The sequence below is a fragment of the Dyadobacter tibetensis Y620-1 genome (assembly GCF_000566685.1).
Lineage (GTDB): Bacteria > Bacteroidota > Bacteroidia > Cytophagales > Spirosomataceae > Dyadobacter > Dyadobacter tibetensis.
In genome coordinates this window covers 1-57,671 of sequence record NZ_AZQN01000012.1, presented here as the reverse complement: position 1 = coordinate 57,671, position 57,671 = coordinate 1, and the positions used below count along the sequence as shown (strand labels likewise).

General features: G+C 41.6%; 40 protein-coding genes (1 of these 40 running past the window's edge). 33 read left to right on the top strand and 7 right to left on the bottom strand.

All coding sequences use genetic code 11. The features are described 5' to 3' along the window. The 8 genes from X939_RS0121255 to X939_RS0121220 all read left to right on the top strand — a co-directional run. Positions 1-12, top strand: the end of a protein-coding gene (locus tag X939_RS0121255; RefSeq protein ID WP_025765293.1) for a LacI family DNA-binding transcriptional regulator. Its footprint begins 1,050 nt before the window's first position; only the last 12 of its 1,062 coding nucleotides appear in the window; its start codon lies off the left edge, out of view; its stop codon occupies positions 10-12. Between the two features lie 189 nt (positions 13-201). After that, a complete protein-coding gene (locus X939_RS0121250) occupies positions 202-1,209 on the top strand; it encodes a Gfo/Idh/MocA family protein (RefSeq protein WP_025765292.1) in 1,008 nt (335 codons plus the stop codon). Between the two features lie 201 nt (positions 1,210-1,410). Further along, complete coding sequence (locus tag X939_RS0121245) at positions 1,411-3,528, top strand: PVC-type heme-binding CxxCH protein (protein ID WP_025765291.1); 2,118 nt, start codon at positions 1,411-1,413, stop codon at positions 3,526-3,528. A 39-nt stretch (positions 3,529-3,567) separates the two neighbouring features. Next, on the top strand, positions 3,568-4,947 hold the full coding sequence (locus X939_RS0121240) for a Gfo/Idh/MocA family protein (RefSeq protein ID WP_025765290.1): 1,380 nt from the start codon (positions 3,568-3,570) through the stop codon (positions 4,945-4,947). Between the two features lie 104 nt (positions 4,948-5,051). Next, positions 5,052-6,371, top strand: coding sequence for a sugar MFS transporter (locus X939_RS0121235; RefSeq protein WP_025765289.1), 1,320 nt, complete (start codon positions 5,052-5,054; stop codon positions 6,369-6,371). Between the two features lie 99 nt (positions 6,372-6,470). After that, positions 6,471-7,652 carry an N-acetylglucosamine-6-phosphate deacetylase gene (gene nagA, locus X939_RS0121230; RefSeq protein ID WP_025765288.1) on the top strand — a complete coding sequence of 394 codons (1,182 nt, stop codon included), beginning with the start codon at positions 6,471-6,473 and terminating at the stop codon, positions 7,650-7,652. A 32-nt stretch (positions 7,653-7,684) separates the two neighbouring features. Next, on the top strand, positions 7,685-8,476 hold the full coding sequence (locus X939_RS0121225) for a glucosamine-6-phosphate deaminase (protein ID WP_025765287.1): 792 nt from the start codon (positions 7,685-7,687) through the stop codon (positions 8,474-8,476). 112 nt (positions 8,477-8,588) lie between these two features. Further along, positions 8,589-9,965 carry a putative oxidoreductase C-terminal domain-containing protein gene (locus X939_RS0121220; protein ID WP_025765286.1) on the top strand — a complete coding sequence of 459 codons (1,377 nt, stop codon included), beginning with the start codon at positions 8,589-8,591 and terminating at the stop codon, positions 9,963-9,965. A gap of 75 nt (positions 9,966-10,040) precedes the next feature. Here X939_RS0121220 and lolA1 read toward each other — a convergent pair whose 3' ends face one another. The 3 genes from lolA1 to X939_RS0121205 all read right to left on the bottom strand — a co-directional run bounded on the left by lolA1 (position 10,041) and on the right by X939_RS0121205 (position 14,485). After that, on the bottom strand, positions 10,041-10,691 hold the full coding sequence (gene lolA1 / locus X939_RS0121215; RefSeq protein WP_084299603.1) for an outer membrane lipoprotein periplasmic chaperone LolA1: 651 nt from the start codon (positions 10,689-10,691) through the stop codon (positions 10,041-10,043). 108 nt (positions 10,692-10,799) lie between these two features. After that, on the bottom strand, positions 10,800-13,394 hold the full coding sequence (locus tag X939_RS0121210; RefSeq protein WP_044200268.1) for a DNA translocase FtsK: 2,595 nt from the start codon (positions 13,392-13,394) through the stop codon (positions 10,800-10,802). Positions 13,395-13,453: 59 nt separating this feature from the next. Beyond that, positions 13,454-14,485: a quinone-dependent dihydroorotate dehydrogenase gene (locus tag X939_RS0121205; protein WP_025765283.1), complete on the bottom strand. Its 1,032-nt coding sequence runs from the start codon at positions 14,483-14,485 to the stop codon at positions 13,454-13,456. Between the two features lie 1,060 nt (positions 14,486-15,545). Here X939_RS0121205 and X939_RS0121200 point away from each other — a divergent pair. From X939_RS0121200 to X939_RS0121125, 14 genes are all read left to right on the top strand, one after another. Further along, complete coding sequence (locus X939_RS0121200) at positions 15,546-15,806, top strand: HTH domain-containing protein (protein ID WP_025765282.1); 261 nt, start codon at positions 15,546-15,548, stop codon at positions 15,804-15,806. Between the two features lie 137 nt (positions 15,807-15,943). Beyond that, a complete protein-coding gene (locus tag X939_RS0121195) occupies positions 15,944-17,314 on the top strand; it encodes a glycosyltransferase (RefSeq protein WP_025765281.1) in 1,371 nt (456 codons plus the stop codon). Continuing rightward, positions 17,301-19,784, top strand: a complete 2,484-nt coding sequence (locus tag X939_RS0121190; RefSeq protein ID WP_025765280.1) for a vitamin K epoxide reductase family protein — start codon at positions 17,301-17,303, stop codon at positions 19,782-19,784. The genes X939_RS0121195 and X939_RS0121190 overlap by 14 nt, the downstream gene beginning before the upstream one ends. Before the next feature lie 991 nt (positions 19,785-20,775). Beyond that, a complete protein-coding gene (locus X939_RS0121180) occupies positions 20,776-21,000 on the top strand; it encodes a hypothetical protein (RefSeq protein ID WP_025765278.1) in 225 nt (74 codons plus the stop codon). Positions 21,001-21,026: 26 nt separating this feature from the next. Then, positions 21,027-21,236: a hypothetical protein gene (locus tag X939_RS0121175; RefSeq protein ID WP_025765277.1), complete on the top strand. Its 210-nt coding sequence runs from the start codon at positions 21,027-21,029 to the stop codon at positions 21,234-21,236. A gap of 71 nt (positions 21,237-21,307) precedes the next feature. Continuing rightward, positions 21,308-22,048, top strand: coding sequence for a CPBP family glutamic-type intramembrane protease (locus X939_RS0121170; RefSeq protein ID WP_025765276.1), 741 nt, complete (start codon positions 21,308-21,310; stop codon positions 22,046-22,048). 26 nt (positions 22,049-22,074) lie between these two features. After that, complete coding sequence (locus X939_RS0121165; RefSeq protein WP_025765275.1) at positions 22,075-24,288, top strand: peptidase domain-containing ABC transporter; 2,214 nt, start codon at positions 22,075-22,077, stop codon at positions 24,286-24,288. A gap of 13 nt (positions 24,289-24,301) precedes the next feature. Next, positions 24,302-25,465, top strand: a complete 1,164-nt coding sequence (locus X939_RS0121160; RefSeq protein ID WP_025765274.1) for an HlyD family secretion protein — start codon at positions 24,302-24,304, stop codon at positions 25,463-25,465. Between the two features lie 801 nt (positions 25,466-26,266). Next, complete coding sequence (locus X939_RS0121150) at positions 26,267-27,814, top strand: sulfatase family protein (protein ID WP_025765273.1); 1,548 nt, start codon at positions 26,267-26,269, stop codon at positions 27,812-27,814. A gap of 370 nt (positions 27,815-28,184) precedes the next feature. Beyond that, entirely contained in the window at positions 28,185-29,270 is a 1,086-nt protein-coding gene (locus X939_RS0121145) for a formylglycine-generating enzyme family protein (RefSeq protein ID WP_229236128.1), read from the top strand. A 165-nt stretch (positions 29,271-29,435) separates the two neighbouring features. Then, on the top strand, positions 29,436-29,996 hold the full coding sequence (locus X939_RS0121140; RefSeq protein ID WP_025765271.1) for an RBBP9/YdeN family alpha/beta hydrolase: 561 nt from the start codon (positions 29,436-29,438) through the stop codon (positions 29,994-29,996). A gap of 161 nt (positions 29,997-30,157) precedes the next feature. Next, positions 30,158-30,760, top strand: coding sequence for a YceI family protein (locus X939_RS0121135; protein WP_025765270.1), 603 nt, complete (start codon positions 30,158-30,160; stop codon positions 30,758-30,760). A 104-nt stretch (positions 30,761-30,864) separates the two neighbouring features. After that, positions 30,865-32,007 (top strand): beta-1,2-mannosidase, encoded by a 1,143-nt coding sequence (locus tag X939_RS0121130; RefSeq protein ID WP_052353518.1) that lies wholly within the window; start codon positions 30,865-30,867, stop codon positions 32,005-32,007. A gap of 286 nt (positions 32,008-32,293) precedes the next feature. Beyond that, positions 32,294-32,851: a fasciclin domain-containing protein gene (locus X939_RS0121125; RefSeq protein ID WP_025765268.1), complete on the top strand. Its 558-nt coding sequence runs from the start codon at positions 32,294-32,296 to the stop codon at positions 32,849-32,851. 92 nt (positions 32,852-32,943) lie between these two features. On the opposite strand, the gene X939_RS0121120 is transcribed toward X939_RS0121125, so the two are convergent. Together X939_RS0121120 and X939_RS0121115 are read right to left on the bottom strand one after the other, a co-directional pair. Further along, positions 32,944-34,251 carry a sensor histidine kinase gene (locus X939_RS0121120; RefSeq protein ID WP_025765267.1) on the bottom strand — a complete coding sequence of 436 codons (1,308 nt, stop codon included), beginning with the start codon at positions 34,249-34,251 and terminating at the stop codon, positions 32,944-32,946. Between the two features lie 9 nt (positions 34,252-34,260). Next, positions 34,261-35,574 carry a sigma-54-dependent transcriptional regulator gene (locus X939_RS0121115; protein ID WP_025765266.1) on the bottom strand — a complete coding sequence of 438 codons (1,314 nt, stop codon included), beginning with the start codon at positions 35,572-35,574 and terminating at the stop codon, positions 34,261-34,263. A gap of 229 nt (positions 35,575-35,803) precedes the next feature. Here X939_RS0121115 and X939_RS0121105 point away from each other — a divergent pair, with 229 nt between their 5' ends. Next, positions 35,804-37,057 carry an efflux RND transporter periplasmic adaptor subunit gene (locus tag X939_RS0121105; RefSeq protein ID WP_025765264.1) on the top strand — a complete coding sequence of 418 codons (1,254 nt, stop codon included), beginning with the start codon at positions 35,804-35,806 and terminating at the stop codon, positions 37,055-37,057. A gap of 65 nt (positions 37,058-37,122) precedes the next feature. On the opposite strand, the gene X939_RS0121100 is transcribed toward X939_RS0121105, so the two are convergent. Next, the gene (locus tag X939_RS0121100) at positions 37,123-37,494 is read right to left on the bottom strand and encodes a four helix bundle protein (RefSeq protein WP_025765263.1); all 372 of its coding nucleotides are present in this window, start codon (positions 37,492-37,494) and stop codon (positions 37,123-37,125) included. A gap of 159 nt (positions 37,495-37,653) precedes the next feature. Here X939_RS0121100 and X939_RS0121095 point away from each other — a divergent pair, with 159 nt between their 5' ends. The 10 genes from X939_RS0121095 to X939_RS0121045 all read left to right on the top strand — a co-directional run bounded on the left by X939_RS0121095 (position 37,654) and on the right by X939_RS0121045 (position 56,916). Continuing rightward, positions 37,654-38,331, top strand: coding sequence for an ABC transporter ATP-binding protein (locus X939_RS0121095; RefSeq protein ID WP_025765262.1), 678 nt, complete (start codon positions 37,654-37,656; stop codon positions 38,329-38,331). Positions 38,332-38,575: 244 nt separating this feature from the next. Continuing rightward, complete coding sequence (locus tag X939_RS0121090; protein WP_025765261.1) at positions 38,576-40,981, top strand: ABC transporter permease; 2,406 nt, start codon at positions 38,576-38,578, stop codon at positions 40,979-40,981. 183 nt (positions 40,982-41,164) lie between these two features. Then, a complete protein-coding gene (locus X939_RS0121085) occupies positions 41,165-43,618 on the top strand; it encodes an ABC transporter permease (protein ID WP_025765260.1) in 2,454 nt (817 codons plus the stop codon). Between the two features lie 147 nt (positions 43,619-43,765). Further along, positions 43,766-46,168: an ABC transporter permease gene (locus X939_RS0121080; protein WP_025765259.1), complete on the top strand. Its 2,403-nt coding sequence runs from the start codon at positions 43,766-43,768 to the stop codon at positions 46,166-46,168. A gap of 398 nt (positions 46,169-46,566) precedes the next feature. Then, positions 46,567-47,232 (top strand): ABC transporter ATP-binding protein, encoded by a 666-nt coding sequence (locus tag X939_RS0121075; RefSeq protein ID WP_025765258.1) that lies wholly within the window; start codon positions 46,567-46,569, stop codon positions 47,230-47,232. Positions 47,233-47,255: 23 nt separating this feature from the next. Further along, on the top strand, positions 47,256-47,453 hold the full coding sequence (locus X939_RS0121070) for a hypothetical protein (protein ID WP_025765257.1): 198 nt from the start codon (positions 47,256-47,258) through the stop codon (positions 47,451-47,453). A gap of 580 nt (positions 47,454-48,033) precedes the next feature. Then, positions 48,034-49,611, top strand: a complete 1,578-nt coding sequence (locus tag X939_RS0121065; protein ID WP_229236127.1) for a sulfatase family protein — start codon at positions 48,034-48,036, stop codon at positions 49,609-49,611. Positions 49,612-50,048: 437 nt separating this feature from the next. Further along, positions 50,049-53,114, top strand: coding sequence for a SusC/RagA family TonB-linked outer membrane protein (locus tag X939_RS0121060; RefSeq protein ID WP_025765255.1), 3,066 nt, complete (start codon positions 50,049-50,051; stop codon positions 53,112-53,114). Between the two features lie 13 nt (positions 53,115-53,127). After that, positions 53,128-54,774 carry a RagB/SusD family nutrient uptake outer membrane protein gene (locus tag X939_RS0121055; RefSeq protein WP_025765254.1) on the top strand — a complete coding sequence of 549 codons (1,647 nt, stop codon included), beginning with the start codon at positions 53,128-53,130 and terminating at the stop codon, positions 54,772-54,774. A 1,452-nt stretch (positions 54,775-56,226) separates the two neighbouring features. Beyond that, entirely contained in the window at positions 56,227-56,916 is a 690-nt protein-coding gene (locus tag X939_RS0121045) for an ATP-binding cassette domain-containing protein (RefSeq protein ID WP_052353517.1), read from the top strand. Positions 56,917-57,469: 553 nt separating this feature from the next. Here the strand turns inward: X939_RS0121045 and X939_RS23980 are convergent. Beyond that, positions 57,470-57,671, bottom strand: a 202-nt coding sequence (locus X939_RS23980) for a hypothetical protein (RefSeq protein ID WP_044200263.1), incomplete at its 5' end; no start/stop codon positions are given.

The following is a 57,671-nucleotide window of genomic DNA, read 5'->3' as shown; positions in this document are numbered from 1 at the left end:
TATGGCAACTGACAAGGTTTTTAACTAATATATTTTTTTCCTGAACAGCAATTTAAATATGGTTGTTGGATAATTTTTCAAAATAATTCTGCATTTTTTTTTATTAATCCTTATAATATTGTTATTTAAACCTATATTTACGGGTACGTACCCGTAAATACCTGGCTTTATAGACTGTTCCTAAACCTTAAACTGTTTTACATGCAGGACTTTTCACGAAGAAAATTCATTCAGTCGTCGGTATTAGCCGGCATCAGCTTTAGCCTTCTAGAAGACTTTTCCTGGAGCTTACCCGGGACTGTCGGCAAACGGGTGGGTATTATAGGCCTGGATACCTCACATAGCATTGCCTTTACCAAGGCCTTAAATGCGGCTGAGCCCGATCCAGTTTTCGATGGCTACCGGGTAGTAGCGGCATACCCTTATGGTAGCCGAGAAATAGAGTCGAGTAGCAAGCGAATACCTGGATATATTGAAGACATTAAGAAAATGGGGGTACGTATCACGGCCTCTATTCAAGAGTTACTTGGACAGGTAGATGTAGTATTGCTGGAGACCAACGATGGGCGTCTGCATCTGGAGCAGGCCCGGCAGGTGCTGAAATCGGGAAAACGAATGTTTATTGACAAGCCTGTAGCGGGGAGTCTTTCCGACGCTATAAAAATATACCAGGAAGCTGATGGGTTTGGCATTCCCGTATTTTCGGCCTCATCCTTACGATATATCAAGGGAATTGAGGAATTGGATAAGGGGAAAGTTTTGGGAGCCGACACCTTTAGCCCGGCTTCCCTGGAGAAGACGCATCCGGATCTTTTTTGGTATGGCATACATGGGGTGGAAACCCTTTTTACTGTGATGGGCACAGGGTGTCAGCAAGTGACCCGGGTGCAGACTACCGATACTGAACTGGTGGTAGGGGTATGGGAAAATGGACGTATCGGTACTTTTAGAGGAACACGGAATGGCAAGCATGGGTATGGAGGTACTGTGTTTACACAAGATGGTAATCTAGTTTTAGGTCCATATAACGGTTATGAACCACTTTTGAAAGATATTGTGCACTATTTCAAAACCGGTGTAGTGCCTGTCACTCCGGCTGAGACGATTGAGATATTTGCATTTATGGAAGCGGCAGATGAAAGCAAAAGACAAGGTGGGCGGGCTATCACATTGGAGTCCGTTATAAAAAAGGCAAAAAGGGAATCCTAGGAAAGGGGCACAAGGGGGAGGCTCATGGCACCATCGTGACTGCGGGGGCAGCGCTAAATGCCTGAAACTAGCCGATCTGTGGGATAAAATATCGGATATAAATGCGATTTGAGCGATAAAAAGGGGAAAAGCGGCTTATAAAATGCTTATTTTTAGAGCTGAAGATATCCTGCCAAATACTGCTTAATCAAACACGACGCTATGAAATATAGAAGGTATTATTTATTCTGCGCTATCCTATTCCTTTCTTATGGCTGTACTCCCAGCAAATATGCGGATGCATTAAGTCCTGAGGCCTCTTTAAAGAGCATGGATCTTAATCCAGATTTCAAAATAGAAATTTTTGCAGCTGAACCCACCATTATGGATCCTATAGAATTGGTTTTCGACGAATTCGGAAGAGCCTTTGTAATGGAAATGCCCAGTTTTAACAGCCAATCGGAGCCTACTTCTCAAAAAGGGCGTATTCATGTCCTGACCGATTCGGATGGAGATGGAAGAATGGATAAGTCTGTAATTTTCGCTCAGAACCTTATCAGGGCTACTAGTATACTCCCCTGGAGAGGAGGACTCCTATTGGCCGAGGCGGGAGATATCTGGTACTTAAAAGATGAGAATGGAGATTTGAAATCAGACACTAAGGAGAAAATGTTTGAAGGAGGCGGAGAGATCCATCAGAGTGCCCAGATTACCAGTCTGCGGTATGGGATGGATAACTGGGTTTATGCTGCCAATAACGGGGAACTTTCCGAGATTACAGCGGTTTATGGCCGTAATAAGAAAACGGTAAAGCTCCAGGGTTCTGACTTTCGTTTCCGTATGGATCGAGACCTTCTGGAAGCAGAAAATGGCACTTCGGAATGTGGTCAAACTTTTGATGAATGGGGCAATCGCTTTATCACCGATCATAATATCCGGATCCAACAGCTAGTTTTACCCTATCGCTATGCCTACCGAAACGATTTTTTACCTTCCAAAAGGGGAAGTGAGGATATTACCAATGGCGACCATTCCATGTTCCAGGTCACGCCAGCTCCTTACTGGTTGGCCGAACGAACCAGAAGGCGCAATGCGCAATATCAGGAACAGGGGCTCGATCGGGTGGAGTATGCAGAAGACTACTTCAGTAAGGCATCTGGAGGTACAGTTTACACGGGACATACCTTCCCCAAGGCCTATCGTGGCAATTATTTTGTAGGGGATATTTCTGGTAATCTGATACACCGCGATCTTCTGGTCACGGACAGTTTGAGTCCGGCTTTTAAGGCTATAAGGCAAGTAAGAAAGGAGACTAGTAAGGAATTCTTAAGCTCTTCTGACCCGTGGTTTCGCCCTGGAAATTTTACAGTAGGACCCGATGGAGCCTTGTATGTTATCGACTATTATAGACAACATATAGAAGACCCCGACATGGTACCCGAGGATCTGAGAAAGGGGATGGATTTTTCGGAAGGAGACAATAGGGGAAGAATTTATAGAATTAGCCCTAAACAGGCCATACATCCTGATACGGTGGGTGAAATTCCCGGAAAAATGACCTCTCCTGAATTGGTAGCACTGTTGTCGCATCCCAATCAGTGGCAACGTTTACAGGCGCAGCGACTCTTGCTGGAGCGAAAAGATCAAGGCGTAGGAAAGGCACTGTTCGAGCTAATTCATATGGGAAGAAATGCCTTTGGTAGAATGCATGCCTTGTATGTTTTGGAGGGACTCGGCCTATTAAAACAGAGTGAATTGGTAGTGGCTTTAGAGGATTTACATCCTGGGGTACGTCTGAATGCGATCAAATTGGCAGAAACCTTTCCTGCCCTGGCTCAGCATATCGCTCCCATGGTGCACGATTCGTCCTTACAGGTTGCACTCCAGGCCACTTTGAGTTTGGGAAGAACGGATGACCCGTGGGTAATGCCCTTTATGAGGGCAGTTATAGGACATTATGGCCATAATAGATGGTTCCGGGCTGCTGTACTCAGTGGGAAAGCCGGAGAATCCACCCGGTTGCTGGATAGTTTAAAACAGCACTCAAATTATTTCGATAGCACCACTGCCGATCGCATCAAGTTTGTCGAAGACTTTGCCTTTATTCAGGGGGCTAAAAATAGCGACAGGGATATCGTCGCCATGATCAATTGTCTGGCCGATAGTAGCTTGAATTACCATCAGAGCTGGACGGGCTCGGTGATCAGTGGACTTCTTCACGGAAGGAAATATCAGTCAGACAAGCAAAGGTTGGGACCTTTGACCAAGGAGAAGCTTGGCCAGCTGGCCCTGAAATCGGACGATCCGTCAGGGAAGATGCTGGATGCTCTGTTAAAGTAAGCGGAACGTATTTGGAATTTCTAAACACTTAAATAAGATATGAACGACAAAAAATCTAAAGAACAGAATTCCGCTCCTGTTGCTGGTCGCAGGGAGTTTTTGAAAAAAACGGCTGCCGGAACGGCCCTATTCTCACTGGGGGGCATTCTATCTGGGTTCACACCCCGGAGTTATGCGCGAATCATAGGAGCCAATGAGAAAATTTCAGTGGGTGTGATGGGGGTTAATAGTAGGGGTCTTGCCTTGGCAAGCAATTTTGCTCTTCAGCCCAACTGTCAGGTGATATCTATTTCTGATGTAGATTCCCGAGCAGCATCCAAATGTATTGAAACTGTGGACGGAATCCAGAAATCCCGACCCGCCGATATTTCCGATTTCAGAAAGGCCTTGGAAAGCAAGGATATGGATGCGCTTATAATTGCGGCTCCCGATCATTGGCATGCCCCAGCGGCGATCTTAGCCTCTAAAGCGGGAAAACATGTTTATTTAGAAAAACCCTGTAGTCATAACCCTCACGAAGGTGAAATGTTAATGGCTGTTCAGAAGAAATATGGTAATAAGATTCAGATGGGTAACCAGCGACGCTCCTGGCCTAATGTGGCAGCGGCCATCAAAGAGGTGCATGAAGGAGCGATAGGTAAGGTATATTTCTCAAAAGGCTGGTATACCAATAACCGGGAGTCGATTGGAGTGGGTAAAAAGACGGCTGTTCCAGGATGGCTCAACTATGATTTATGGCAGGGGCCGGCTCCACGAAAGGATTTCCAAGACAATGTAATTCATTACAATTGGCATTGGTTTTGGCATTGGGGAACGGGAGAAGCCCTCAATAATGGTACGCATATGCTCGATCTGATGCGCTGGGGAATGCAGGTAGATTACCCCACGAAAGTGACTTCTGCCGGAGGGCGGTATCGTTACCAGGACGACTGGGAAACTCCGGATACACAAGTGATCAATCTTGAATTTGGCGACAAGGGGGCCATGAGTTGGGAGGGTCGAAGCTGTAATGGAAGGACCGTTGAGGGGAGTAGTGTAGGGGTGATTTTTTACGGAGAGAAGGGCTCACTGGAGTTGGATGGGGGGAATTCCTACAAAATTTATGACTTGAAAAATAAATTAGTAAAGGATGTAAAAAATAATCTGGAAATCGACCCTCGTAATAAAATGAATCCTTCCCAGGCTTTGGATGCTTTTCATTTTCAAAATTTTTTCGATGCCATAAAAAATAAGGCAGAATTAAGCTCTGACATTACAGGAGGCCACCAAAGTACACTTCTTGCTCAGCTGGGAAATATTGCTCAACGCACGGGTGGTATGCTCGATATTGATTCCAGCAACGGACATATCCTCCATAATAAAGAAGCGAACAAATTATGGAAAAGATCCTATGAAAAGGGATGGGAACCTACTGTTTAAACGTAGCTGATCCATTTTGTATTCATGGAGGGGGCCCTTATATCTGGCCTCTTTCTTTCTCTTTCGGAAAATAATCCAAGTCCGATTTATAACCCTTGCAATTCATGAACGGTTTAACACAAAAAATAACCGTTGACCAGCTTACCAAACGCCAAACTACCATTTCGATTCTGCTGATCGGGGTGATGTTTTTTATATTTGGATTCGTTTCCTGGGTCAACGCCATTCTGATACCTTATTTCAAAATTGCCTGCGAGCTTAGCAGTGTGCAGGCCTATTTGGTGGCTTTTGCATTCTACATCGCCTATTTTATTATGTCAGTTCCCTCTTCTTACTTACTTAAATCGGTGGGATTTAAGAAGGGGATGATGTATGGTTTTTGGTCCATGGCATTAGGCGCCTTTATCTTCGTTCCGGCTGCCATGCTCCGGCAGTACGAAATTTTTCTGCTCGGCTTGTTTATGATAGGCATAGGACTGGCCATTTTGCAAACAGCAGCAAATCCTTATATTACCATATTGGGAGCCAAAGAAAGAGCGGCTCAACGTATTAGTATCATGGGTATATGCAATAAGGCGGCCGGAATTTTATCGCCTATTATTTTTGCCGCAGTTGTCTTGAGGCCTACCGATACCGACTTGTTTGCTTCTCTGAGTTCCATGACGGAAGTGGATAGAAATACGGCGTTAGACGAATTGATCCGGAGGGTCATCAATCCTTATATTGGTCTGGGCACATTCTTGTTTATTCTGGGATACCTGGTTTACCGTTCGCCCTTGCCCGAATTAGATACAGAGCAGGAGACGGGGGCAGTGGCCACGGCCAATGCATCTAAGACCAGTATTTTCCAGTTTCCGCACCTGATTCTGGGGGCAGTGGCTATTTTCACCCATGTAGGTACCCAGGTGATCGCAATCGATACCATTATCAGCTATGCCGATTCGATGGGGATCGGACTGCTGGAAGCTAAAGTGTTTCCATCGTACACCCTTTTCTGCACCATCTGTGGCTACCTGATTGGTATTGCTACCATTCCGCGTTTTATCAGTCAGGTCAATGCCCTGAGAATATGTACCATCCTGGGCACCATTTTCACCTTGCTCATTATCTATGCGTCTGGAACTATTCAATTCCTTGGCCATACCGCTGATATTTCCATTTGGTTTATTGTCCTCTTGGGTCTAGCCAATTCGCTGGTGTGGGCTGGAATATGGCCCCTGGCTTTAGACGACTTAGGGCGCTTCACCAAGCTAGGTGCTTCAGTGCTGATTATGATGCTCTGCGGCAATGCCATTATGCCTGTGGTTTATGGCTTTTTTGCCGACGTGTATGGAGTGCGCAATGCCTATTGGGTACTTATCCCCTGCTATCTGTTTTTAGTATATTATGCCATTCACGGACATAAGCTCAGAAGATGGGCCTAAAGCATAAGTCCTGTAGCTGAAGGTTTACCCGGCTTAAAAACGAAAGGGAGGGATCACTACATTTTTTGCCGAAAGGCTTGTATATCTAATTATAAATTCATGAAAACTAAAATAATTAATGGAACCATAATAACCCCTTTTCGAGCCATCCGAAATGGAACGATCGTGCTGAACGAAGGGACCATAGAACAGGTTTCTGCCCATGATTTATCGGTTCCGGGAGCGGAAGTGATTGACGCTGGTGGGCACTATGTTGCTCCAGGGTTTATTGATATTCATATTCATGGTGGAGGAGGCTACGATTTCATGGATGGTACTCTGGAAGCATTTCTGAAAATTGCGGAGAAGCATGCAGCTTACGGAACAACCGCCATGGTACCTACCACGCTAACCAGTGAAAAGGAGGATTTACTCAATACATTGGACATGTACCAGTCTGCGTCCGATGCCAATACGCGGGGAGCTCGCTTCCTGGGCATGCACCTGGAGGGACCTTATTTTGCACTTAGCCAACGTGGAGCCCAGGATCCGCGTTATATCCGGAATCCCGATCCTAAGGAATATGAAGAGATTCTGGCACACTCCAATAATATTTCCCGTTGGAGCGCCGCACCGGAACTTCCAGGAGCCATCGATTTTGGTCGGCGTTTAAGGGAAAAAGGAATCTTGGCTGCTATAGCCCATACCGACGCCCTTTACGATGAGGTTTTGGAGGCGTTCGAAAATGGCTATTCCCTGGCAACCCACCTATATTCGGCCATGTCGGGAGTTACCCGTAAAAATGCCTACCGCTATGCGGGTACGATCGAAAGTGCCCTATTGCTGGATATGGACGTAGAAATAATAGCTGACGGGACTCACCTGCCGCCCCCTTTGCTCAAATTAATATGCAAGGTAAAAGGGGTGGACCGGATTGCCCTGATTACCGACGCCATGCGAGCAGCAGGTATGCCCGAGGGGGATAGTATTCTTGGGTCCGTCAAAGGAGGTGTGCGGGTGTTGGTGGAAGATGGTGTAGCGAAGATGCCCGATCGTTCCTCTTTCGCCGGTAGTGTGGCAACTGCCGATCGTTTGGTTCGCACCATGGTGCAGCAAGCCGATGTTTCACTGTTAGATGCCGTTCGAATGATGAGCCTAAGCCCAGCTCGTATGATGGGAGTAGATCAGAAAAAGGGATCTTTGGTACAAGGAAAAGATGCCGACATCGTCATTTTCGATCAAGACATTCGGGTTCAAATGACCATGGTGGAAGGAAGCGTGGTGTTTCAGGAGAATAAGTAAGTCTTAAGTAGTTCAATTTTTATAATTATATAATGGAAAAAGAAGTCTCCGCTTTTACTGTAGACCAATTGCAGGTTCGTATACTTCCCAATCGCCATGAGATGGGCGTAGAGGCAGCCATGTTAGTAGCCAGCCAGATCCAGACCCTCCAGGCTCAACAGCCTGCGGTCAACATAATATTCGCATCTGCCCCCTCGCAAAACGAGTTTTTACAGGCCTTAAGCCAGGATGCGCGCATTGACTGGAGCCGAATAAGAGCTTTTCATATGGATGAGTACATCGGTTTAGCTCCCAACGCTCCCCAGGCATTTGGAAAGTTTTTGAAAGATCGGCTCTTCGATCTGGTACCCATAGAGCAGGTGTATTATCTGGACGGGAATACAGCCGACAGCCATCAGGAGTGTGAACGCTATGCTGCCCTTCTGCAGAAATACCCGGTTGATATCGTCTGCCTGGGTATAGGCGAGAACTGCCACCTCGCATTCAATGACCCCCATGTCGCATTTTTCGAAGATAAAGCTACGGTAAAAGTGGTTGAGCTAGATACCCCTTGCCGGCAGCAGCAAGTTAATGATCAGTGCTTTCCTAGCCTGGAACTAGTACCACGCCATGCATTAACGGTTACCATCCCGGCCTTAATGAAGGCACGCTACGTATTCGGTATTGTTCCTGGTGCCAACAAAGCAACGGCCATAAAAAACACCTTGGAAGAAGATGTCCAGGAGACCTATCCCTCTACGATTTTGACCCAACATCCCAATGCCCTATTATTTATTGATGCCGACAGTGCAGGTAAACTATCCAAAGTCTCGTCTTTTAAGTGAGTCCCATGTTCCTGGACTAGATTTTTAAGTAATTTTTAGATTGAAATTAACACTTAATTAAAAGGTCTGGTCCGTCGGCTAGATTGATTATTTGTAATCCAAACAAAATAGAATGAAGGCAAAACTTTTAACCGCTGCACTTGGCAGTATGTTCGTATTGAATCAAGGATGTAATTCATCGAAAGAGGTAGGGCAGGACAAAAAGCCCCTTAGCCTGATAGTAGTAGAGCCAGGGCATTTTCATGCCGCTTTGGTACAAAAGTCTATGTATGCCGACGTTGACTCCGTGGTCCATGTTTATGCCACGGATGGTCCCGATGTACAGGCTTATCTAGATAAAATAGATAAGTATAACAGCCGTCCGGAAGAGCCAACCTCCTGGGCAGAAGAAGTGTATAAGGGAGATGATTTCCTTGAAAAAATGTTGCAGGAAAAAAAGGGAAATGTCGTGGTTTTGGCTGGGAATAACCAGAAAAAAACGGATATTATCAAAAAATCGGTAGATGCCGGATTAAATGTGCTCGCTGATAAGCCCATGGCTATTGACAGCGAAGGATTCGAATTACTACAAGAGGCTTTTAGCAGTGCAGAAAAAAATAATGTTCTGCTTTACGATATCATGACGGAGCGTTATGAAATCACCAATACCCTCCAGCGGGAACTGGCAGCCATTCCCGAAATATTTGGGGAGATGCAGAAGGGTACTCCTGAAAATCCTGCCGTAATTAAAGAAAGCGTACATCATTTTTTCAAATACATTTCTGGGGAACCATTAGTGCGTCCTACCTGGTTTTTCGATACCAAGCAGCAAGGTGAGGGAATGGTCGATGTGACTAGCCATTTGGTAGATTTGGTTCAGTGGAGTTGTTTCCCTAACGAAAAAATAGATTATCAGAAAGATATAGCCTTGCATTCTGCCAAGCGCATCCCTACTCAATTGACGCCATCTCAGTTTAAAACGGTAACCAAGAGCGATACTTACCCTGAGTTTTTGCAAAAGGATGTGAAGGACTCATTACTGAATGTGTATGCCAATGGAGAAATGACTTACGCCCTGAAAGGGGTAAATGCACGCGTGGCAGTCTATTGGAAATACCAGGCTCCGGAAGGAACAGGCGATACGCATTATTCCATCATGAAAGGTTCGAAAGCCAACTTGGTTGTGCGTCAGGGGAAGGAACAGAACTATAAGCCTGTTCTTTACATTGAGACGGTTTCGAAGGAAGAAGATTATTTGAAAAAGGTTGAAGAAAGTTTCAAGGCAATTGAAGCCAAGTTCCCGGGAATAGCCTTGAAGAAAATTACCAAGGGTTGGGAGCTGATTATACCAGAAAAGTACGACAACGGACATGAAGCGCATTTTGCTCAAGTGGCCAACAAGTATATGGAATATCTGAAAGAAGGTAAGCTGCCAGATTGGGAGGTACCCAATATGATTTCAAAATATTACACGACTACCTCGGCCCTTAAAATGGCGATGGAGAAGTAGCGCTGTCAGACCATAAAAAAAATAGGGCTGCCCGGTTGGTGCAGCCCTATTTTTTTTATGGTAAAAGTTAAAGGATTATCTCAAATCCACCACTTCTACTCCTGGATATTGTTTGCTGTTAAAACTAAAATAGCTATCTGCCACCGCCAAATTCGGCTGAAACTGATCTACGGTATAAGTCACATTACTGCCATTTTTTTGAAAGATCTTCCAGTTTTTTATGGTCTTGTCTGCCTTATCGATCAGGAGTTCTACACGTGCCACCTGACTATTTTTGTTGGTCGATATAAGCTGCACCATCTCCAGCGTTTTACCTCCTTGTTTCGTTTCCTTAATAAAGGCATGTTTATAGCCATTTTTATATGCGCTATATATTTTGGTAGGATCCAATTCCCCAGCCTCGGCCGGATCGAAATCCTGAAGATTCACCTCGTTGGTTTCCTTGATATAGGTTGCCATAAGTTTACCATCGTTATAGATTTCCTGCCCTGCTATCTTTAGCCGGTATTTAGATCCTTTTACGGTAACATCACCTTTTAGAGCTTTGCCACCCTCTGGGGTATAGGTGAAGAGCGCTTTAAAAGACTTCATGTTCTGATACTTGCTGCTCATGGCATCCAAGATAGCGGTCGATTTTTTGTCAGACTGAGCCTTAGACTCCGCTAAAAAACTTAGAGATATCAGGCTGAAAAATAGGGCAATGGTCTTAATTTTCAAATGCTTCATTTGTTAGTGGGTTCCTTTTTGTCAATGTTATAAAACGCAAGTATTGATTGCTCGGTATGTATTTGGACGATTTTGTTGCACGAAGGTTTAATGGGTAGAGGGTATATCTTAGCTAATGCCCATTACCCTGAGGTGCTCTTCCAGGCCAGACAGGTCGTGGAACATTACATCCCTGGCCTTGCTACCTGTAAACGGCCCCACCACGCCAATCATTTCCAACTGATCCATGATGCGTCCAGCACGGTTATAGCCCAGTTTCATTTTTCTTTGTATCAATGAAGTACTTCCCTGCTGGTGGTTTACGATAAGCCGGGCTGCTTCGGGTAATAAGGCGTCAAAATCATCCGTGTTAATTTCGCCTTTACCATCGGAACCGTCTTCATCTTCATATTCTGGCAAGGCATAGGCATCACTATATCCTCGTTGTGTTCCAATAAAGTCGCAGACATCTTCGATTTCCCTTGTATCAATAAAGGGGCATTGTAACCTGATCACTTCCGAATTGATAGATAAGAGCATATCTCCCTGCCCTACAAGCTGTTCGGCACCACCTGCGTCTAAAATGGTTCGGGAGTCAATGCTGGAAGTCACCCTAAAGGAAAGTCTGGCGGGAAAATTAGCCTTGATCAGACCGGTTATGACCTTTACCGAGGGTCGTTGTGTAGCCACGACCAGGTGAATTCCTACGGCCCTTGCCAGCTGTGCCAGCCTCGCTATAGGCGTTTCTACCTCTTTCCCTGCAGTCATCATCAAATCGGCGAGCTCATCGATTACTAATACAATATATGGCAGGAATTTATGACCCTTCTCCGGACTGAGACGTCGTTGAGCAAATTTGGCATTATATTCCTTTAAGTTTCGTACGGCCGCCTCTTTTAGCAAATCGTAGCGGTTGTCCATTTCTATGCATAAGGAGTTCAGGGTGAATATCACCTTCTTTGTATCTGTAATAATGGCTTCTTCCGAATTTGGCAATTTGGCCAGAAAATGTCTTTCCAGCTTATTGAAAAGGGTAAGTTCTACCTTTTTAGGGTCTACCAATACAAATTTTAGTTCTGCCGGGTGCTTCTTATATATTAAAGATGCCAGAATCACATTGAGACCAACTGACTTCCCTTGTCCTGTAGCCCCGGCCATAAGCAAGTGGGGCATCTTGGCTAGATCAGCGATATGGATCTCATTAGAAATAGTTTTCCCTAATATGACGGGAAGGTCATAGGTCGATTTCTGGAAACGTTCGTTAGATAAGACCGAATGGATGAATACCGTTTCTCTGTTCTTGTTAGGGACTTCTATACCTATGGTTCCTCTACCGGGCATAGGGGCAATGATGCGTATCCCAAGGGCAGCCAGGCTAAGGGCAATGTCGCCTTCCAGGTTCTTAATTTTAGATATTCTCACGCCCGCTTCCGGGATAATCTCATATAAGGTGACAGTGGGCCCGATGGTCGCCTTTATTTTAGATATATTAATTCCATAACTCCCCAGGGTTTCAACAATACGAATTTTGTTACTTTCCAATTCCTCCTGAGTTACTTTTTCTTGGTTGTCGACGGCATCATTGAGAAGGTCGGTACCCGGAAATTGGTACTGTGGGAGGTCTAAAGTAGGGTCATACTGCCCGAACTCCCTTAAAATGGAAGCGTTTGCGTCTTCTTCTTCTACCGGATGCTGGCTCAGGGGGAGAGTCACAGGTGTGTTCTCCATTTCTAGTTCAAGCTGGAGTTCTACATCTTTCTTTTTTGAAGGGATCGCAGTAAGGGTAGGAGGATCCATGAATTCGTCGTCGGCCTGATTGGTGCCAGCCGATGGCTCGGATACCGGCTCTTCCTTCACTTCATCATCTCTGTCTTCTAATTCAGTGTCTTCGCTATCCGATGTTAAGGGTTCCGACTTATCAGCTTCCTCTTCTGTCTCCAGGTTTACCAATGGAGGCTCATCGTCATAAGTCTGGTCGACGATAGACTGATATTCCTTATTTGCAGAAGTAGATTCGGTAGTACTTTCTGCCGCCTCGGCAGCAGGGTTGGCGAGGGTTTCCGCTTCTTTTTCCCGATTCTTCTCTACCCATGCCTCGTAACGTTCTTTGGCATCGTAGAAATAAACAGCGAATACAAAGAGAGAGAAAATGATAGGTATAATACTGCCCCATTTCAACCAATCGAAAAGATACAGATTAAGCGCATATCCCATCCCACCTGCCAGAAAGCTTAGGTTATTCTCCGTACCACTCATCATTACCAGATAGCCCATCAGGGTACTGATCCAGATGGTAAAGAAAATCACCTCTTTGGTTGTGCGTGCAATGGGTGCCAGCTCCTTACCAAAGGCAATCTTCCATCCCGCCACGAAGGCCAATATGGGAATAAGCAATGAACCCAGCCCAAACCATCTATATACAAAAATATGCGAGATGGTAGCCCCCAACACCCCCAGAACGTTCCTGGTCTGCTTGCCTGCATCTCGTATCGAGAGCTGGCTCAGTCCATCTACCACACTTTGGTCGGTAAGGCCGGTGAAAATATGAGAAGCGAAAGAAACCTCTAGTAGCAGGGCTAGTAAAATAAAAAACATGCCCCAGGCTAAGGTACTTTTAGGGCTCGTAAATGCCTGATCCCAGTCGATAAAAAGTTGTCGACGGTTTTCCGAGGATTCTTCCGATTTCTTTCTGTTATTGCTTGTTCTTGGCTTATTTATGGACATTTATCTGCAGCGGTCATATTCAAAATTGTGTGAAGTGCTGTTTGCTTAACGAAAAAAGGTCATGAACGAATCAATGATTTACATATTCTTTTCACTACTCCTGGGCCTTCAAAGATAAATCCGGAGTACAGTTGAACCAACTTAGAACCTGCTTTCATCTTATCTTTAGCATCTTCTGGAGAGGCTATTCCACCAACTCCAATAACAGGAAATGCATTTCCCGACTTCTCGCAAAGATAACGAATAACTTCCGTTGCTCTATGTTTGAGCGGTTGCCCACTCAGTCCACCCGCACCAATGCGGTCAATTTCTGTTTGGGGGGTGCGGAGGTTGGCCCTGCTGATGGTGGTGTTGGTAGCGATGACCCCGGCAATACCCGTATGGGTTACGATCTCAATAATGTCGTCTAGCTGGCTATCGGTCAGGTCCGGAGCTATTTTGAGGAAGATAGGTTTGGGAGCCATCCGTTCCTTATTCTTGGTTTGCAAGGTCTGCAAAAGTGCCATCAATGGTTCCTTTTCTTGCAAGTCCCTTAGTCCGGGAGTATTTGGTGAACTTACGTTTACGACAAAATAGTCTACTACATCAAACAATTCCCTAAAGCAGATCAAGTAATCGCTCAATGCCTGATCGTTGGGAGTATCCTTGTTTTTGCCAATATTTCCGCCTATCAGGATTTTAGATTTTCTGTATTTCAATTTGGCAGCTGCTACCGCTGCCCCCTTGTTATTAAAACCCATGCGATTGATCAGTCCCTGGTCTTGCTTTACCCTGAAGAGCCTGGGTTTTTCGTTGCCTGGCTGAGGGCGGGGAGTTACCGTTCCTATTTCGATAAAACCAAATCCCAGCGCTTCCAGCTGATCGACCATTTCGGCATTTTTATCGAATCCGGCAGCGAGTCCCACGGGGTTACGAAACCTTAGTCCTGCAACTTCTTGCACCAGGTCCGGGTGTTCAAAGGTATATAGCTTGCGCATCAGCTCAGGAACAAAGGGGATCTTGAATGCAACATGCAGGGCGTCACAAACGAAGTGATGCACACGCTCGGCATCGAATAAAAAGAGTATCGGAGAGATCAATAGTTTATACATGATGCAAAAATAGGATGTTCGCATGAAGTGGCGGGCTGCTCGCTCATTTTTATTTTATAACCTTCCTGAATTATTTTAAAAGGATTGCGCTTCGAGGACTTCGGACTTTATCCTACCCGGGAAAGTCTTGATTTTACATGATGAAAGACTTCGAATAGTAGGGTACAGCGTTGACCACAGAAGAGAAAGAGCAAAACCGGCAGATGTCAAGCAATAATACGGCTGTTCTTGCAAAAATGGAATGACATTCAGTTAGCCGAGCACCCTAGCAAATCTACCGATCGGAGAGATAATCTTTCAGACATTTAATCTACAATTGTCAACCCGGAAGAATGTGAGGCTTGTGGATCATAATTGGTTGAAAGGATGCGGAATGGAAACAAGGCAATGCTGAAAAGCGATGGTTTGTCTTCATAATATAGGCTTTGATGTGTGTATGATTAATCAATTGAGTATTTTTAATTAATTATTGTATATTATTGCAATTGTATATAAGTTGCTAGAAAAATACATTATAATATAAATATGATCAAAAAAATGTATGGATCTGGACAATTTATTTTTGATACTTAATGAACATAAATGTTCAAACTACTTGTATGGAAACGTAGGAAAATAACAAACTCAACTCACTTACTTGCCGCGAAGGGGAGGTGTTGCTGCTTGTTGCCAGGGTTTTTTCCAGTCAGGAAATCGCTGATGGGTTGATTTAACCTCGGAGCGTGTGAAAAATTATTGTAATCGGATCGGCATTAAATTGGATATCTTAGGCAGGGACTGCCTGGACAGGTACGGCCGCAGAAAAAGGGGATTTCTTTCCGAAATACACCTTTCATTTTACACCTCCCTATAAATCCTTTATTTAGTCCTATTGTAACTACTAATTATTGTATGAATTAATAACTTAATGTAGCAATTTATTATTATGTGTCCTAGATATGTACAATGAATGCCCCCGCCACAAGTATGGAAGCCTGGTGAGCGGAGCGTTCGAGTATAGTTGGAATCATTTTTCGTAAAAAATGTAGCAAAGTTTTGAAAACTAGACTTGAAATTCTATATGGACTTGACAAAATATATCGAAAGGTTGGATCGGCTTCATCGATTGATTAGCAGAAAGGCAACAGGTTCTCCCGCTGATTTGGCCGCAAAGTTAAATATCTCAAAAAGAGCTTTGCACGAATACCTAGGCGTTATGCGTGAAATGGGAGCCCCGATTGTTTTTTGCCATAGTCGGCGTACTTACTATTATGAACGCTCGGTCAAGTTTAACATGGGTTTTCAGGAATTGAATGATGAGAAAGCTCAGTCGAGTGAATGAGGATTCCCTCATATCTCCCCGATTTTCCTAAAGAAATATTGCCGGTGCATAAATAGTGCACCGGTTGAACCTAAGTTTATGTTTTATAGCTAAGGCCATTAAATGTTAGCTATGTAACTACCAATGCAATTCAGTGGATGAAAAAATCTCTGCTTTTCTACCCGGCCAATATTCAAAGCCATGTGATTCCAGCCATGAATCTAGCAGTTCAGCTGAAAGATAAATATGAGATTCATGTGCTCGTGATGGATGAAAAATTAGCCGATATCGTCCGTAGCCATGGCTTTTGTCCGATTATGATCAGTCCTTTTAAAGTGGGCATCGGCCATGAGGCAGGTTACCTGAAAGAAAAAGGACGAAAATATACGCTCTGGCATATCCTGTTGGCCATGCGTAAAAATGTACTTTTCCAGAATAGAATCATCGAGTTGCATCACCTCGTCCACCATTTAAACCCTGTGGGCATTATTGTTGATATCTTTAACAGTACTGAGCTGTTTCCGTTGCATCATATCTTTCCGCAAACTTCTCTGATTTGTTTTAACCCCATGCTTTCGACTTATAAAGTGGACGGGTTTCCAACCGTTTCCGAACGGTCCTGGTCGACTGCTAATACCAAAGATTACAAAATACATCAAAAAGGACAGATCTTTCAGGGATGGACTACCTGGATTGGGTCTTTGTTCAGATGGGTTTATGCCAATCAGTTAAAAAAGCTTTTAGCACATTCTAAATTGGGAGAAAGGAATAGGATGACTGAAAACGCAACTTATACCATTTTGTTTGATAATATTCCGGAGGTGCTGCTTGCTCCGCTCGAACTCGAACTTTCTCCGAAAATCAAATTACCATCCCAACATTACTTGGGACTTTGCTTGAATAAAGATCGAGTTGACTTGGGTGTTGATGAAGGCTTTCAGGAATGGTTTCAGCGTTTGTTGCATAAAAAGAAGGAAGATGTTAAAATTATTTATTGCAGTTTCGGCACGTTTTATGTAGACTCGAATCCAATGGTGTTGCAATTTTTGAACCATTTACTTACCGCGATCGAACAACTTACTATCCCTGTTGAGTTTATATTTTCTATTAAAACTCAGATTAAACAAACGTTACTTTACCAGCGGCGGTTAGCTCCGAATGTTCACTTTTTTGCAAAAGTGCCGCAGCTTCAAGTGCTGGAAAACGCTGATCTGCACATTACGCATGGAGGTTTGGGTTCTATTAAGGAGAGTATTTATTACGAAGTTCCGATGCTCGTTTATCCTCTGGACCTGGTATATGACCAAAATGGCAATGGCCTTAAAGTCGAGCATCATGGATTAGGTTTACGCGGAGTGTTTAATCAGGATAAACCATCACAGATCACTGAAAAGATAGTTATGCTTTTGGAAGATAGGATATTCAGAGAAACTATCGAAAAATTCAATCACGATATACAAGTTAAATATCCGGGAGATTTTATTACAAATACTATTGATAAACTGATCAGTCAACATGAATCCATTTGAACGAAATGCACTTGATGCATTATCCCAATTGCTTAAATCGGCGGATGTGAAAATTACAAAAAGCAGGCTGGGCAGCATCCTCATGAGGCATCCTCATTTTCCCAGCCTGGCATCTCTGAAAGACACATTGTCCGACTGTAAAATTAAAACAATTGCGGCACGGGGTACAATTGGGAAACTATCGGGCATCCCACTGCCTGCACTTGTTTTTTTAACAATAGAAGGAGGTATTTTCGCACCAGTCAGGAGGGTTACGGATAGCCATGTAGAATGGTATCATACGCAAAATGGATGGCAAAATGATACGTTGTATGGATTTGAACAGAAATGGAGCGGAGCTCTTTTATTGATTGAACCTACCCAGGATTCTAATGAACAGAATTATTATTTCAAACGTATACAAGAACATATTACTAGCGCTCTTGGTCCTTTCGTAAGCATTCTGTTTGTAACTTTTATTGTTTTTTTATTTTGGAAACAATACGGCACGTTTAGTATGCATGAAGCAGGAGAAGCCAGCTTACTTGTTTCTATAAAACTCATTGGTGCCATATTATCCGGATTGCTAGTATGGCAAGGTATTGATTTGACAGGAGCGTCAGTATTAAGGCCTGCTTTTAATATGATTCATGAAAGGAGTGGGAGGAATAACCTGATACAATCAAAAGCTGCATTTCTGTTTTATGGGATAAGTTATTCAGAAACCGGGTTGATATATTTTTGCGGCACAACGCTAGGAATAATGGTGGCTGCGATATTTAAAGAGCATATTTATTATCAGATATTTCTTTTCAACTTGGCTAGTCTCCCATTTACAGTTTACCTTTTTTATATACAGTTTAACAGGGCAAAAGAATTCTGCCTTTTGTGTAGCGCAATCCTGATTATGTTCTGGATGGAGTTTGTGGTTTGTTGCTATTTTTGCACAATGGATGGTTTTATACAAGGTTTTGGAGGGTTGACCCTTATTCCCTCTTTATTATTTACGATTGCTTTGTACTTCCTGATCAAACCGTTCATTGCTGCGAAGCGTGAAAGAGATAATGTACTGCGGGAATTTAAAAAAATGAAGTTTAATCAGGCCTTAATTGATGGGATTTTGAAAAATAAAACCCAGTTACCACCAGTTTTTGACGGGATGAAAATACTTTGCATTGGAGATTCGTCTGCTGAACTGGGCATTACTTTGGTGTATGGACCTACCAATCCTGAATCTGCAAAATTACATCAGCAATTGAAAGCACAATTCAATAACCTTAACAATTTTCGCTGGCAAATCATTTTTCTGCCGACAAGTCTACTTGATGCTGAAATCATTGATGCCCTGTTAAATTGCCCCGCCCAAGCTTCTGTACACGCACTGGAAAAGTGGTTTTCTGATATAGATCAGCCAGTCGAAAAGTGGAAAAGGGCTCTCGGTAATGAAACAGCGACATTGAAAGACGAATTCAAGACTCAGGTATCCTTGCACAGCAACTGGTGTAATCTGGCTAAAATATCAGCCATTCCGTCCATTTTTATAAATGACGCAGCGATACCAACCATTTATCAAACACACGATTTACCCATTTTGATTCATTCTGCTACGAAGCTGCACCAACAGGCACAAAAAAGAAGTTTGCCATCTGGTATGAAGATCATCACCTGTATAACGAATCCGGAAGAGATCGGATATAAACATGCACTCAAGGCTTCCTGTCATTTTTTTAATTTGGAACTGATCACTTTAATTCATCCAGGTCAATGGGATAGTCACCGGCATAAAGATACTTATTTGAAACAATACCTGCTTTCGTTGCCAGGAGACGAAGTGATTTTTTTTACGGATGGTTACGATACCATTCTATTGGGCGGCGAAAAGGAGATTATGGAACGATACAGACGTATTGCACCAGATGGAGGAATTGTTATTTCTTCAGAGAAAACGTGTTATCCGGACCCAAATCTTGCCAATACTTATCCTATGACCAATACACCTTACCGTTTTTTGAATTCGGGAGGGATAATTGGCACCGCTGCTGACATACTGAATGCGCTGGACGAAATTGAGCAAATGAAATCACATCTTACCGATGATCCTTTTCAATTTAGCAATCAGTATTTGTGGACCCGTATCATGTTGAAAGAGGGAAATTCTCGAATAAAGCTTGACGTAAACTGTGAATTATTTCAAACCTTCCCGACGACCATGGAAACGGTAAGGAAATTCCAGTCGGTGTCGGATATTGATGAAAAGAAAAACATAGTAATGACTGAAATGCAGGTAATACTACATGATTTTGAGGTGAATGAAGGGCGAAACATTTATAACAAAATTACCGGCACCTATCCTTTGCACCTTCATTTTAATGGTCCGGTGATGAAGCCAGGGATGTTAGTTCAACCGTTTTTATCTTTTATTAACAAGGTAAATCAGCCAACTAGTACACAAGAAAGGTCTATTATAGACGACGTTTCCGTCAAGGAATAGCCCATCAATAAATCTAAAGATTAATAATGGGTTACATCCTCTTCATCTATAGTTTTTGATATAGTGTATCACTACATTTTTATTCAATATCCTAGTAGTTATTTGGCAATTCATATTCGGGTTTGACTTAAAAACAATTATTTTATGATTTCATTTTCTTTCAAAAAGATCGGGTATTGGATTATAATCCTGTCATTGGTCATGTTTTTTTTCGTCATGTTAAATTTTGACTTCTTTTCACCATTGATGGAGACATGGGTTGGGGTTCTTAAATGGTTAGGCCTTAGCGGTTTGATTTTGGTTATTATTTCGAAAGAGAAAAAACAAACAGCTGAAATAGAAAGGTTAAGGTACCGTTGGTTCTTTCAGACGTTTTTTGGAGTATTACTAATGATCGTAGTGTTTTCGCTGTCCAACTTACTTGTTACAGACGATGCGGTTAGTGTGGATAAAGCCTTGACTTATCTTAAAGACAATGACCTTTTTAAATTTTCCGTTATTTTTCTGACAGTACATTTTTTTGCTTTCCGTAGGGAATTAAGAAAAATGGGCAACATTCTTTAAAACCATACAGTTTTTACAATACATGAAGGCAGGATTAAATAAAAAGCTGTAAATGTGTATCTACATATTAATTGGATTGTTCAGTGGCCCTATTGTTGCTAAAGCCTACGCTATAATTAAGAATTTATTTATTTCCTGGTTTGAGTAGTGGACGATAAACGTCATCACCTCGTTTAACCTAGGCAGAGTGTATAGTTTATACCTGCAACAAATAACCTATTGCGAGGGAAAGTAAAATCGAAAAACTGGCTGGTTGAAGTAGTTCTGGTGAGAAAGTAATATTTTTTAAATATATTTTACAAAAATATAGCCAGTGCAATTATAGTGCACTGGCTATATTTAGCTTTACGACATCATCATTAAAATGCTGTTGGCCAACGAAATCAGGTGATGGTTTTAATATTTTTATCACTTTATATTTATCAACATGAAGTTACAAGCTATTGACTTGGAAATGTATGGGATGGCAGAGTTATCTCTGGAAGATCAACTCTGCATCAATGGAGAGTACTCCTGGAATGAATTTTGTAATGATGTAGGCTATGGAGCAGGGTCTTGCGTAGCATATGCAACAAATGCAGCAAGCATCATTAATGAGATGATGGTAGATGCACTTACAGGTAAGGCAATCGAAAGGATATTTAGGAAATGATTTCTTTTTAACCAAATGATATTTATATGACGAATTTAGCAAATATCAATATAGAAGAGACTGATATTTTGAACTCGGAAGATTTACTTATAATCTCAGGTGGAGAAATAGTAGTAAGTTCAGGTGATGCAGCTGGAATAGCTCACCGATCGGCCCAATTGTTGGAAGGCATAGTTAAATCTTGGAATGCCTTCTGTTCGGGGTTTAGTTCAGGATATAAAGATCACATAAAATAAGGATTCAATTAATCTATTAACAAGTGTGGGTGATTTTTTGCATCCACTCTTGTTAAAAAGGAACATAATAAATGATTCAGGAAATATTTGAGTTTTTTAAAAAGCCGTATTCTTTTTACTCTATTGGGGAAAATCAAAGATTGAAAGAACGAATTTTCTCATTAAAAAACGCTTATTTTTTTTGCCTTTGCTCAACCTTTATTATTGTTTTGATCATCGCAGGAATTGAAATGTTTTTAAGGTCAAAATTTGGTTTTTCTATAAGCAAAAACCTTACAAATGGGAGAAAGGAGTTTTTAGTAAGCAATTCCCCTTTTATCGGTTTTTTGAAGCTCTGCATAATTGGACCATTGAATGAAGAAATTATGTTTAGACTACCCCTCATAACAAAAAATAAATTTTTGAGATATATTATTTTTGCTATAATTCTTGAATATATTTTTCCGCAATTTTTTCAACTACATATCTCCTTTTTGCAGTATAATATTGCTTTGTTTGTTATTTTGGCGATAATATTGTTTTCAAATAGCAGATATAAAGGGCAAACCTATTTTTTTCAGTCCGATAAAAGAAGTAATTATTTATGCTGGATATTAATAATTGTATTTTCACTAATTCACTTAGGGAACTTCACTCCGATTTACTGGTCTTATCTATATATATATCCTATTTATATTCTTCCTCAGTTCATGTATGGAATTGTATTTAGTTTTTTTGCTATTAAATATAATTCCTTCTTCCTTCCTTTTTTTTTGCATGTTACTATTAACGTAACACCTGAAATTTTCAAATGGTTCAGTGATTTATTTTAAAAAAGGTTAAATTATCGCCTAAAATTTTGCATTCATACACACGCATCAAACAACACGATATTACAGACTGCGGAGCAGCCTGTTTGACTTCCGTTGCGGCTCACTATAAATTGCACCTCCCAATCGCCCGTGTGCGGCAGTATGCCGGAACGGATCAAAAGGGCACTAACATGCTTGGGCTTATTGAGGCTGCGCAAAAGTTGGGTTTTCAGGCCAAGGGTGTAAAGGGAACAGCCGAAAGTATCTCTAAAATTCCATTGCCTGCTATTGCGCATATCATTATCAAGAAGGACCCCCAGGCTGTTGCTGTGAGTCCGGGCAGTGGCCTTCACCATTATGTGGTGCTGTATCGTGTAAAAGATAAGAAAGTCACCTACATGGATCCGGGTGATGGGAAGTTCCACACAAAATCCATTGATGAATTCAAACAGTTGTGGACGGGTGTATTGATGATCTTGCTTCCTTCTGATGAGTTTAAGGGGGGTGACCAGCGTGTTTCCGTACTGCGCCGCTTCTGGGCTTTGGTAAAGCCGCATAAAAGTGTCATGATTCAGGCATTATTTGGTGCAGCCGTAGCTACTTTACTGGGTTTATCCACCTCCATATATATCCAGAAAATAACCGATCATGTTCTGCCTTCAGCGAACATGAACTTGTTACGTTTATTGAGTGTCGGTATGTTGCTGATCCTGGTATTACAAACCCTAGTGGGCACAATAAAAACAGTTTTTGTTTTCAAAACTGGTCAGCAGATTGATGCGCAGCTAATTTTGGGATACTACAAACATTTGCTTACGCTTCCCCAGCAATTTTTTGACACCATGCGGGTCGGAGAGATTATTTCCAGAGTTAATGACGCCGTAAAAATTCGGTCCTTTATCAACGAGACCGTCCTAGATCTGGTCGTGAACGTGTTCATTGTGCTGTTTTCCTTTATGCTGATGTTTACCTATTACTGGAAACTGGCGTTGATTATGCTGGCCATCATTCCGTTTTATGTATTTTTTTATTGGATATCCAACCGAATTAATAAACGTCTTCAGCGTAAACTCATGGAGAATGCTGCCGAACTGGAAGCACAGCTGGTGGAATCTTTGAATGCGGCCGCTACGATTAAGCGTTTCGGTATGGAAAGCTACGCCAATTATAAAACCGAAACACGGTTTATACAGCTGCTTCGCACCATTTATAGCTCTTTTATGTCTTCGCTGTCCATTGGTACGGCCAGTGGTTTTATCTCACAGCTATTTACGATCGTCCTGCTCTGGGTTGGCACTTCTTTTGTTATAACCAATGAACTCACGGCTGGGGAGCTTTTTTCCTTTTACGCTTTAATCGGCTATTTTACCGGCCCGGCCGGAAGGCTCATCGGGGCGAACAAGACGATTCAGGATGCATTGATTGCTGCCGACAGGCTCTTCGAGATTATGGATCTGGAACGGGAGAAAACCGGACATAAAATAGAGCTTACAGCGGATATGATTGGAGATATCTATCTGGAAGAGGTGACTTTCCGGTATGGCACCCGTGCCCTTGTTTTCGAGAATTTAAGTCTTACGATGCAGAAAGGAAAAATTACTGCCATCGTGGGGGAAAGCGGCTCTGGGAAGTCTACACTTATTTCCTTACTGCAGAACTTATATCCGTTAAAAAATGGCCGTATCAGGATCGGTGACAATGATATTCAACATCTTAGCATTGAAAGTTTACGTAAGTTGGTTGGTGTAGTCCCGCAGCAAATTCATCTGTTTGCCGCATCGGTATTGGAAAACGTTGCCTTAGGTGAATTTGAACCGGATATGAAGAAAATGCTTTACTATGCCCGTAAACTGGGCATTCATGAGTTTATTGAAGAATTGCCGAACGGATACGCCACCGAATTAACAGAGAACGGGAATAATCTTTCCGGCGGACAACGGCAACGGCTGGCCATTCTGAGAGCACTCTATCGGGAGCCGGAGATTATTATTTTTGACGAAGCCACCTCGTCTTTGGACACCATATCGGAGCAGTGTGTGCAGGATACGATCAAGTCGCTATGTTCGATTGGAAAAACAGTCGTACTTATCGCGCATCGTTTATCGACGGTAAGGGAAGCGGATGAAATCATTGTTGTACATAAAGGTAAGGTGATCGAAAAAGGAACACATTTGACGCTGTTGGCAAAGAAGGGGCAATATGCATCGTTGTGGAGTCAGCAAAGTAATACGGCGTTGCCGGAAACCAATCATTCCATTTAACCCTAAAATATTTATGCAGCAGCAACTTTTTCCTGACGATGTGCTCGATAATAGCATAGAAGGGTATCTGCCCGGCGTGGCGGTCAGAAGCCAGTGGATTTATGCAGTTACTGTCGCTGCCATCATCCTCACCTTATTCTCTCTTCCTTTTATTTACATCGATATCTCGGTAGAAAGCCGGGGTAGTTTACGTACTTCCAACGAAAAAACAGAGCTTCGATCCCTCGTAAGTGGTGTAATCCGGAATGTGTCGGTAAGCGAGAACCAATCGGTCAGTAAAGGAAAAGTCCTGTACGAGATAAGTTCTCAGGAATTATCTTCGCGGATACAGCTAAATAGGGATCAGCAGGTTCAAAAAAACGCATTTATTCATGATCTGGAAAAATTGGTCAAACTTGATAAGTCTGGTTTGTACATGGAACACGTTTTCGGAACTTCGCTATATGCGCAACAATTCTTTTCCTTCCAGTCAAAAATGCAGGAGAACCTGTTTCACCAGCAAAAGATTAAAAAGGAACTGGACGCCGATAGAAAACTTTTCAAGGAAAAGGTGATTGCCATGCGTGAATTTGACAGTAAGGAATTTGAACATACGCAGTTGGTTGCACAGTATGAATCCGCTTTTCGTCAGCAAAAGGGGCAATGGCAATCTGATTTGAGCAGTCAGCGTGCAGACCTGCAGCAGCTTTCTGCAGAAGAAAAGCAGTTTACCGAACAAAGGAAAAATTACGTCGTTAATGCGCCTGTCGCCGGTACAATGCAGCAGATATCCGGAAAATATGCAGGTAGCTTTATACAAGCAGGGGAATCGCTGGGCATCATTTCGCCGGACGACTCCATGATTATAGCAGAATGTTATGTTTCTCCCCAGGATATAGGCCTGATCAAAAAAGGTCAGGATGTTTTGTTCCGGATGGACACATTTAACTATAATGAGTGGGGAATGGTAAAGGGTAAAGTGACCGATATCGCCCAGGATTTTACGATCCTGCAGGATCAGCCCGTCTTCAAAGTGAAATGCTCGCTGCAGAAGAAAAAGTTGCAATTGAAGAATGGATACAAAGTAGCGCTCACGAAAGGTCTGAGCCTTCGCGCTGAATTTGTTATCGCCAGACGTAGCTTGTACCAACTCATTTATGACAAGGCAGATGACTGGCTGAATCCTAAGAATGGGTAAAATCCCTTAACAGTTTTTCGCTGTCAAATTGGTAAATTACAATTTGCTCTAAAAAGGTCATCCAGGACGTACTAAAGGGGGATTTTCTAAATTCTTAAAAACACCTCTTCTCACTTGATAAAAAGATTTAACGGAACACCGCTAGATTGGATTATTTCAATTTTCTTACCCTCTCCACGCCAATTTTTTCATCTAAGAACATCCATAAACCTGATGAAGGATCTCAGGTTTGATCTGGCCATTTGTATCATGGCTGTAAGGGTTTCAGCTTGTATGACCTGCCAGTGAATGACCGTAATTTCAGGTTTGCTATCAAGGCAATCCTTATTTGGGTCTCTTTTCCTGGTTGGCTGTCCGAGTGAAATCCTCGTAACTCAAACGGTCCGCCGATGCGGTTTAGTTTAACCCGAAAAATTCAGACCAGATGTAAAAGATTTGTATGGATTGGTTTAATGCGTTACTTGTAAGGTAGTTAGGGGAAAAAGTAGTGCTTTTAGCGCACCTGTTTATGAGGAATAAAAATACGATTTTCTATCGAGGAAAAGCAGCCATTTCAATAGAGTTTTCTTGCGGGGGCATAAGTTCTGATGGTTCAGTGGTATTGCTGGAAAAACTAGATAGTAAACATGGGTTGATCCGTTATTTCAGTGATCAGATCTCCGACCAATATTAATTTTACATTTTCTAAAGATAAGAATAGGTAAGCCAAGCCTTGATTTGGCTTCTTATTTATAAACTTGATTTTGTAATTTTGATTTTGGTAGAAAAACTCGACTAATCCTTAACTATATTTTTGATTATATGAAAACTAAATTGCTCTGCCTGCTAGCAGCAATGGTATTGTTTACCTTTGGCTCCAATGCCCAGTCGTCGGAAAAGAAAAAGCCTAATATTATTTTCATTTTTTCGGATGATCATGCCTACCAAGCCATCAGTGCATATGGGAGCAAACTCACTACCACCCCCGGAATCGATAGACTGGCTAAGGAAGGTGCCCTGTTTACCAATGCCCTAGTCACCAATTCTATTTGCGGCCCTAGCCGCGCTACTTTACTCACAGGTAAGTACAGCCATATGAATGGGTATAAAAGGAATGATAGAACATTATTCGATACCACCCAACCCCTTCTTTCGCGCACTTTGCAACAGACGGGTTATCAGACGGCTTGGGTTGGGAAGATGCACCTCAACAGTCTGCCTGCTGGATTCGATTATTGGAATGTACTGCCTGGACAGGGACACTACTACAACCCCGACTTTATCAGCCAACCTAACGATACCACCCGATATAAAGGCTATGTGTCCGACTTAATCACACAGTTTTCTATCGATTTCTTAGAAAAGAGGGATACAGAAAAACCCTTTTTTATGATCGTAGGTCATAAGGCTACCCACCGCGAATGGTTACCCGACCTCCAGGACCTGGGAACTTTTGACGATACGAAATTCCCCCTTCCCGATAATTTTTATGATAACTATGCGGGTAGGAATTCTGCCGCTCATCAGGACATGACTATCGATAAGACCATGCTTCTCAAAGAGGATCTTAAAGTCGATATTGACTATCAAAAAAGTTGGATTTACAACCGCTTTGACGACAAGCAAAAGAAGGTGTTTAAGGCTTACTACGATAAAGTGTCGGCCGATTATCACAGCAAAGACAGGAAAGGGAAGGAGCTTATCGAGTGGAAATACCAGCGTTATATGAATGACTACCTCTCCACGGCCAAGTCACTGGATCGAAACATCGGTCAATTGTTGGATTATTTAGATAAAAATGGTCTGGCTGAAAATACCATCGTCATTTATGCCTCTGATCAGGGTTTTTATCTGGGCGAACATGGCTGGTTTGACAAACGGTTTATTTATGAAGAGTCTCTGAAAACACCATTTTTGATCCGTTATCCCGGTGTGGTGAAGCCTGGTACTACGATTGACCAACTGATGCTGAATATTGACTGGGCTCCTTCGATCATCGATTTGGCAGGAGGTAAAGTACCCGCACAGATGCAAGGAAAATCGTTTTTGCCCCTGTTACAAAGCGGTACTAGTGCCAAAACACCCTGGCGTAAAGAAGCATATTACCATTACTACGAATATCCACAACCCCATAGGGTTCATCCGCACTTTGGTATCCGTACCGATCGTTATAAGTTAGCGTATTTCTATAAAGGTGGAGATTCTTGGGAGTTATATGACCTGCAGGAAGATCCTACCGAAGTTTCCAATATTTATGGAAAGCAAGGAACAGAAAAGCTTACGGCCGATTTGAAGCAGAAGTTAAAAAAGCTGATGCAGGAATACAAAGATAAGGAGGCTCTGGAAATTCTTGCTAAGGCTAAACCATGATTTGGTGGTGCTTCGACAGACGCTCTTACGCTCTGCGTGATCAGCATGACACATACAATTGTCAGCCTGAGCTTGTCGAAGGCTCCTTACTATATCGTGTCAGCCTGAGCTTGTCGAAGGCTTTTTAGTATATCGTGTCAGCCTGAGCTTGTCGAAGGCTCTTTAATTATCGTGTCAAGCCTACAACTTGGAAAATGCTTAGGTACATACCTAATATCTTTTGCATGCGTGTACTTAACCTTTTACCATATTTAAGTATTGATAGATCGCCTTAGGTAATGTTAACAGTCCTGAAGGTTAGTAGAAAGGTATAAATTCGTACTTTGTAGGCCGGAATAAGGACAGAGAGAAGTGTTTAAATTGAAGTGAAATGTTTATTCAAAAGATGAAAAATAGTGGAGTATGGTTGCTGGCTGGAATAATTGCCGGAATGAGTGGCTGTCAGTCGGGCCAAACGGCCGAGCAGAAAACTGCAGACAGTCTGGCATTATGCGTTTCTCAGGGCATGCCATCTCGTGCTGCTGCCATAGCCGGTGCTACGAAGGTGGAAGCAGGGAAGTTGGATACTGCAGGCATGGTGCTCATAAAAGGAGGAGGTTTTCTGATGGGTGCCGATGAGTTTCCTGACTCGCGTCCCATGCATCAGGTAGTAGTAAGTGATTTTTATATGGATCGGCATGAGGTTACTAACGCTCAGTATGCAGAATTTGTAAAGGCCACCGGATACAAGACTGTCGCCGAGCGTCCTCTAAATCCTGCTGACTATCCAGGAGTTCCGGCCGACAAGCTTGTGCCCGGATCTGCCGTCTTTACACCTACGGCTACCAAAGTAAGCCTCCAGAATCCGCTGGCCTGGTGGACCTATGAGCCCGGCGCTAGCTGGCAACATCCTGAAGGAGCCGGAAGTAGCATTAAGGGCAGGGAAAATCATCCGGTAATACATATTTCTTATGAAGATGCCGCCGCTTATGCGCGCTGGGCTGGAAAAAGACTTCCAACGGAAGCCGAATGGGAATTTGCAGCCCAGGGGGGAAAGGGCAACCAAACATACTATTGGGGTAATGAACTAAAGCCGGGAAATAAATGGGTGGCTAATATCTATCAAGGTAGTTTTCCAGATAATAATACTAAAGAGGATGGCTACGCCGCTGCGGCTCCTGTGATGACATTCCCGCCTAATGCCTACGGTCTTTACGACATGGACGGAAACGTTTGGGAGTGGTGTGAAGATTTTTATCGCCCCGACTATTATAGTAAGAGCCCTAAAGAAAATCCGACGGGGCCTTCCGATAGTTACGATCCCGATGAGCCTGGTGCCGTGAAGCGGGTGCAGAGAGGGGGCTCCTTTCTGTGCAGCGATCAATACTGCATTCGTTATAAAGCAGGCAGCCGGGGAAAAGGAGAGGTTACCAGCGGTAGCAATAACCTGGGTTTTCGTTGTGTTGCTTCTCGATAAACCATCGGATCGGGTACAAATACTATAAGCGGCTCTTTGTGGGGCCGCTTTTTTTCGTGGTTTACATTGTCAAAGATCTATACTGGTATAATTGAAATCTTTGTCTAAATTAGGTATCGAAGGATGAAGCGTGGCTTCTAGTACCAACTTAGCATTTGTTTTGCAATGTCCCAACCTTTTTTAGTAATACCTGGCCTGGCCTCTTCCGGCCCCCTGCATTGGCAGAGTATATGGCAGCAACAATACCCCCATCTATTTAAACGCGTGGAACAAGACAACTGGGACTGGCCCGTGATGGTCGACTGGGTGGGGCGGTTACAGGAAGAAGTTTCACGTTTGACTGCGCCTGTCTATCTGGTGGCACATAGTATGGGCTGCATTACAGTGGCTCATTGGGCACAGCAGTTTTCCTCTGAGTTTGTCAAAGGAGCCATGTTAGTAGCCCCTGCAGATGCAGACTTGTCTCGTCGCCTTAGTTTTGTAGAAGGCTTTAGACCCATTCCAAGCGCAGTATTGCCGTTTAAATCGATAGTGGTTGCCAGCACTAATGACATGTATGCCAGTTTAGAACGGTCGACAGAGATGGCTAGCAGATGGGGAAGTGAGCTGATAAACCTAGGAGAAAAAGGACATCTTAATGCAGTATCAGGCTTGGGCGACTGGCCAGAAGGTAAGTCAGTATTAGAAAGATTGAGTGGAGTGAAACTGTCAGTACAACTGAAATAATTGGCCAGACTTAAAGTTCGGCTTCTAAAATGTACTGGAGGGCACTGTGTTTGCCTATTGAAATTCTGGAATGGTTTTTATTCCCCTCTGGTTAAGTTAGATTGGATTAAAATCATAACTTTAAGTGCAATTAATACTATTCACCTAAAATGCGATTAAAGATGAAAAAATGCTTTGTATTTCTTTTGGCCGGAATGTTCTTACATACGGCTGCATTTGCAGAAACAGATGGTGCCAAGGACAAGACTCTGAAAGTTGATACCAAAAATAGTAAAGTGGTTTGGCATGCAAAAAAGGTAACAGGAAGCCATGACGGCTATGTGCCCATTACTAGTGGAAGCCTGATATTAGATGGAGAAAAGCTTAAAGGTGGTACCTTTTTGATGGATGTTAAGTCATTGGTGGTTACCGATATTAAGGACAATGATATGAATGGTAAACTAACCAATCACTTAAAGAGTGATGATTTCTTCTCAGTTGAAAAGCACCCTCAAGCCAAATTGGTTATAACCTCGGCAACTCCAACTGGCGGGGACAAGTACAATATCAGTGGAGATCTGACCATAAAAGGCATTTCTGAACCTGTAACTTTTCCGGCTACGGTCAAAATGAACGCGGGTAAGGTACAAGCAGAAGCGAAGGTTACTGTGGACCGTACCAAATATGATATTAAATTCAGGTCTACTAATTTCTTTGAAAATTTGGGCGACAAAGCCATTATGGATGATTTTACTTTGGACGTTAATCTGGTTGCGGGTATGTAATTCCACCTATTAGTCCCGTCATGGTCCGCATATAATCCGACTCAGTTGCTGGGTCGGATTTGTTATCTTATTCGAATCCTATCTATCCATTTTAAATTCTGAACATGAAAAAAATTAACCTGTTAATACTGTCTTTGCTGATTGGCATCACCGCTCGGGGACAGTCAATCAATCCATTACCAGACTGGGCTTTTGGCGGCTTCGAACGACCCCAGGGGGTCAATCCAGTAATTTCCCCAGACTCTACTACCCGCTTTTTTTGCCCCATGAACCAGCGTATGCTCGATTGGGAGTCTAACGATACTTTCAATCCTGCTGCTACGATTCATGAGGGCAAAGTGGTAGTATTGTATCGTGCCGAAGATAAGGCAGGAAAGGAAATTGGTAAGCGCACTTCCCGAATTGGTTTCGCTCAGAGTGCCGAAGGCGTCACCTTTGATAGACGGAAAACCCCTGTGCTGTTTCCAGACAAGGATGCTCAGAAAGAATTTGAATGGCCTGGAGGATGTGAAGATCCTAGAGTAGCCGTAACGCCCGATGGTTTATATGTAATTTTTTATACCCAATGGAATCAGGATAAGGCCAGGATTGGGGTAGCCACATCACGCGATCTGATCACATGGAAGAAACATGGCCCTATTTTTAAGAAGGCCTATGGAGGGAAGTTCAATGAGATCTGGACCAAATCGGGCTCTATACTCACCCGTCTGGAAGGCGATAAGCAGGTTATCACCAAACTCAATGGTAAATACTGGTTGTACTTCGGCGAAGCAAATGTAAATGTGGCAACTTCTACGGATTTGATTAACTGGACACCCGTAATAAATACAGATGGAAATCTTAAAAACCTTATTTCTCCTCGAAAAGGATATTTCGATAGTAATCTTACAGAATGTGGCCCTCCAGCTATTTTGACGGATAAAGGTATTGTTCTCCTTTATAATGGGAAAAACGATAAGGGAGCCGAAGGAGATCTGCGTTTTACCCCCAATAGCTACTGCGCGGGACAAGTTCTGTTCGATAAAAACGATCCTACAAAAGTACTTGAGCGTTTAGACCTGCCTTTCTTCAGACCAATGGAACCGTTTGAGAAAAGTGGTCAATACGAAGCCGGTACCGTTTTTATTGAGGGTATGGTTTATTTTAAAAATAAATGGTTACTATATTATGGCTGTGCCGATTCGAAAGTTGGTCTCGCTATTTTCGACCCCAGCAAAAAAACACCCGGGGATCCTCTGCCATTTTAATTTATTCCCGGTTTCCCAACCGTATTCACTGGATATATCGGTTTAATCCAGATCGTCATTAACAGGTAACCTATTAAAGGGGAAATGTACTTAAATAGTAAGATGACGGAAATCTTAGATGGAAGAAATCTATCCGTTAATTCTTTACCAATACAAGGCTTATGGTAAGGGTAATAAGGCTTGGTTAGTGTGATTTCTTGAAATTATTTTTATTATTTTTTACACACTTTCAATCTAAACTTGTAGATATGGTCGTATATAATGGAAATTTAATTTGAATATTTCTATGAAAACGATCAGTATCAAAAACACACTTTTAGGCCTTGCTTTGTTATTTACCGCTTCTGCCTACGCGCAATCTGAAAAGTCCGTAATGGTAGGCGGAGCCGCCATGTATCCGTCTAAAAACATTATTGAAAATGCCGTAAACTCAAAGGATCACACGACGCTCGTGGCAGCTGTAAAGGCTGCAGGATTGGTTGAAACTCTATCTGGAGATGGCCCATTCACGGTTTTTGCCCCTGTGAACAAGGCATTTGAAGCGCTTCCTAAAGGCACCGTCGACAATTTATTGAAACCAGAAAATAAAGAAATGTTATCCACTGTTCTTACCTACCATGTGGTTTCGGGCCGTATTGATTCTGCCTCTTTAATGGAGATGATTAAAGACGGAAAAGGCAAAGCCATGGCCAAAACAGTTCAGGGAGAAGAATTGACTTTTATGAAGAAAGGTAAAGGAATTGAGGTGATGGATTCGAAGGGCAATAAAGCTATGGTTACTATTAAGGATGTGTACCAATCTAATGGCGTGATTCATGTAATTGATAAGGTATTAATGCCTTAAATTTCAAATCGCACCGATTTATAAATGATTGCAGAAGCTAAGATGGCGCTGCAATCATTTTTTATTTTCAGGCTACATAATTTTTTATCAGGTCAGAAAATCATTCCAAAGCTTGTACCTATACCTTGCTGTGAGGTTACGCGTAAGTCACCACCATGCATCTGCATAATTTGTTTTGAAAGGCTCAAACCTATACCCGAACCCGTTTTCTTTGTCGTAAAAAATGGGACAAATATCTTATCGATAGCTTCCGGTACAATACCGGTCCCATTGTCCATAACTTCAATGATTTTGTGAGAATTTTGTAAATAAGTTTTGATTTCAATACGGGCATTTTCAGAGTCTCCAACTGCTTCAACGGCGTTTTTGACCAAATTCAATAATACCATTTCAATTTGGCCCTGGTCGCATTCTATCTCGAAATTATGGATGATATTGATGTCTATAGGGGTTGATAGTATTAAATTTTCGAAGTGTCTTAAGATATCTGAGACCCATATGACTTTTAATGCGGGTTTTGGTAAAGTCGTGAAATCACGGTAGGCATTTACAAAATCAATTATTCCATTGCCCCGACTTTCGATCGTAGACAATGCCAGATTAAGGTCTTCCAGAGGTTCCTCAATACCTTCTTTCGATACAAAATCTTCGGATAAAATGGTTCGCATTGTACCTACCAAAGAGACAATTGGAGCAATGGAATTCATGATTTCATGTCTTAATACCTTGGTAAGGTTTTGCCAGGCTGTCACTTCTTTTATTTGGAGTTCTGTGCGTATATTTTGTATTCCTAAAATGTTAACCGTTCTACCCTGTAACTCTAATTTGGTGATAGTAATGGAAAGTTGTCGGCCTTCTTCACTTTCATACATAAGCCGCCCAGGTATGGAGATCTCCTGAATAGACTCGTACAAGTTGCCCTTGTTACTGTTACGTAAATCCGAGATTTTTCGAAGTTTGTGAAGATCTAAAAGTCTGATAGCAGCCTTATTCATAATTTCCACTTCACCAGACTTTTTGTAACAGATAATTCCTACGTCAATATGCTGTAGTACCGTATTTAAAAAATGAAAATTTGCTTCCTTTTCAGCGCGTGAGGCTCGGAACATCTCCATCACATTGGTTAGACGGCTATTCAAATCGGCAAAACTATTTCCCTTTTGACTGTCAGAGTTGAGTTTCACCGTAAAATCGGAATATTCTATTGACTCAAAGAATAGGGTCAATTTTCGGTTGACCGATGTGGTAACACGGTATAGAGAAATGCCTAGAAATAGCAATATCACTCCAATTAAGCAGGCAGCCAGGTACATTCTCAGAGCTACCAAAAAGGGCAAAGCACTGGCGGTAAGTACTAGGAGACTAATGCGTAATATGATTTGAATTGAAAACCTTTTCATGGTTAAATATTAAAGACCGTATTTTTCAATACGACGGTATAATGCCGCTCTAGATAATCCGAGTTCTTTTGCTGCCTCCGAAATATTTCCCCTCTGGCGTTGCATGACTTCTGAAATGAGCTGCCTTTCAACCTCTTCCAGATCATAGCTTTTTAACTTCGGGGAGCTTGACATTTCTCGTTCGGAACCAAATAGATCAGCCATTTCCAAGAGATTATTTTGGCATAAAATAACCGCACGCTCTACTGCATGTTGCAGTTCTCGCACATTCCCAGGCCATGCGTATAGCTCCATTTTCTGCTTTAAATTGGCAGAAAAACCAGCTATTTTTCGATTGTATTTTTTGTTATAAATATTCAGGAAATGGGAGGCCAACAACTCAATGTCTCCCTTACGGTTGCGTAAGGGGGGCATCTCAATGGTAACGGTATTAATCCTATAAAACAAATCTTCTCTGAATTCATTTGAGGCAACTTTTTCGCTAATGACCTCGTTGGTGGCGCAAATCAACCGGATATCGAGCTTCGTTTCTTTGTTTTGACCAAGTTTTACAATCGTACGATTCTGAAGTGTGTTCAATAGCTTCCGTTGCGTGGTGAGCGATAAATTCCCAACTTCGTCCAGAAAAAGTGTTCCCCTGTCGGCCTCTTCAAACTTCCCAATTCGGGTCGTTTTAGCGTCGGTAAAAGCACCCTTTTCATGGCCAAATAACTCGCTTTCAACCAGTGTTTCAGGTAAGGAGGCGATATCTGCCCGGATAAAGGGCCCCTTTGATCTAGTAGAGTTTTTATGTATGGCTTTGGCCATAAGGTCCTTACCTGTTCCATTCTCGCCCAGAATTAAAATATTGGCATCGGTTTTTGCTACCCGAAGCATCAGTTTCATTGCTTCTCGTAAAACCACCGATTCACCTATTAACTCATGCTCTATTTCGTTTATTTTCGGTACAGGTTCATCCAGGACCGCATGAAGGCTGTCCAATAGTTTTTGGTTGTTCCATGGTTTTAGTACAAAGTCTTTTGCTCCAAGTTTAATGGATTTGACCGCCATTTCAACATCCCCATAGGCCGTGAAGAGTACCACCTTGGCTTCCGGTTTTAGATCCAAAATTCTATCTAGCCAATGAAATCCTTCCATTCCAGAGCTCAAATCCTGCGTAAAATTCATATCCAGCAAAATCAGATCATAACAGTAGTTATTCAAAAGGAAGGGAATTTTCTCCGGTTTCTTCTCGATGGTGATTTCAGAAAAGTGTCGTTTCAAAAACAATTTGGCGGCACTCAAAATGTCAACATCATCATCTATTATTAGAATATGGGCCATGGGTTTGGTATGTCAGTGGTGATAGAACTACTAATTTACGCCTTTCTGAAGAAATGCGTCATGCAATATAAAGTGCTTGTCAAGTACTGTCCGAAATCGGACATATGTGTTCGTTTTCGATCAATAAAAATGATAATTTTTTATTTTAAATTCTTCATAATCAATGGTTTGTATTTGATGGCACAGCTTTGTTACTCTGGAAGTAGTGTTGATATTATCTGAACCAACGATGGACAAGAAAATTGAGAAAAAATATTGGAATACCAAACGAATCGCAATCATTGGGGGGGCTGTAATGGTGATTGCCTTACTGGCGTATAACTTTTTGATTGCAGATCACCGCTCGAAATTGAACGTAGAAACGGACAAAATAACGATTTCAGAAGTGAAAAACGGATCGTTTGATGAATTCATCATTATTCAAGGGGTGGTACAACCTTTGAAAACGATTCAGCTGGATGCTATCGTGGGTGGTTATGTTACTCAAAAACTGGTAGAGGGTGGCAATATGGTGAAGGAAGGAGATATTATTCTTCGCCTAGAAAATCAGCAACTCAAACTTAACTTTTTGCAGTCGGAAACGGAAGCGAGCCGGCTCGTAAATGACCTCCAAAATACCAGGCAACGGTTGAAGGTGGAGAAATTTAATCTCGACAAAACGTTGAACGATCTGGACTACCGGATCGCTGAGTTTAAAGACGTACATGACAGAAACAAGGTACTATTCAATCAGAAGGTGATTTCAGATAAAGAATTTACTAAAAGTAAAATCGATTATGATAAATTGGTTCAGGAGCGTAGTATCGAAATTCAGTCTCAAAAATACCAAGAGGAAAATGCCGAAATTCAGATTAAACAATTGGAAGGAACGCTGGCAAGAACCCAAAAAAATGTGGATTTATGGAGGCAAACTCTGGAAAATCTGGTCGTGAAAGCACCCGTTTCCGGATTACTGTCTTCCATTGATGTAGAAATTGGCTCGAACATCAATCAAGGTCAAAATATTGGACAAATTGATGACATGAATGGTTTTAAGATTCGTGCTGAGATAGATGAACATTATATATCTCGAATTTTTTCGGGCCTAGAGGCCAAATTTGACTTTGTTGGCAAGGTATATCCTATGCAGGTGGTCAAAATATATCCCGAAGTAAAAAGCGGAAGATTCGCCGTGGATATGATCTTCAAAAAAAACACTCCAAACGGTATACGCAGAGGTCAATCTTCTCCAATTCGATTGGAATTAGGTCAACCAGGACAAGCGATTTTATTACCAGTTGGTGGCTTCTTTTCCGATACTGGTGGAAACTGGGTCTATGTAGTGGATAAGAATAATCAGCGTGCTGAGAAAAGGAATATTACTTTGGGGCGTAAAAACCCGCAATATTATGAAGTGCTGGATGGCCTGAAACCAGGCGACCAGGTCATTACTAGCTCTTACGGGAATTTTGGGGAGAAGGAGGTGCTGGAGTTGAGGAATTAGCTACATAGGTGTTAGGGTTTAGGTGTTAGGTTGTGTTAATATGGATAAAACCTAATAAATAATATTTAAGGTTTAAGAATTTGCCTTGCTTTTACTTTTTGAATGAAACTATTGAGCATTTTCTTGACTTCGGTTAACTCATTTGTTAATGATTCGAAAGTTTCGAGATTTAGGTATCCCAAATCTCTTGATAATATTAGTTGATATTCTAATTCTGACGCTGAACCCATGGAAATAATCATAAAACGACATAATTCGGCATCAGAATCTCGACCACAGCCTTCTGCAATATTCGTAGGAATGGAGGAACTTGACCGTCGTATTTGAGAGGTCAAACCATATATTTCATTAGGAGGAAATGATTTAGAATGCCGATAAACTTGAAGTGTAAGCTCATGGCTTCTTTGCCAAATGATTAGTTCTTGAAATTTTTTCATAATCTATTTTATTGTTGATGAATAACTTAATCAAGATAAATAAAATGCGCCATATATCTGAATTAAAGGAGGTCTGTATCATGATTATATCCAAAAAATGTATAATAAATAACTGTGAATTTCTAAATCCTAACGCCTAAAAACCTAAAATCTAATACCATGTTAACCATTACCAATCTTCAAAAAATATTCGCTACAGAGGAGGTAGAGACAACTGCGCTTAACGGGATTAACCTTACTATTAATGATGGTGAATTTGTAGCCATTATGGGTCCTTCGGGCTGTGGGAAGTCCACATTATTGAATATTATTGGCCTGCTTGATAATCCCAGTAGTGGTACTTATAATTTCTACGGTTCGGATGTTGAGAAAATGTCAGAGCGACAACGGGCGCAGCTGCGGAAAGGGAATGTGGGTTTCGTTTTTCAGAGTTTTAATCTGATAGACGAGTTGACGGTATTTGAAAACGTAGAATTGCCATTACTATACCTGAAAGTACCTTCCAAAGAAAGGGATGAAAAAGTAGAGGCTACTTTGAAACGGATGAATATGATGCACCGTCGCAATCACTTTCCGCAGCAGCTCAGCGGAGGGCAGCAGCAGCGTGTAGCCATAGCTCGTGCGGTAGTAGCGAAGCCCAAATTAATTCTCGCCGATGAGCCAACCGGTAACCTAGACTCTGCCAATGGTAAGGATGTGATGAATCTGTTGCAGGAACTCAATGAGGAGGGGACCACCATTGCCATGGTAACCCACTCACCCTACGACGCCAGCTTCGCCCACCGAACCGTCAATCTGTTTGACGGGAAGATTGTTACGGAGAATTTTCATGTGTAAAGGAAGAAATATTGTTAAATGTTGGCAAGTTAAATGTTAAAAGGGGGAAGGTAAAGTTAAAAGTGAGTGATATATGGTTGTAAGCTATGGCAATCCAGTTCAATTAATTCTTAACTACATGTTAAAGAAGGAATATTTTTTCAGTTTGTTCGATTTGAAAGCAGAAATGCTTGACAATTTTAAATGCGTTGTGAAAGCAAACAGCTTTAACCTTTAACCTTTAACCTTTTTACCCCTACAACCCATGCTTAAAAATTATATAAAAATTGCCTGGCGGCGTTTAATGTCGGATAAAGGGTTTTCGGCTCTCAATATTTTAAGTTTGACCATCGGACTCACCTTTAGCTTGCTGTTATTCTATTATATCCAGGATGAAGTAAGTTTTGATAATTACCATGAGAAGGCAGATCGAATATATCGCGTCAATAGCGAAATAGTAGAGCCTAAGAAAACCGATCGTATTGCCATCTCTTCAATGGTGATGGGTCCTGCTCTTGCCAACGATTATAGTGAGGTTGAAGCGTCTGTTAGGTATTTGCCAGGTAGTCAGAAAACACTTTTGAAGAATGATGGAAATGAGTTTTATATTGAGAAAGTGTACTATGCCGATAGTAATAACTTCGAAGTTTTTCAGCATCCCTTTATTGTTGGTGACCCTAAAACGGCCTTAAAGGAACCCAATAGTATCGTTTTAACAAAGGCAATTTCATTGAGATTTTTCAGAGATCCTCAGGAGGCTTTGGGGAAATCTCTGGAAGGTGAAGGCACCAAAGTATATAAAATAACTGGAGTAATGGCAGATGTGCCTAGAAATTCACACATTCAATTTAATTCGCTTATTTCCTTATCTACTTTAAATGATATACTCAGTAGGCCAGAGCAATGGGGTAATTTTGGCGCCTATACTTACGTTTTATTGAAACCAGGATCTGACCCCAATTCTTTTGAGAAAGAACTGACAAATATTTATCCTACCTATCAAAAGTCCATTTTTGAGGCCTTAGGTGTCAAAATGAATTATAGCGTAATGCCAATTGCTGATATTCATTTAAAGAGTAGTTTGAAATATGAGCCGGAGCCACTTGGAAATATAAACTATATATACACCTTTTCTGCAGTAGCAGTGCTATTGCTACTGATTGCCTGTATTAATTATATGAATCTTACAACCGCTCGTTCGGCTCGGAGAGCTAAAGAGATTGGAATTCGTAAGGTGGCAGGCTCAATTCAACGGCAATTAATCGCTCAGTTTTTAACGGAGTCAATGCTGCTGTCCCTTATATCATTTGGCTTTAGTTTCCTGCTCATAGGATTGCTACTACCTATATTTAATCAGATTTCTGGAAAGGCATTAACTATTTCGGATATAATTCAGCCATTGACTTTATTTTACACGCTAATTATCGTTTTAATTGCGGGCTTTATCGGGGGCTGTTATCCTGCATTTTATCTTTCTGGGTTTAATCCTTTAGTCGTTTTAAAAGGCAAATTGTCCAAGGCTTCCTCGAACGAAGGGTTGCGTAAAAGTCTTGTGGTGGTTCAATTTGTGGTATCTATAATCATGCTGATTTCTACATGGATTATTTATGACCAACTCCGTTTTTTGCAAAATAGAGATTTAGGCTATGACAAAGAAAATATCTTGGTACTTTCCATTCCTTCAGTTGAGGGTCGAATGTCCGGAACTTTGGATTTTATAAAGAATAAAGCCTTGCAGAGTCCGAAAATTCGGGAAGTTTCTACCTCTTATTATACTCCAGGGGCCAGGGGTCAAAATTATAATCTTTTTGAAATTGAAACGGAAGATGGTTTTACTTCTCAAGGGATAGATAATTTTGGTATTGACGAAAATTACCTAAATAATTTCAAAATAGAGATGGCCGAGGGACGTCCATTTAGACCTTCCGACAAACCTGATTCTTGCATTAATGTATTGGTAAACGAGGCATTTGTTAGGAAAATGAGTTGGGGTAAGAAAGCACTCGGTAAAAGAATCAAAAATCAGGGAAATGATTCTGAACCTTATTTTTATGTTATTGGCGTTGTAAAGGATTTTCATATGAGATCTATTTACAACCCTATTGAGCCACTCATGCTTACATACACGCATGACAACAGATCGATGCAGTTTAAAATCGATGGTACGGATGTCGCAAATGCAATTACGGTAATTGAAAACATTTATAAGGAATTATTTCCTAAGGAGCCTATAAAATATTCGTTTGCTGAAGAGGATTTCAACGCACAATTTGAAGTGGACCAAAAAAGAGGTCAACTTTTCTCAACCTTTGGTGGGTTAACCATCGCATTAGCCTTTTTGGGTTTGCTGGGTCTCATTGCATACACCACGCAACAGCGGAGGAAGGAAATTGCAGTGAGAAAAGTATTGGGTGCTGAAGGTTCTCAAATCGTCTTCCTATTGGCTAAAAGCTACTTAGGGTTAGTTGGTATTGCTTGCTTTCTAGCCTTTCCTATTGCCTTTTATTTTCTATCTAAATGGTTGGACACGTTCACCTATAAATCGGAAATCAGCCCCATTCCCTTTATTGTTTCTGCAGGTTTAGTCCTGTTATTAACCATGTTCACTATTTTATATTATTCTATAAAAGCGACCATGATCAATTTGTCCAATGTCTTGAGTTCGGAGTGAACAAGTGGGAATTAGTGAATGGTGGGGTTAATAGTTAAAAGTGTAATGTAACATGAGAAGTGGTCGATTACTAATGGTGAATTGGGGGTTTGAAAAAACGGTTGAAAAAATGATTTAAGAACGAATACCAATAATACAACGAAGCCATTTTTCTATGCCCTAAACTCTAATTAAATAAAAGCTATGCTTAAAAATTATATAAAAATTGCCTGGCGGAGTTTGTCGAAAAACAAATCGACTTTTGCTATCAATGTCACTGGGTTGGCTTTGGGAATTGCCTCTTGCTTGATTATTTCACTTTTTGTGATGGATGAGCTCTCTTATGACCGCTTCAATGAAAAGTCGGAGAGGATAGTGCGGGTAATCCTGAATGGTAGAATAAGTGGAGAGGAACTTAAAGAATCCAAAGTAATGGCTCCGGTTGCAAAGACCCTCGTAAATGAGCTTCCTGGAGTTATATCTTCCACTAGAATTGCGAATAATACAGACAATTTCAAGGTTAAAATGGGTGAGAAACTGGTAGGATCTGGTAATTTGGCATTTGTTGATCCTAACTTTTTTGAGGTGTTTACATTACCGCTTATAGCTGGTGACTCTAAAACTGCTCTTAGTAAACCAAATACTGTAATCCTATCCAAAACGCAGGCACAGAAATATTTCGGTGATGCGAACCCACTGAATAGAAATATAGAGATTCAGGGAATTGGTTATTACGATGCGGGATACCATGATTTGTCGGGTACTTATACCGTTACTGGCATCATAGAACCTGTACCTTCAAATTCCCATTTTCATTTTGATGTGTTTGTATCCATGCTGGGCAATCCAGATGCAGATAACCAACAATGGCTTTCTGGAAGCTACGCAACGTATTTACTGCTGGATAGAAATGCAGATATCGAAAAACTCCAAGCACAGTTACCTGCTATTGCCAAAAAATACATGTCGGACCAGCTTAAAGAAGCTATGGGTATGGACTTTAATGAATTTGTAAAAAAGGGCAATCAAATTGGCTTGATTTTACAACCACTAACAGAAATTCATCTATATTCTGATATTAAATCTGGAAGCTTTGAAGCTGGTGGTGATATTAAAACCGTCTATATTTTTACCATAGTCGCTATTTTTATGTTATTGATTGCCTGTATAAATTTCATGAATCTTTCTACGGCAAGTGCCACCAAGCGACTGAAGGAGATAGGGATGCGTAAGGTATTAGGTTCGAACAAAATACAGCTTATATTTCAATTCCTAACTGAGTCCATGTTGCTCACCGTCTTTAGTATGACCGCGGGACTGGTTATTCTAATTCTTACCTTACCTATTTTTAACAAATTAGCGGATAATAATTTAACGGTTGATAGTCTGTATGCTACTCCTTATATATTGTCCATTTTCGTTTTAACCTTAATAATAGGTATTCTGGCAGGTGGGTACCCCGCGTTTTTTATGTCCTCCTTCCAACCTATTGACTCCCTTAAAAAACGTATTATCACGGGAAAAAGCAAAGGATTAAGAAGTAGTCTAGTCGTTTTTCAGTTTGCCATATCCGTTTTTTTGATAATAGGTTCAATAGTGGTAAGCCGGCAAATGAATTACATTCAAACCAAAAATATTGGCTATGACCGTGACAACCTCATTGTCTTAAGAGAAGCGGGTAAGCTCGGAAGTAATTTCGAAGCCTTTAAAAACGAGCTCAAAAATGATGCAAGAATTAAGAATTTGACGAATTCCGCATTCATTCCTGCCGGTCCGACTGACTCAAATAGTCAAACCATTTCCCCTGAAGACGATCCTAGCGTGATACGTAGAGTAATGCTATACGGAATTGATGAAGACTATCTGGAAACCTTAGGTATGAAGTTGTTAGTTGGTCGGAATTTCTCAAATCAATATGTAACTGAAGAGAATAATGTAATAATCAATGAAAGAGCCGCAAAGTTTCTTGGCATATATGACAACCCAATAGGTAAAACCTTCGAAAAGCACCTTGATAATCATGGTGGAAGACAACAGCTGAAAGTGATTGGCATGATAAAAGATTTTCATTCCCGTTCGCTTCGGATGCCCATAGAGCCACTTATGATGATATATAATCCGTATTACAGTCTGATTATCAAGTCTAATGCTTCCAATACAAAAAACCTTTTGGCTGATATTGAACGCAAATGGAATGATTTTGGGACTGGGGAGGCATTTCATTACGCTTTTTTGGACGAACTGTATAATGAAACCTATACCAAGGAGGCTAATCTCAATTACATCCTAAGGATATTTGCTTTTCTTACCATCCTGGTAGCCTGTTTGGGGCTATTAGGTTTGGTTACATTCAGCACTGAACAACGGGTCAAAGAAATAGGAATCCGGAAAACGATGGGTTCTTCGGTGATTCAAATAGTGGGTCTGCTTACCAAAGACTTCTTAAAGCTGATAGCCATCTCGTTATTACTAGCATTTCCTTTGGGTTATTATTTTATGTCTAAATGGCTTCAAGATTTTGAATATAGAACAGACATTCCTTGGTGGGTTTTTGTAATATCTGGTGCAATTACCTTGGTGATTGCGTTGGTTACAATCGGTTTCAAAAGCATAAAAGCAGCTGTTATGAATCCCGTGAAGAGTTTAAGGAGTGAATAATTGAGGCGGTAAGCCTTAATCTGAAGGTTAATCCTTTCCATGATTTAAGGGCCATAAAAAACATCGATAGCCAATATCCGGCTGCCGAGAGTCAATAATAAACAACCCCCGCCTAAAGCCTACCGCTTACGGCCTAAAGCAAATAATATGATACATAACTATTTAAAATTAGCATTTAGAAATTTGTGGAAACATAAGCTGTTTAGCTTTATCAATATTTCAGGTGTTGCCATTGGGTTGACCTGCTTTTTTTTGCTTGCGTTGTACGTTAAAGATGAGCTCAGCTATGACCGTTCCCATGAGCATGCCGATCGGATTTACCGGCTTTCCCGTACGTTTTTGTCAAAAGACGGTACGGTTTCTTTGCAGCTCGGCCATGCTGCCCCACCGTTTGGGCCGCTTATCAAGCAAGATTTTCCAGAAGTGGAAGAGGTTGTGCGTCTTTTAGAAACGGGTGGATTGTTTAAGTATAAAGAGAAAGCCTTTAATGAGGAAAACGTATTTGTGGCGGACCCCAATATTTTCAAGGTATTTACCATGAATGTTTTGGCCGGAAATAAAAACAATGCCTTGGACAATCCATTTTCAATTATGTTTTCGAAGCCAATGGCCGAAAAATATTTTGGATCAGAAAACCCGATTGGCAAGGTGTTGCGATTAGATAATCAACTTACGTATACCGTCACAGGAGTGTTTGAGCCTCTGCCAGCGCAGTCCCATTTTCATCCCAATTTTTTGGTTTCCTTCTCTACCCTGAACGACAACCGCGTTTATGGAGCCGAGGGCCTAAGAAGCAATTGGGGTAATAATTCATTTTCCACCTATTTACTATTGCCTGAAAATTATGATGTGAGTAAAATGGTTAAGGCTTTTCCTGCATTTCAAAACAGAAATATTGAACCCTTAGCTTCCACTTATTCGGTTTTGGACTTGATTAAATTGACCGATATTCACCTTTATTCTCATCTAGATTCGGAGATAGAGGCCAATGGAGACATCCAATATGTCTATCTTTTTTCGGCTATCGCATTTTTTATTCTGGTAATCGCCTGCATTAATTATATGAATTTGGCAACGGCTACATCGGCTACCCGTGCCAAGGAAGTGGGCATGCGAAAGGTAATCGGTGCGGCGAGGGGGCAGTTGGTTTATCAGTATTTGAGTGAATCTATCTTGCTCGTGTTCATGGCAGTGATTATAGCCATGTTTATGGTAGTACTTTGTCTGCCGGCCTTCAATGGTTTTACACAAAAGGAATTAAGCATTGATTCCTTATTGGATCCATATTTTGCTGCTATGATCTTTGGTATTGCCCTTTTTACGGGTTTGGTTGCTGGTAGCTATCCTGCTTTTTTTATGACTTCTTTTGAGCCGATCGGCGTATTAAAAGGAAAAATTGGTGCATCCCTTAAAAATGGAATGCTGCGTCAGACGCTGGTCGTCGTGCAATTTGCCATTGCGGTGGTACTCATCATCAGTACCGCTGTGGTTTACAGTCAAATGAAGTATGTCAAAAATTTCAAGCTGGGTTATACCAAAGATCAGATGGTGCTATTGGGTATGCCCGACGATTCGACGCTTCACTTTGGAGGGATCAGACAAAGGCTGAAAGAAAACAGCAGAATTTTGGAGGTTGGGCGCTCGTCTCGTATACCGTCTAGTCGATTATTAGATTCTTGGGATGCGTTTGTGATGAAAGGTGACTCGATGGCTCCTACGGATATTACGATTAAGTCCTTGTCGGTGGATGAGGACTTCATTCCCACGTATCAAATTGACATGGCAGCTGGGCGTAATTTTTCAACTGATTTTAGTACTGACAAAACAAATGCCTTCGTGTTGAACGAAACGGCGGTAAAGGTTTTGGGCTGGGATAATGTAGCTGATGCCGTAGGGAATAGGTTTAAGTATGGTGAAATTGATGGACAAATTATTGGGGTTACCAAGGATTATCATTTCGAATCGCTCCATCAGAAAGTAGCACCGATCGTGATGTTTAATCAGCAAGGTAGGCTTCAACGGGTTTCCGTACACATTACCGGGGATGACTTGGCTGGGGCAATGGCACATATTAACGAGATCTGGGACGAAGAATTTCCAAACAAACCGTTCGAATATGAATTTCTTGACCAACGTTTTGGGCGGCTATATGCCACGGAGCAAACCCAGCAGGCACTGTTTAGCATATTCGCTGGGATCGCCATTTTTATTTCTTGTCTAGGACTCCTAGGGTTGTCGATGTTTATGGCAGAACTAAGGACAAAGGAGATCGGTGTTAGGAAGGTGTTAGGGGCGTCTGTAGGAAGTTTGGTTTCCTTATTGTCCAAGGACTTCCTTAAACTGGTAATCATTTCCATTATAATAGCTTCACCAATAGCTTGGTATGGAATGCAAGTGTGGCTGGAAGACTTCGCCTATCATACCGAGATCCACTGGTGGGTTTATCCTTTGGCTGGGGTAATATCAATAGGTATTGCCCTGGTAACCGTCAGCTATCAAAGTATAAAAACAGCGATGATCAATCCTGTAAAGAGTTTGCGGAGTGAGTAATGGAGGTTTTAGGGGATAGGATTTAATATCGTAATTTGGTTTAAAATAGTCTGAGGACAACACGGATTATTGATTGTATCATTTGTTCGTGGCCTGGTCGATGTGGAATCGTCAAAAATCGATTTCAACCCATTCTCCCGAAGCCCGTTTCGCTATGTTCGAACCCGAACAAAAATGTTCATTTTCGAACAGCAAATATAGTTATTTTCCCTTGTAGTCTATTGATTATTAGGGTCTTAGATTTCTTTTTGAGTTTTGGTATGGTTTTGCTGTATTAACCTTTAAGCGCTGTAAGGAAATATACTTGTTCCTTAATATGCTGTAGGCAAGCTTTAACATTCACCTTTAGACCTTTTACAGAATATGCAAAATAACCTAATCGTCGAATTCCCAATAAAATGATACAACTGAACAAAATATCGAAATACTATCCCGCCGGATTTGGTAAAACCTATGTCCTGCGAAATATCGATCTTAAAATTGACCAGGGAGACTTTATGTCGATCATGGGGCCGTCTGGTTCTGGCAAGTCTACTCTGCTACATATCCTCGGCCTCTTAGAGGAAGCGTCTGAAGGGGAATATTTATTCTTGGACCAAGGGGTGCAAAAGTTAAATGAAAAGAAAAGGACGGAGCTCCACCGGAATTCTATAGGTTTTGTGTTTCAAGCCTACCATCTCATCGACGAGCTTACTGTTTATGAAAACATTGAAATGCCACTCTTGTATAAGGGGGTATCCAAAAGTGAAAGAAAAAGCAAAGTTGCGGATAGTCTGGATCGATTCAATATGGTTGGTAAAAAGGACTTGTTCCCAAGTCAGCTTTCTGGGGGGCAGCAACAAATAGTGGGCATAGCCAGGGCACTAATTGCTGAGCCAAAAGTGATTTTTGCCGATGAGCCTACTGGGAATCTACACTCCGAACAAGCGCAAATCATTATGGAGCTGTTCAAAAAATTAAATGAAAAGGATGGCGTAACAATCGTTCAGGTAACTCACTCAGCACAAAATGCAGCATACGGAAATAAAATAGTAAAATTAAACGATGGTTGGCTGGAAGGCTGAAATCATCTAGACATTTATTAGCCATGAAATTAAAAATTATACTTGCTTTTATCATTTGGTTTTTGCTTTCTCATTTTAGCTATGCTCAAATAGTTTCCCTTGAAGATTGCGTCGAGCTCGCCATTAAACAGCACCCGGATTATCAAGAACAATTGTTGAATACAGTAATAGCGGATGCCAACTTTATCGGAGAGGCCTTTGGGAATTGGATTAGTGAATAATATACTATAGAAGCTGTTTAAACATATGCTATAAAATGGGAATTCCCAGTTGAATTTTATTATTTGTGATGTCTAAACCATAAAATCAATATCGCCTGAGCAATAATTCAACCAACCATGCAAGCCACCGGATCCCGAAGGGATGATATGATTATAGAATTTCGAAAACGGGTCAGGAATTGGAAAGCATTACATTTTATGGCATCCTCAGTGATGTTTCTAAGGAAAATAGCCAAAATGAAAAAAGGTTAAACAAGCTTATAGTTTAATAGATATTATCAGGATTGATTTTATAGATCTTCTCCGTAAGCTTTCGAAAGTTGGTACTCATCCATATCTCCGTTCTGGCATGAATCTGATAGCTGAGCGATGACTGCCGATAGCACTGCTTAATAATGCGTGATAATGTCTAATATTCAGCTTGGTCTTCTCGAATGAACCGAAACAACATTTTGACTCGATATGGAATTTAGAAAATAATATGATTATCAAAGGTTTATTTTTTAGAAATTTTAATAATGCCCACAATTCGTTTATTTTGGTGATTATTAAATATTCTAATCTCTATTCCTATACTATTTTGAAATCACGATTAATTAACTTGGCCATTGCATTCTTTTGGATGCTACTAGGAATTAATGCTTTTGCTCAGAAATCACCAGAAGGAGGTAAAAAACCCAATATCGTCTTCATTATGAGTGATGACCATGCCTATCAGGCTATTAGTGCCTATGGACACGGACTTAATAATACCCCTAATATCGATAGGATTGCCAAGGAGGGGGCCATCTTTATGAAGGGGTACGTCACCAATAGTATTTGTGCACCTAGTCGTGCCGTTATGTTGACAGGCAAACACAGCCATATCAATGGTAAAGTTGATAACGTTCATGGTTTCAATTGGGATCAGGAAAATTTTGCCAAGACCCTGCAGGCCAATGGGTATCAGACCGCTTTGGTAGGAAAAATACATATGGATGGATTGCCTCAGGGTTTTGATTATTCGAATGTCCTTCCTGGCCAGGGACAATATTACAATCCCGACTTTATTGAAAATGGGGTGACCAAAAGAATCGAAGGCTACGTCACCCAGATTACCACAGATATCGCTTTAGACTGGCTAAAAAATAAAAGAGATCAGGATAAACCCTTCGTACTGCTCTATCATCAGAAGGCTCCTCACCGGACGTGGATGCCAGAAGAAAAATATTTGCGACTCTTTGAAGACTCAACCTTTAGCCCTCCCGCTAATTTCTTTGATGATTATCAAGGCAGATTGGCGGCAGCCAGTCAGGAGATGAGCATTGCCAAGGATATGGACCTGGTGTATGACTTGAAAATGCTCGACAAAGAAGGTGTGTTGCAAACCAACTATCGCAAAAGTTTCGAAAATATGTACAAACGTATGAACGAATCGCAACGCAAGGCCTGGGATGATTATTACGACCCTATTATCAAAGAATTTATGGCAGCCAATCTGGAAGGAGAGGAGCTTGCTAAATGGAAATTCGACAGATATCTCAAAGATTATCTGCGAACCATTCAATCGGTAGACGATGGAGTAGGGCAAATGCTCGACTATCTCGATGAAAATGGTCTGGCAGAGAATACAATTGTTATCTATACCTCCGACCAGGGCTTTTATCTTGGGGAGCATGGCTGGTTTGATAAACGATTCATGTACGAAGAATCTTTCAGAACACCCTTACTAATGCGCTTTCCCAAAGAGATAAGACCCGGAACGGTAATTGAAGAAATGGTCCAGAATCTGGATTTCGCTCCATCCTTCCTGGATTATGCCGGCGTTCCTATCAGTAAAGATATACAGGGAGAATCCTTCCGTGACCTGGTGGCGGGCAAACAAAAGAAATGGAGAGATGCCATATATTATACCTTTTATGAATATCCCGGTGAGCATAAGGTGAAGCGCCATTATGGTATACGTACCGAAAGATATAAACTCATACATTTTTACCATGATATTGACAGTTGGGAATTATATGATCTTCTGGAGGATCCCACGGAAATGAAAAATTTATATAACGATCCTGAATACCGAAAGGTGCAAAAACAAATGCATGTGAAACTAAAAGAGGTCAGGGCGAAATATAAGGATAGTACAGAAATGGATAAGCACTATATGCCCAAGACCCCCTAGTGCCCTTCTTCTTAAATGAGCATGCTCACTGCTCAGAAATATGGAAAAACTAAAAGTTACTGAAGTCCTTCAAGCTGATAGCGTCCGGTAGTAACTTTTAGTTTTTTGTTTGCAAAATTTGAAGTCAGTCTATATCTTAGCCGTCAGTTATTAATTATTCGTCGGCGTGCCCCTGCGACTGAGAATTATCTCATAAAATCCTTTTAATTTATTAGTGTAGCCTTTTAATAAAGCTGATTCCAGCGATTATGGATTACGCTCAATTTGCTAAAACGGATTAGCCATGTAATAATTCGAAGATAGTAGGGCTCAATGAGATACGGTTATGAACCGAAAGGAAGATATGTCGCCGGAAGTTATAACAAATGAGCTGAGAAGGTCTTTTTTTTGACCCCATTTGCTAAATGCTTTTAGTTTTTTTACCACATCAATTAATCATGAAAAGAAAAACTTTATTCAGATCAGTAAGCCGTTTAGGCGGCTTGGGGGGGAAAGCCCTGGGAGTAGCCCTCTGTCTGGCCTCGGTAGGTGAGCTGCAGGCCGCAGTCAATGTTCGGCAGGCATCCATGAGCGCCCTTGAAAGAGCTGCGGAAGAGATTACCGTTAAAGGTCGGGTAGTAAGTGCCAAAGATCAAATTGGCCTGCCCGGAGTATCGGTAGTGGTGAAGGGTACCAGCAAGGGAGTTAATACCGATGTGGATGGTAATTTTACCATTGATGTTGAGAGTCCACAAGACATCCTGGTATTCTCCTTCGTGGGGAGTATATCACAGGAGATCGTAGTGGGTAACCGGACTTTTATCGATGTGAAATTAGCTGAAAATAGCAAACTCCTTGACGAAGTGGTCGTGGTGGGTTACGGTACCCAGACCCGGGAGCGAACAACTTCAGCCATTGCCAATGTGACAGAAGAAGACTTTAATCGTTCAGGGGCTAGAAATGCGATGGACCTGGTACAAGGGAAAGTGGCTGGTTTGAGTGTTAACCGAAGCGGTTCTAATCCTAACTCTGGTGTTTCTCTACAAGTTAGGGGCGTTACTTCCATTACGGGTGGTCTGGCTCCTTTGGTAGTAATAGATGGAATCCCGGGAGGAAACTTGGACCTAATTCAGCAAGACGATGTTGAGTCGATCAGCGTATTGAAAGATGGTTCCGCTGCGGCTATCTATGGTACTCGAGCCAATGGTGGAGTTATTCTTGTTACTACCAAAAAGGGCCAAGCAGGTGATGCCCGTTTCGATTATAACACCTATTTTAGAAAGGAATATGTGCGGAACCGGGCTGACTTCATGAATGCCGCCCAATATAGGGAGAAAATCGCAGAGGGAATCATTGATCCTAGCAACGATTACGGAATAAGTAATGATGCATTTGATGCGCTAATCAACCATGGGAATCTCAGTCAGAATCATAATTTAGCCATGTCAGGTGGTGCTAAAAATACGACCTATCGTGCGAGTATCAATTTTCAGGATCTCCAGGGTATCGCCAAAGAAAATGGCCGTCAGCAGTATGGTGGTCGCCTAAGTGTGATGCAAACCGGATTGAACAACCGATTGACGGCTCAGGTAAATCTTGCTACTAATTTTAACAAGGCCAATTTGTTAGGAGGTGGAGGCTGGGAAGGGTCCTTGATTCGCAACCCTACCTTATCGTTCTACAATCCCGATGGCTCCTATTATTTTGAGCAAACGAGTACCAATGAGGTGGCGCGCCTGGAGCAGGAGACCAACCATCGCCAGCAGCAGACGTCTTCGGCAGATGCCAAATTTAGTCTGGAAATCCTTCCTGGTCTTCAGGCATCTATTTTTGGTGCCGTTCAGCGCAACAGTTATATCGATGGAGCCTACCGATCATTGGATTCCGAATTTTCTAAAGAAAATGATATCTATCCCAATGGAGGCTACGCTTCCCGCTCAACCTATCTGAGCAATAATTATACGGTAGAACCTACAATAACCTACGACAAGAACTTCGGGGCCAATCATACCTTGAACGCGGTAGGAGGATATAGCTACCAATATTCAGTGGCTGAGGCTTTCAATGCCAATAATTATGGTTTTGTAAATGATGTTTTCGAGGAGAACAACCTAGGAGCAGGAAGTCAGCTATTGACAGGAAAGGCAGGAATGGGAAGTTCAAAAGGTGATAATACTCTGATCGCTTTCTTCGGTAGGGCCAATTATTCCTTTATGGATAAATACATGCTGTCTTTGATTCTACGTAGAGAAGGATCGTCACGTTTTGGAGCCAATAACAAATGGGGGAATTTCCCGGCCGCCTCTATAGGCTGGAACCTAACTAAAGAGGACTTCATGCAGGATGTGAAATTTGTAAACAGCCTGAAAGTACGGGCAGGTTTCGGTGTTACGGGTAATCAGGATATTGCCAACTACTCTTCTTTGGTGACCATGGGTACCGGGGGGGTATACATCAACCCAGACGGAGAATGGAGACAAACTTATGGGCCTAACCGTAACCCAAACCCTAATTTGAGATGGGAACGCAAGAAGGAATTCAATATTGGGGCCGATTTTGCCATGCTGAACAATCGCCTGAATGGATCTATCGATGTATTTAAACGGGTGACCAGTGACCTGCTATATAATTATACCTCTCAATTGCCTCCATTTATTCGGGAGTCAATTTATACCAATGTCGGTTCTATCTCCAACAAGGGGGTGGAACTTGCCCTAAGTGCGGTTGTGGTGAAAGGAAAGGATTTTAGCTGGAATATCGATGCAACCGGAAGCTATGTTACCAACCGTGCCGACGATCTTTCCAATGAGATCTTTAAGGTAGAAGCCATTAACACGGGTGATATTGGCGGATATGGTGCGCTTGGACAAGCCATGCGTATTGTCCAAGGTGGTAAATTAGGTAATTTCTATGGAAAACGTTTCGCTGGATTTACCGAAGATGGGAAATGGTTATTCTATAACAGAAATAATGAAAAGGTAAGTTTTGACAAAATCAACAACTCTACCGACCCCTCTGTTACCGATTTAGCAGTAATAGGAAATGGTATCCCTAAGTTCAATGCTTCTCTAACGAATAATTTTACTTATAAGAATTTAAGTCTTCGGGTATTTATGCGTGGACGCTTCGACTATGATATCCTGAATACAATGGATCTGTCCTATGGTAATAAGGTTTCCTTACCCAACAATCTCCTGAATAGCGCCTTTGGAAAGCACGATCAGTTGAATGATACCTATCAGTATTCCGACTACTATTTGGAATCCGGGAGCTTCTTGAAGTTGGACGAGATCACATTGAGTTATAATTTTAATCTAAAAACCGATTTCGTTCGCTCCCTTCGCATATACGCCACTGGTGCCAACTTGGCCACTTTTACGAAGTATACAGGAAACGACCCTGACTATGTCAATGATACGGGTCTGGGAAATCAGAATGGCAATGGTTTGAGTCTGGGAATCGATAGCCGAAGCGCTTATCCCAACACCCGTTCATTTTTGGTAGGTCTTAGTATTGGATTTTAAAGTTAAAATAACAATGATAAATTTTAAAAGAACATTAAAAATAGCTGCGTTGGCCCTGCCCTTGTTGGCTGTTAATGCATGTACCGATTTGGATGAAAATATCTATGACCAATTGGTGACGGATAACTTTTATAATAATAGAAACGAAGTGGTGTCGGCTGTTCTTCGGCCCTACACCCATGCCAACGCTTGGGCAACCCCAGGACAGGACGGTTGGTGGAGGCTCAATGAACTTTCAGCCGATCAGCTAGCCTGGCCTGTAAAGGGTCGGCACGGACAAGATGGTGGGCGCTGGATTCGTCTTCACGACCACACCTGGACGGCCGATGACGAGTCTGTATGGGGAGCGTGGAGACTGATGTGGTGGGGGCTCGGCCTTTGCACCGATCCTATTGAGGCCTTAGAAGCTCGCCAACCCGCTCAAATGGGTATCACTGAAACAGAAAAGACGGCCTTTGTAGCGGAGTTGAAACTGTTGCGTGCCTTTCACTATCTGAAACTCATGAGCTTGTTTGGCAATATACCCATAGTTACGAAAGTAGGGGAGCCACTCAATCCGGCAACTCAAGACCGCTCCGCAGTTTTTGCATTTATAGAAAAGGAAATCCTGGATAATATTGAGGGTGCTCCTTTGCTATCTCAAGACATGCTAGGGCGTATGTCCAAAGCAGGAGCATATGCCATGTTGGTGGAGCTTTACTTGAATGCAGAGGCCTGGACTGGAACTCCCCGCTGGGACGATTGTATTGCAGCAGCCGATAAGTTAATAGGTGGAGCAGGAGGAGGTCTAAATGGAGCAGCAGCCCTAGATCCTAATCTAGTAGATACCTTTAGCCCTGATAACTTCAATTCTAAAGAGATACTCTTCTCCATTGCCTATGAGTATCAGAAGGCCAACTTTCAGCCACAGTGGCCTGGAGACTTCTTTCATTTCCAACAGCGCTATATATATGGAGGAGCCCGGAATGGAAATGATGGAGTAGTGGTAATCCCTGGAGTTTACACCACTTTCTCCGATAAAGATAAGCGCAAAAAGGAATGGATTCTAGAAGGGACTCAATATCAGTATGCCGACCCCACCAAGCCGGTAATTGCTTCTGGAGGTAATGAGTACGATGGACAGCCCCTGGTATTTGTCGACAATATCCGCAGGAATAAGAGTCTACAACCCGGGCAGGATCCTAACAGCCTGCCATCTGACATGACACAGGGAGAAGAAAATTCTGGCGTGCGCTTCAATAAGTATAAGCTAGGAGCTTTGGAGGACCCGCATTATAACAGCACCGACTGGGCCCTTTATCGTCTATCCTATATATATTTTGCCAAAGCAGAGGCGCTAATGCGTAAGAATGGCGGGGCGGCCACAGCAGAAGCCGTCGAATTGGTTAATAAGGTAAGGGAACGAGCTTTCTCCACTGCCGACTGGGCAGCTGCCAAGTATACGACCAGTACGCTAACTTTGGATGAGCTCCTGGCCGAACGTGGACGTGAGTTTATCTTCGAAGGATTCAGAAGAGACGACCTGATACGCTCTGGGAAATTCACCACCAAAGCTTGGTGGGACCATGACCCGAGCAGTGAAACTTATAAGCTATTCCCCATTCCACGGAGACAGGTAACCCTGAATCCCAACTTAAAGCAGAACAACGGATATAACTAAGGAATCCTGGATTGTCTATCCTACGGCCCGCATCTTACTGTCAGAGTAGGTGCGGGCTTTTTTGTGGGTTGGTAATCCATGGTTTTAAAAAGCTGGATTAAAGAATGCCTATCTGGTCTTTAATTTGTTAACTACTGTACTGTAGAATTGCTGATTTTGCAATTATTTTACATAATTTTTTAAATATGGTTAATGTAATTTACTTTTACTATTAAAGTAATTCAGGTTAGCTAATATTTTAGCTTATAAGAAATTAAAAGTAGTATCAGCACTTGTGCTATCTCCATCAAGTTGTGGATGTGTATTCATTATTTTTCCAACGGGTATGTATAACAAAACGGATTCCAAAGAGTCAGCCATTCAAATTTCATACCAAAATTTGGTTGTACTTAATTGTTAAAATCCTCGGTCTAGTTTGTAGCTTAAACAAGAACAAGTTCGTTCGTTTCCTGCTAATTCAAAGATAAGTGACTAGGAGTATATTATACAACAGCAATAAATAAATTGGCCGATTATTAGGGGGGATAGATCAATGATTAATTTACTTATTTTTAAAAACTTTTTCTTTTTTAGGTTTAAACAATTCCAACGCTTTTCTGCTGCTTTGGGGGATAATTCAGTGGCAGTATTTACGATTCAGTTTTTGGCATTTCTTTCGATTTATGTATTCTTGATAAGAGCGAAAACTTCAGTTTCCTACCCTGTTATAGGGGCGACTTTATTAGCAATTCATTTCAGGAGGTCCGATTTGAATTTCTTATTGTCTAAAAAAAAGATTGGAATAGCAATAGTCAGTATTGAATATTTTACAATTCTGTTGCTTTTTCTACCTCCTATTTTTTATACTCATGGTATTGATGACTATCTTCTATATTTCATTTTCTTTTTATTGATTTCAATTTTGTCGAGTAAATACTTGGTCTACAATGTCGGAATCTTCAAAAAGATATCATCCTATTTGCCAATCTACTCGAACGAATGGAAGTTTGGTATTCGTAGAAATATATTTTTATTTTCAGTTAGCTATATGCTCTCCCTGGTGATCCTACCATTTTTGTCCGTTTTCCCAATTTTTGCCTTCTATTGGACGACATTTATTGGAGATTTTTATAGCGATTTTGAAAATAAGGAGATGCTTCAGCCTTTTCAAAACTCGAGTCAATTTCTTCATGTTAAAATATCCTCGCTGCTGAAGACTATAAATATTACATTTTTCCCGCAGGCAGTATTGTCTATATTGTATTATCATACGATCGCCGATCTGATTATCTTAATCGGATGTATGATTATTCTAAATCTTAACGGTGTGTACTATTTAGTTGTAAAATATGCTAATTACGACCCTTGGAAAAACTCCAAAAGTACTATTTTAGAGCTAATAATATTTTTTGTTATCTGTCCCTTTTTGCCCTTGTCTCTATTTATTATCAGAACCAAATATTTGAAAGCTAAATGGAATCTCCAGAAATTATTAAATTAAAGTCTGTGAACTTTAGCTATGCTAAGAAACTCGTATTGGATGACTTGACCATATCCATATTAAAAGGTACGATACACGGGATTTTAGGTGCTAATGGTTCGGGTAAAACAACCTTATTCAAATATATTTTTAACCATTACAATCAGGAACAAAGAAATAAGATCGCATTCTTGGAGACGGAAGGATTTTTTTATTCATATATGACAGGTTATGAGTATTTGACGCTATTATCGCCATTCAATACGGTTGATTTGGATAATTGGAACGAACTATTTGAATTGCCGTTGGATGATTACGTCCATAACTACTCTACTGGCATGAAAAAGAAGCTAAGTATCATTGCAGTTCTTTTGTTGAAGCGAGATATTATTATTTTAGACGAACCCTTCAATGGATTAGATTTAAAGTCCTGCGAGGTTTTAAGTTATATTATTGAAAGGCTAAAACATAAGGGAGATACAATAATTATATCCTCCCATATTTTAGAAACTTTATTTAACAGCGCTGAATATATTAGTTATATACAAAATGGGCATATTGTGAAAACCTATAGCCAGGGTGAATTCTTTCTGTTGAAAGATTTGATTAAGGGTCAGATTATTAATGAAGTGACGCCTAAGATTGACCGTTTATTAGATACCCCCACGACGAAGCCCGACTAGGATTTATTAAATTTCTAGTTTTGAAGAGTATTAGGTAACGGTTTTTCATTTAATTGCTTCTGATCTTATGATCAATGGGGCATAAGATTAACTGGGCCTAGTGTCCACTACAAATTCGAATGCATATCAGGGATTTAGATTCCGAAGTTTGGCTTGGTCGGCTGAGGTATACAACTCTGTCTTCTGTTGGCGACTCTTGTATCTAAATGCTAACTAGTAGGGTGGTATGCTATACCGCTTTCGGCCGATTGTGATGTTGCTGATTGCATCTTCCTTGTTAGGGAGTCAATTTTGGATTCTTTTTGATATTTACAGTGCCCAAGCTCCCCCAGTCTTTCTAAAGGATAGGCAAGCGTATCACAACACTGAATCTAGGGCAGCCGCAGTGCGGGGAGTAATTCGGATCCCGACCATTTCATATCCTCTTGATGCAGTCCAGAACTTTTCCTATATATAAGCCGTGCTCATTGTGTCAACCAAGGCATATCTGCTGCTGGAATTCATATCTGAATATCCTTCTCTTTGCAATGGAAGTTTCCACCCTTATCTAATCCTATATATAAGCCCCTATATATAGGTATAGAAATAGGGGCTTATGGCTTGGCCAATTTCTTATCCGGATACCAGTCCTATATATAAGGAGACTCCCACTGGGCTCCACCGGCGGATCTATCCCTGTATTTGCGATTTGCTTGTATTCATCCTGAAGACGAGAACCTGCCCCAGGGCCGTTTAGGCCTACAGAAATGACCATT

What these genes read in the sequence shown, in the direction of transcription:
- X939_RS0121250 (WP_025765292.1), top strand. Translation starts at nt 202, where the DNA reads ATGCAGGACTTTTCACGAAGAAAATTCATTCAGTCGTCGGTATTAGCC.
- X939_RS0121245 (WP_025765291.1), top strand. Translation starts at nt 1,411, where the DNA reads ATGAAATATAGAAGGTATTATTTATTCTGCGCTATCCTATTCCTTTCT.
- X939_RS0121240 (WP_025765290.1), top strand. Translation starts at nt 3,568, where the DNA reads ATGAACGACAAAAAATCTAAAGAACAGAATTCCGCTCCTGTTGCTGGT.
- X939_RS0121235 (WP_025765289.1), top strand. Translation starts at nt 5,052, where the DNA reads ATGAACGGTTTAACACAAAAAATAACCGTTGACCAGCTTACCAAACGC.
- nagA (WP_025765288.1), top strand. Translation starts at nt 6,471, where the DNA reads ATGAAAACTAAAATAATTAATGGAACCATAATAACCCCTTTTCGAGCC.
- X939_RS0121225 (WP_025765287.1), top strand. Translation starts at nt 7,685, where the DNA reads ATGGAAAAAGAAGTCTCCGCTTTTACTGTAGACCAATTGCAGGTTCGT.
- X939_RS0121220 (WP_025765286.1), top strand. Translation starts at nt 8,589, where the DNA reads ATGAAGGCAAAACTTTTAACCGCTGCACTTGGCAGTATGTTCGTATTG.
- lolA1 (WP_084299603.1), bottom strand. Translation starts at nt 10,691, where the DNA reads ATGAAGCATTTGAAAATTAAGACCATTGCCCTATTTTTCAGCCTGATA.
- X939_RS0121210 (WP_044200268.1), bottom strand. Translation starts at nt 13,394, where the DNA reads ATGTCCATAAATAAGCCAAGAACAAGCAATAACAGAAAGAAATCGGAA.
- X939_RS0121205 (WP_025765283.1), bottom strand. Translation starts at nt 14,485, where the DNA reads ATGTATAAACTATTGATCTCTCCGATACTCTTTTTATTCGATGCCGAG.
- X939_RS0121200 (WP_025765282.1), top strand. Translation starts at nt 15,546, where the DNA reads ATGGACTTGACAAAATATATCGAAAGGTTGGATCGGCTTCATCGATTG.
- X939_RS0121195 (WP_025765281.1), top strand. Translation starts at nt 15,944, where the DNA reads ATGAAAAAATCTCTGCTTTTCTACCCGGCCAATATTCAAAGCCATGTG.
- X939_RS0121190 (WP_025765280.1), top strand. Translation starts at nt 17,301, where the DNA reads ATGAATCCATTTGAACGAAATGCACTTGATGCATTATCCCAATTGCTT.
- X939_RS0121180 (WP_025765278.1), top strand. Translation starts at nt 20,776, where the DNA reads ATGAAGTTACAAGCTATTGACTTGGAAATGTATGGGATGGCAGAGTTA.
- X939_RS0121175 (WP_025765277.1), top strand. Translation starts at nt 21,027, where the DNA reads ATGACGAATTTAGCAAATATCAATATAGAAGAGACTGATATTTTGAAC.
- X939_RS0121170 (WP_025765276.1), top strand. Translation starts at nt 21,308, where the DNA reads ATGATTCAGGAAATATTTGAGTTTTTTAAAAAGCCGTATTCTTTTTAC.
- X939_RS0121160 (WP_025765274.1), top strand. Translation starts at nt 24,302, where the DNA reads ATGCAGCAGCAACTTTTTCCTGACGATGTGCTCGATAATAGCATAGAA.
- X939_RS0121150 (WP_025765273.1), top strand. Translation starts at nt 26,267, where the DNA reads ATGAAAACTAAATTGCTCTGCCTGCTAGCAGCAATGGTATTGTTTACC.
- X939_RS0121145 (WP_229236128.1), top strand. Translation starts at nt 28,185, where the DNA reads ATGTTTATTCAAAAGATGAAAAATAGTGGAGTATGGTTGCTGGCTGGA.
- X939_RS0121140 (WP_025765271.1), top strand. Translation starts at nt 29,436, where the DNA reads ATGTCCCAACCTTTTTTAGTAATACCTGGCCTGGCCTCTTCCGGCCCC.
- X939_RS0121135 (WP_025765270.1), top strand. Translation starts at nt 30,158, where the DNA reads ATGAAAAAATGCTTTGTATTTCTTTTGGCCGGAATGTTCTTACATACG.
- X939_RS0121130 (WP_052353518.1), top strand. Translation starts at nt 30,865, where the DNA reads ATGAAAAAAATTAACCTGTTAATACTGTCTTTGCTGATTGGCATCACC.
- X939_RS0121125 (WP_025765268.1), top strand. Translation starts at nt 32,294, where the DNA reads ATGAAAACGATCAGTATCAAAAACACACTTTTAGGCCTTGCTTTGTTA.
- X939_RS0121120 (WP_025765267.1), bottom strand. Translation starts at nt 34,251, where the DNA reads ATGAAAAGGTTTTCAATTCAAATCATATTACGCATTAGTCTCCTAGTA.
- X939_RS0121115 (WP_025765266.1), bottom strand. Translation starts at nt 35,574, where the DNA reads ATGGCCCATATTCTAATAATAGATGATGATGTTGACATTTTGAGTGCC.
- X939_RS0121105 (WP_025765264.1), top strand. Translation starts at nt 35,804, where the DNA reads ATGGACAAGAAAATTGAGAAAAAATATTGGAATACCAAACGAATCGCA.
- X939_RS0121100 (WP_025765263.1), bottom strand. Translation starts at nt 37,494, where the DNA reads ATGAAAAAATTTCAAGAACTAATCATTTGGCAAAGAAGCCATGAGCTT.
- X939_RS0121095 (WP_025765262.1), top strand. Translation starts at nt 37,654, where the DNA reads ATGTTAACCATTACCAATCTTCAAAAAATATTCGCTACAGAGGAGGTA.
- X939_RS0121090 (WP_025765261.1), top strand. Translation starts at nt 38,576, where the DNA reads ATGCTTAAAAATTATATAAAAATTGCCTGGCGGCGTTTAATGTCGGAT.
- X939_RS0121085 (WP_025765260.1), top strand. Translation starts at nt 41,165, where the DNA reads ATGCTTAAAAATTATATAAAAATTGCCTGGCGGAGTTTGTCGAAAAAC.
- X939_RS0121080 (WP_025765259.1), top strand. Translation starts at nt 43,766, where the DNA reads ATGATACATAACTATTTAAAATTAGCATTTAGAAATTTGTGGAAACAT.
- X939_RS0121075 (WP_025765258.1), top strand. Translation starts at nt 46,567, where the DNA reads ATGATACAACTGAACAAAATATCGAAATACTATCCCGCCGGATTTGGT.
- X939_RS0121070 (WP_025765257.1), top strand. Translation starts at nt 47,256, where the DNA reads ATGAAATTAAAAATTATACTTGCTTTTATCATTTGGTTTTTGCTTTCT.
- X939_RS0121060 (WP_025765255.1), top strand. Translation starts at nt 50,049, where the DNA reads ATGAAAAGAAAAACTTTATTCAGATCAGTAAGCCGTTTAGGCGGCTTG.
- X939_RS0121055 (WP_025765254.1), top strand. Translation starts at nt 53,128, where the DNA reads ATGATAAATTTTAAAAGAACATTAAAAATAGCTGCGTTGGCCCTGCCC.
- X939_RS0121045 (WP_052353517.1), top strand. Translation starts at nt 56,227, where the DNA reads ATGGAATCTCCAGAAATTATTAAATTAAAGTCTGTGAACTTTAGCTAT.